Here is a 57671-nt window from a genome sequence, read left to right on the forward strand (position 1 = left end):
TTAAATGTTAAGAGAGGAGCATTGTTATATTTCTTTGCAGTTAAGGATATTTATTCTTTGATTGTGTTCAATTCAGAGTCCTGTTTTAAATAGAATGAACAAAAACATTTAAATAAAACATTTGGGAAGGATTACTTGTTTTTTGTTTGTTATCCTGAAGGGGAAGCTTATATTCGTTTAAAATATCGCTTGTGAAACGGTCTTGGCTACGCTTTTGAATATAAAACTTCAAAAAAACGTTTAGATAAAGTATTTAAGATAGATTACTCGCTTCGCTCGTGATCCTGAGTAAGGAAACCTTACTCAAACAAAAAATCCCAAAACATTTATAAAAGTAAACTTGATTTTTAGATATGCAATATCACGAAATCAGGATTAGCTTCGCTTTTCCTGCAAAGCTACGCTTTGAAAATAAAATCAATAAAAAAACGCCTAAGCAAAGCTTGACGTTTTTTGTTGATTCTATTTATTCGTGGGGAGAGCAGGATTCGAACCTGCGAAGGTGTAACCAGCAGATTTACAGTCTGCCCTCGTTGGCCGCTTGAGTATCTCCCCAGCCTGTGCTTATCTTGTAAGAGGTTGCAAATATAGGATTGTTTTTAAAACTTACAAACACAAAGGACATTATTTTTTAAATTATTTTTTAAGTATTTGTAAATGAAAAACATAAAAAAATCTCCCAAAAGGAGATTTTTTTATAAATGGTATTTTAAGAGGAATTATTCGCCAAAAAGCTCTTTTAACTTAGTATCTAATTCAGCACCTCTTAAGTCTTTTGCAATGATAATTCCGTTTGCATCTACAATAAATGTAGCCGGAATTGCTTTTACATTGTATTTTTCAGCAATAGGGTCTTCCCAAAATTTTAAATTAGAAATATGAGTCCATGTCAGACCGTCTTTAGCAATAGCTTCTTTCCATTTTGCTTCGTCTTTGTCTAAAGAAACTCCAATGATGTTTAAGCCTTTTTCATGGTATTGGTTATATAAGGCTACCACGTGAGGGTTTTCCATACGGCAAGGACCACACCACGAAGCCCAAAAATCGATAATGGTTACTTTACCTAAAGATTCTTTTAAAGAGATTTCTTTTCCTTCCGGTGATTTAGCTGAAAAATCCGGTGCCTTTTTACCGATTTCAACCGAATTAGCCGCTTTTACAATCTTATCGATGCTTTTAGCCGCTCTGGTTTCTAATAAGCTTTTTTCGAAATTATCAAAACGTTTTTTAGCTTCATCAACGGTAATTTCTTGACGTAATAACTGATTCTCGGTTAATAGAATGCTTACAAAACTTTTAGGGTTTTTAGTAATGATTTCTGCAGGTACAGTCGATAATTCTGATTTGAATTTTTCCAATTCTCTCATTAATCCATTCATCGTTGCCGTGTCCTGAGTTGCCTGAGCTGTCATGAATTTCTCTTGGTTGTTTTGTTGGTAAGACATTATCTTTTTGTAAACTACAGCATTTTTATTTGAAAAATCTTGAAAAATCTCATTTTCTGCAGTTCCGGCAATTTTATTATTTTCTAATGAATCTTTATCAAAAGTGATTTCGATAGCACCATTTTCTAAGATAAAAGGAATCCCGTTGTTTCCTTCTATAGTTAAGAAACCTAATTCAGGAACCGAAGCATCACCTTTAAATTCAAATTTTCCGTTTTCAACAGTCACGGTATCTTTGGCTACTAATTCATTTTCTCCTTGAACTTGTAAATACACTTTTGTTCCGTTGTCAACTCCTTTAGTGTTTCCGGTGATGGTAAACGCATTTTCAGTACCTTTTTGACAGGAAACGAAAGCTAAAGCGGTTACTGCTAATAAAGCAAGTTTTTTCATAAATTGTTCTTTTGTGTTAAAGTTTGGACAAAATTACTCCTTTTCAGGGTTTTTAAAAGCAATATTTATATTAATTATTTCATAAAAAAATCAGGCTAATAGCCTGATTCTCTTTAAAAGTATATGTTTTACTTTAAAGTAGAAGGGCAAACATATTGCGTTAATTCTACATTAGTGTTTCTTATTCCTCCCATTCCTTTCTCTACATTGATCATGTTGTGGTAGCCTCGAGCTTTCATAATAGACGACCAAATGACTGAACGATAACCGCCGGCGCAATGCACATAAAAAGGTTCGTCTTTAGGTACTTCTGCTAAATGATCGTTTAAAAAATCAAGGGGAATGGTTTTGGCATTAACAATATGCTCAGCGGTGTATTCGGCAGGTTTTCTGGCATCAATAACAATAGCATCTTTGTAGTGTTTTGCAAACTCTTCCGGACTTACCGAAGCCATAGAATCAGTTTCAAATCCTGCAGCTTTCCAAGCCTCAACGCCACCTTTTAAATAGCCTAAGGTGTTGTCGAAACCAACTCTTGATAAACGAGTCACGGTCTCTTCTTCTTTGCCTTCCGGTGTAATTAAAAGAATAGGTTGTTTCACATCTTTAATTAAGGCACCAACCCAAGGGGCAAATTGACCGTGTAAACCAATGAAAATAGATCCCGGAACGTGTTCTTTTACAAATTCACTTTCGTGTCTCACGTCTAAAACTAAAGCTTCCGTTTGGTTAGCCACAGCTTCAAATTCAGCAGGAGCAAGTGGTTTGTTGGCTTTTTGCATTACGTCGTCTAAACTTTCATAGCCTTGAATGTTCATCATCACATTTTGAGGAAAATAAGCAGGAGGAGGCGTTAAACCGTCTAAAAGCTCTTTTTTGAATTCCTCAACGGTCATATCGGCGCGCAACGCATAATTCGTTTTCTTTTGGTTGCCCAAAGTATCGGTAGTTTCTTTACTCATGTTTTTACCACAAGCACTTCCGGCACCGTGATTGGGATATACAATTAAATCGTCAGCCAAAGGCATGATTTTATCACGTAGCGAATGGAATAATTTTTCGGCTAAGATTTCCTGTGTTAGGTTTTCTACCAATTTTTGAGCCAAGTCCGGACGACCAACGTCACCAATAAATAACGTATCACCTGTAATGATGCCGTGTTGTTTACCGTTTTCATCGGTAAGAAGGTAACAAGTACTTTCTAAAGTGTGTCCCGGTGTATGAATGGCTTTTATGGTATATTTTCCGATTTTAAATTCTTGTCCGTCTTCAGCAATGATAGCTTCAAAATTGGGTTTTGCCGTTGAACCATATACAATTTGGGCACCTGTTTTTTTTGCCAGATCTAAATGTCCGGAAACAAAATCGGCATGGAAATGGGTTTCAAAGATATATTTGATGGTTGCATTATCTTTTTGGGCTCTATCAATATAAGGTTGTACTTCACGTAGAGGATCAAATATCGCAGCTTCACCATCACTTTCAATATAATAAGCAGCATGAGCGATACATCCTGTATAAATTTGTTCTACTTTCATAAGACCATTTTTTAGTTTTCTAAGTGTAAAATTAGGGAACTTTTCATAAAAAATAAGTAACTACAGTTACATTATAACAATTCTTTAAATAAAATAAACAATGCCATTGCTAAAACAAAAAAAGCAAATCCTTTTCTCAACAGTTTTTCGTTTATAAATTTACTAAAGTAAGATCCTATAAAAACTCCGATAATGGAAAAAGCGGTAAAACCCAATAAAAATTTCCAGTCGATTGTTAAGTTTTGAACGTCGCCAATGAAACCAATAAGGGAATTCATTGAAATAACGAATAAAGAAGTTCCAATTGCTTTTTTCATGGAAAGGCGAGCAAACAAAACCAAAGTTGGAATAATTAAAAAGCCACCTCCTGCGCCCACAAAACCAATTACAATTCCAATAAAAAAAGTTTGAAACAATAAAATAGTAAGTGAGGTTTCTTTAGTTTCACTGGTGTTTTTTTTAGTTTTCAGCATCGAATAGGAAGCCAAAAGCATAACAATTGCAAAAAAGATCATCAAAAACGAACCTTTGCTGATTGAGAAATTATCGCTTTGGAAAATAAAATCGGGGAGCAATGGAACCAAAAACTTTCGAGTAAGGTAAACGCCAACAAATGACGGAATGGCAAATATGAATCCGTTTTTAACGTCGACTAATTTTTTTTGATAATTGTGAATGGCACCAAAAACGGAGGTTGTTCCCACAATGAATAGGGAATAAGCCGTTGCTGTTACCGGATTAATATGCAGTAAATAAGTCAACACCGGTACCGTCAACATAGAACCACCACCGCCTGTTAAGCCTAAAACTAGTCCGATGAGTAATGCTCCTAAATAGCCAAGAGTTTCCATTACAATACTAGAATTTCAATTTTGTTACGGTTGAGTTTTATTTTTCCATGAAGCTCTAAACTTTTCAATAATCGGGAAACCACTACTCGGGAAGTATGCATTTCATAAGCAATTTCTTGATGTGTCGTATTGATTTCGGTACTGCCTAAAACTTTGGCTTTATCGGTTAAGTATTTGTACAAACGTTCGTCTAAGTTCATAAAAGCTAAAGTGTCAATAGCTTCTAGCATTTCTTTTAAACGAATGTTATAACTGTCAAAAACGAAGTTTCGCCAGGTTTTGTATTTGGTCAACCATTCTTCCATTTTTTCAACAGGAATCATCAGTAAAGTTCCGTCGGTTTCGGCAACTGCACGAATTTTACTTTTGGCTTGTCCCATGCAGCAAGTAAGTGTCATAGCGCAAGTGTCGCCTCTTTCTAAAAAGTAAAGCAATAATTCGTCTCCATTATCATCTTCACGCAAAATTTTTATGGCACCACTTAAGAGTAAAGGCATCGTTTTGATGTAATCGCCGATTTCAATTAAATAATCGTCTGCTTTGAATTCTTTATAAGTAGCAACTTTGTTGATCTCTTCAATGAGTTCTTCTTCAAATATATAGCCGTATGATTGTTGTAGTAGTTCTTTCATTTTTTAGTTATAATAGTTTTGTTTTTATTTATTGGTAGTGTAAAGGTAACCTTTTCCGATGGTAAATGTATGTAACAAAAGTTACGATAAAATAATAGTTTAGTTTTTTAAAAAGTTTTATTTTTGTGTGAATAATGATTTTTTCATGGAAAACCTAGTAAGGCCTACCTTTAAGAGACCATCAAAAGAAGATTTTTTTAAAAAATTGATCAAAGAAGTACAAGAAAATGTGCTTCAAGACAAAAGTATCCAACGTAAGAATATTTTTAAGGCACTACTTTTATTGTTTTTGTATTGTGCTTTCTATGCTTGTATCCTTTTATTTGGAAATAATACCCCGGCTTTATTTACTTTTTATATTTTAATGGGATTCAGTATGATTATTTTGTTTGTGAATTCCTTTCACGATGCTGCTCATGATGCGGTTTTCTTCAGTAAAAAGCAAAATCGGTTGTTTTGTCACGTAGTGGAATTATTTGGAAGTAACAGTGAAGTTTGGATTCAACGTCACATACAATTGCATCACCCGTATCCCAATGTACAAAATTGGGATTGTGATATCAAACAAAGTGATTTAGTACGTTTATTTCCGAATAGTAAATGGTATAGTTTTCACCGATACCAACATATTTATATGTGGTTTTTATATCCTTTTTACACGTTGATTTGGTTATTTAGTCGTGATTTTAAAGACTTTTTTGGCACCAAAGACAATTACTTAAAAAGAGTATATACCATTCCAAAAATAGAATACTTTAAATTATTTGCAGCCAAAATATTCAACCTGTTTTATATGTTGGGCGTTCCGTACTTGGTTTTGAACCAACAATTTTCAACGATATTATTAGCTTGGTTTATTATGCACTTGCTATCGAGTATTTTAGGAGTTGTAGCATTAATTTCTACCCACGTTGATGAAGAAGCGGTTTTTCCAATGCCGCCGGAAGATGGTAAATTTGATTTAACTTGGGCGGAACACCAATTGACGGTAACTAAAGATTTTAGTGCCGGAAATCCTATAGCCGATTTTCTGTATGGAGGATTTACACATCATGTGGCGCACCATTTGTTTCCAACCGTTGGACATACATATTATCCATACATTACGCCAATTATTAAAAAATATGCAGCAGAGTACAATTTACCTTACACTTGTTATCCTGCTTTAGATGCCGTAAAATCGCATTTTAACTTATTGAAAAGAAGCGGAGTAGGGCAAAATATATTCAATGGTTTTGAATTGTAGCTTAGATTTTTGATAACGTTTCACGAATAAAAAGTGTTAATAATTGTCTGTTTTAGTTAAATAGCTATAAATTTGTTATCCTTAAAAAGTAGAATAGGATGACATCAATTGCATACGTAAGTGGTCCTTCTGATATTCCATTATTAGGAGAAACCATTGGACAAAACTTAAAAAGAACAGTAGATAATTTCCCGGATAATATTGCCTTAGTTGCTTTACAACAAAATTACAGAGCTACCTATAAAGAATTTTGGCAACAAACTACAGCATTAGCCAAATCACTTTTAGCATTAGGAATTCAGCAAGGCGATAGAGTAGGAATTTGGTCACCCAATCGTTATGAATGGACGTTATTACAATATGCAACCGCTCGAATTGGCGTTATCTTAGTGAATATTAATCCGGCGTATCGTTCTAGTGAATTGATTTATGTTTTGAACCAATCGGGAACCAAAGTATTGATTTCGGCACTTCAGTTTAAAACAAGCGATTACAAGAAGATTGTCAAAAAATCCGAGAAATTCTGTAAAAAGTTAAAACAGACACTATATTTAGATCAGGATTGGGAACAATTATTAGCTCTGGCATCTACAATTTCGGATGAAACTCTTGCTCAAGTTGAAGCTCATGTTCAGTTTGATGATCCTGTAAACATTCAATATACTTCGGGAACAACCGGTTTTCCAAAAGGAGTAACACTCTCGCATCATAATATTTTAAATAATGGCTATTTCATTGGCAAACGTTTGCATTATACTGAAAAAGACAAAGTGTGTATTCCTGTGCCTTTCTATCACTGTTTCGGAATGGTGATCGGAAATTTAGCATGTACCACATCAGGAGCGGCAATGGTGATTCCTGCGGAAAGTTTTGATCCGCAATTAACTTTGGAAGCAGTTGAAAAAGAACAATGTACATCGCTTTATGGCGTGCCAACGATGTTTATTGCCGAATTGCAATTGCCGAATTTCGATTCGTTTAATTTAACCAGTTTACGCACCGGAGTAATGGCAGGTTCTCCTTGTCCGGTAGAAGTAATGAAACAAGTACAATCTAAAATGTACATGAAAGAAGTTTCCATTTGCTACGGAATGACAGAGACCTCGCCGGTATCCACACAAACGTTAATCGGAGCACCATTGGAAAAACAAGTAAGTACTGTTGGGACGATTCAGGATCATTTGGAAATAAAAATTGTCAATCCTGATACCGGAGAAATTGTACAAAGAGGCGAATCGGGTGAATTGTGTACGCGAGGCTATTCGGTGATGTTGAAATATTGGGAAAACCCGGAGGCGACAAGTTTCGTGATTGATGATGCTAATTGGATGCACAGCGGCGATTTGGCTGTTATGGATGACGAAGGCTATATCAATATTGCAGGAAGGATTAAAGATGTAATTATCAGAGGAGGAGAAAATATTTCGCCTAGAGAAATTGAAGAGTTTCTATATACCCATGATCTGATTGAAGATGTTCAGGTTATCGGAATTCCACATGAAAAATTCGGAGAAGAAATTATGGCTTGGGTCAAATTAAAAGCAAGTACCGAGCTCTCTCAGGAAGAATTGATGTTGTTTTGCAAAGACCAAATCGCACATTACAAAGTGCCAAAATTTTGGAAATTTGTAGACAGTTTTCCAATGACCATTACCGGAAAAATCAGAAAAGTAGAAATGCGTGAAATTTCAATAAAAGAATTGGGCTTGGAAGATTTATTGAAGATCAAAACAAGTTAAAAGTTCATGAAAGTTTACAACCGAAGCAATTTTCACAAACACACATTTTGTATTTTTAAGCAAATTCCAAAGGAAGAAGAGTTGCAAATACTCTTTACTTACAAAAGTAAATCGGGTAGTGAATATTGTTTTACCGATGAAGGTGTGTATCGCAGATCAAGCCACTGGGGAAGAGCTGCTAATTGCCGTTGGATTTTAACCGAAACAACCGACTATAAGAATCAAAATGTAGTATGTGGTTTTGCCCATTGGACCGATTTTTATCCGAATAATGAAACCGATACTTTGTTTTTTATCGTCGTCGATTGGATCGAAAACAAAGTAAATTACCAACACAAAAGCGCTCCGAATTATAACGGACAATTCTTGCGAACAGCCACAGAAACAGCCAAACGCATTAAAGAAATCAAAAGTATTCTTTATCAAGACGATTGGGCAAAATACTTAAAAATTGAAGATTTAGAAAAGAGTAGAGCAATACTTGTAGAACAATTGGTTAATACCAAAACTCAATTGACAAAACTAAAAAGCGAATGGTTACGATAAATAACAGACAAGTAAAAAAGCGACAAACTTCTTTTTTAAAAGGAGTTTTTTTAGCCTTGTTGCTAGTATTTGTTCCATGTAAAGTTCGCAATTTTATAGAACGAAGTTTAGATATTGAGGTTTCAAAATCGAATGTTCAAATCAAAACGACCTGTAAAAAAGAGTGTAATTTACAATTCTACTCAAAGCAGCAGGTTCGGAAAAATGCACCAATAGCAGATGGTGGAATATTCCTCGAAATAGTTCCTTCTGGTTTTAATGCAATAAAAAACTGGAGTAATAAAGTGATACTTCAAACTCGTCAAAAGGCGAGAACTTCAATTCCATTTTATGTACTGTTTCAGCAACTAAAAATTAATCTTGTGTAGTTAAAAAATCAGTTTTCCTTTAGGAAATAAAAAGAGTTTTTAACAAAATAAAGAGAATATGAAAACACAAGAATCTTCGTATGATCTAGCTGCACTATTTGCATTAGTATTACGTTTAGTAGTAGGCTGGACTTATTTTTCTGCTTTCTGGCGCAGAACCATTTTAGAAAATAAATTAGATCCCGAATTATCGGGCTATATCGGCGAGAAGTTCAATCATTTTTTGCCCAATGCCATGGGTATAAAACCCATTATAGAATATTTAGTTACCCATCCGGAAACCTTACATAAGGCAATGATTTCGTTTACCGTCATAGAAGGTTTAGTTGGTTTGTGCATTATTTTAGGATTAGCAACACGTTTAATGAGTGTAGGGGTGTTTAGTTTGGCTATGGGAATTTTATTAGGTTCGGGTTGGTTGGGCACAACTTGTTTAGATGAATGGCAAATAGGTGTTTTAGGGATAGCTTCCGGAGTGATGTTGTTTTTTTCAGGAGGAGGAACTTTTTCCTTAGATCATTTGCTCAAGCAAAAAAATAGCACTTTTACAAATAAAAATGGGTTTCCTCTCTTTTTTTCAGGAGATTTACCTTGGAAAGCAAAAACGTTGAATACGGTTGTGCCTCTTACAGCTGTTATTGTTTTGGGACTAACGCTGTATACAAACCAAGTTTTTCATGGAGGACTTTGGGGAACATTACACAACAAATCTGTAAAACCTAAAGTTGAAATTTCCAACGCTATTTTGACTTCTGATACATTACAAATGGATGTGTATAGGGTAGAAGGAGCCGATGTATATGGTTCATTTTTAATAGAAATAAATCTTTTAGATGCAGATAATCAGGTGATATGGTCAATGAATCAGAAAGAACTTTCTAAATTGAAACCCAATGAAATTAAAAATTATTACATCGCAAAGGTTAAACCGGGTAAGCATAGTTTAGTGTTGCCTTTAGGAGCCAAAGCGCAATTGAATTTTGTGTCCAATGATTTTCAGAGAATAAAAAATCAAGTGGTCAAAATACAACTAGTAGATATTAGTGGCTTGCAATGGGAAACTAAAATCAAATAAAAAAAATCCCGAAGTCAACAAAAACTTCGGGATTTTTTATTTATTGTATTTCAGCGCTTAAACCGGCATCTAATAAGGCTGAACACTGCGGTTTCAAATCATCATAGCTTCCGGTTTTTACAGTACATTTTCCGGTATAATGAACCAAAATAGCGCATTGCTCCGCTTGTAAAGCATCATGTTCACAAACTTTGATAAGCGTTTCTATAACATGGTCAAAGGTATTTACATCATCATTAAACAAAATGATTTCATGGTTAATACCTATTTGTTCTTCTACTAAAACTTCTTCCTGTACTTGTTCGAGTGTGCTCATTTTATTTTAGTTAAAAGTTTGAATATCAGTGCAAAATTAATAAAATTTTTAAAATTATTTGGTGTATTTCAAAGCAACCCAATTATTGCGTTCTTTTTGTCCTTCAAATTTCAAACCTTTAGCAGTACAACTTTCGTCAATAACTGCAATATCTTCTCGGTAAAAACCACTTAATAACAAAACTCCGTTTTCGTTTAAACAATCAATATACGTTTGCATATCGTTTAAAAGAATATTTCTATTGATATTTGCTATAATTACATCGTAATTTTTGCCTTCTAATAAAGCAGCATCACCTTCATAAACTGTGATATGATGGCAATTGTTACGCTCAATATTCTCAATAGAATTCAAGTAACACCAGTTATCAATGTCAATAGCATCTATAGGTTGAGCTCCTTTCATTTCGGCTAAAATGGCTAAAATAGCCGTTCCGCATCCCATGTCAAGCGTTTTTTTACCTTTAACATCAGTTTCTAACAAATGTTGAATCATCATGTGAGTGGTTTCGTGGTGTCCGGTTCCAAAACTCATTTTAGGTTCAATCACAATTTCGTAAGGGGCATTGGCTGTTTCATGAAATGGTGCTCTAACATAACATTTTCCGTCTACATCAATAGGTTCGAAATTTTTTTCCCATTCTTCATTCCAGTTCACTTGCTCAATTTGTTCGATAGTATATTCAACTTTAAAATTTGGATTTTCAAGAATATGAACATCAGTTAAAATGTCTTCTGACCATAAATCTTTTTGAATATATGCTGAAAGACCTTCTTCTGTTTCTATAAAGCTTTCAAAAGGAAGTTCGCCTAATTCAGCTATTAAAATTTCGCTACCTAATTCTCTAGGATCTACTTTGAAGTGGTATCCCACATAAGCATTTGACATAATTTAATATTTTTTACAAAGTTAAGTAAAGAATAATCTTTTATACTAAATAATTTTATTTTTGCAGTTCAATTAACAACAACACAACAACAATGAGATCTTTTTTTACTGTATTGCTATTTTTTATCCTTTTTTCTGCAAATTCTCAGAAAATGGATTCTTTAAAGAATAACGATATTAGGCTTGAAGCTTTACCGTATTACAGTTATGGTAAAGGACTAGGAATGACTTCACCTGATAGTTTATTTCAGTTAAACATTCGTTTTCGAATGCAAAACAGAGTCACTTATTTTAACGAAGAAGGCAAAGACAATCGTTATGAAGCGCATATTCGCCGTTTGCGTTTACGTTTAGACGGTTATGTTTGGAATCCTCATTTTTTATATGTTATTCAGTTGTCTTTTGCACCAGGAGATGTAGGTTCGGTTCATGATGGCGACAATATCAATATTATTCGTGACGCTGTTTTTATTTATCGACCAAGTAAGCACTGGAATTTTATGTTCGGACAAACAAAATTACCAGGGAACCGTCAGCGTGTTAATTCTTCAGGGGCTTTGCAATTAACGGATAGAAGTATTAATAATGCAAAATTTACTATTGACCGTGATTTTGGTTTTCAAGCGTATTATTTAAATGAAGAAAAAGATGCTTTCTCCTATAATATAAAAACAGCAGTATCGACAGGAGAAGGACGAAATTGGACGCAGACTTCTGATGATGGAGTGGCTCTAACTGGTAAACTTGAACTAATGCCTTTTGGTTCATTTAAGAAAAGGGGTATTTATTTTGAAGGAGATATGGCTAGAGAGGAAACGCCTAAATTGATGATTTCGGGTGCATTCCAACAGAATAACAGAGCAGTCAGAACCAATGGACAATTAGGACAATTATTGTATTCACCTAGAACCACTCGTTCTTATTTTGCAGATGCCATGCTAAAATACAATGGTTGGGCTTTTATGAGTGCTTACATGCAGCGCCAAGCTAAAGATTTGGTTACATATAATCCTGATGATGTTACCGATTTTAATTATGTATACGCCGGTTGGGGAACAGATTACCAGTTGAGTTATATTTTTAAAAATAATTTTGAAGTTATCGGTCGATTTTCAAACCAATTTGTTGCTGAAGAAATTAAGCCTTTTACGCCAGATCAAAAACAATATACTATTGGCGTGACCAAATATTTAAGAGAACATGCTTTTAAAATGCAAGCCGAATTAACTTTTGACGAAAAGGAATATTACACCGGCGATGTAAAAAATAATTGGTATTTGCGTTTACAATTAGAAATCGGAATCTAATTCCAAAGCATTTGCTTACCTTTGCCTCATATTTAAAAGAAAATGTTGCAAATAGGAGAATACAATATACTTAAAGTTTTACGCGATACTAAAGTAGGTCTGTTTTTAGGAGATGAAGAAAACGATGTTTTGTTACCTAAAAAATATGTTCCAAAGGAATTTTTCGTTGGTGATGAAATGAAAGTTTTCATTTACCTGGATCATGAAGAACGTCCGGTGGCGACTACTTTAAAACCATACGTAAAACTGCATGAATTTGCGCATTTAAAAGTAAACTACATCAATCAATTTGGAGCTTTTTTAGATTGGGGATTAGAGAAAGATCTTTTTGTTCCGTTCAAAGAGCAATCTAAACCAATGGAAGTAGGTAAGCGCTATTTGATTTATATGTATTTGGACGAAAAAACCAATCGTTTAGCAGCAACAAGTAAAGTTCAAAAGTATTTTTCAACTGAAATTCCGGCTTTTGAGCCTAATGAAGAAGTAGAAGTAATGATTTCACATTTTACCGATATGGGAGTGAATGTCATTATTGAAAACCAATATAAAGGTTTAGCGTATGCCGATGAAGTGTTTAAAGATCTTAAATTAGGTAAAAAAACGAAAGCATATATCAAACAAGTACGTCCCGATGGAAAAATTGACGTTTCCTTCAAAAAAATAGGAACAGCAGCTATTGATGAAGACGCTCAGTTGATTATTGACGAATTAAAAGCAAATAATGGTTTCTTAGGGTTGCACGATAAAAGTCATCCCGAAGAGATAAAAACCATTTTGCAAATGAGTAAAAAAGCGTTTAAAAAAGCAGTCGGATCTTTGTACAAAGCTAAAATAATAGATATTAAAGAAAACGGAATTTTCTTGGTGAAAGTTTAAAATAAAAACCCTGTATAAATTAAGTTACAGGGTTATTTTTTTGAAAACAAATTCTTAAATTAGAGTATGCCATTTATAGAACATTCAAGATACAACAATTCGGTTCCTTTTATTCATAGGAATCCTCATATTTCCACAATTTACGCTGGAAAGTTTAAAAGTTTTCCTGCGCCTGATTACCAAAGGGAAATTTTAGAATTAACGGATGGCGATTTTTTGGCGGTTGATTATAAAGTGACCAATGCAAAAAGAGCAGTAGTGCTTTGTCATGGATTAGAAGGAAATTCGCAACGAACTTATATTAATAGTTGTGCTGATTATTTTTTGAAAAACGATTTTTCTGTTTTTGCATGGAATAACAGAAGTTGTAGTGGCGAAATGAATCGTTTGCCTCGTTTGTATCATCATGCTACGATTGACGATTTAGATGCTGTAATTCAGTTTGCGCTTTCCAAAGGTTTTTCGGAATTGTATTTGATTGGTTATTCTATGGGCGGCGCGCAAGTCATGAATTATTTCGGAAGAATGTCTACAATTGACGAACGAATTAAAGCCGGAGTTTCCGTTTCGGTACCGGTAGAAGTCAAAGCGAGTGCCGATTCGTTAAAGAAAGGGTTCAACCAAGTGTATATGAAAAATTTCATGATTGATTTGACTAGAAAGCTAAAAATCAAGGCTAAACAATTCCCTGATTTGATTGATCTGAAAAAATTGAATAAAGTAAAGAACTTTGACGATTTAGACGATAATTTCACAGCTCCAATGCACGGATTTATTGATGGTAAAGATTATTACTATCAGGTTTCGCCTGCCCGAAGTATTGAGAATATTCAAAAACCAATATTAGTTTTAAATGCTTTAGATGATCCCTTTTTAGGGGAAGGTTGTTTTCCGGTACAATTGGCTTCTAAAAATGATTTTATTTATTTGGAAACACCAAAACATGGTGGACATTGTGCGTATCCGTTAAAAGATAGCAAGTATTCGTATGCTGAGTTGAGAGCTTTAGATTTTTTTAATTCGTTAGAGCATGAAAGATAAGATTTATGTCATATTGAGTTTGTTTTCTACTTTTCTTTTAGTTATTGGAATTATTCAGTTATTTCCGGAAATTTATTTCTTTGGATTGCGTTTTTCTGTGATTTGGATTCCTATTTGGTGTCTGACATTATGGCTGCCTTTTTACGGAATTATTGAAATTCTTAAACGAACTGATGAAATTAATTACTCATTATGGTTTGCTTTTTTACTCAATCTTTTCAATTTTTTCTTGGTTGCTAAACATCTTGGTATCCAATTGTTTTCATAATTAATTTTTTCTAAATATATACTGCCAATTCAAAAAATGGTATTACATTTGTATATACAAATGTTGTTATGAAAAGAAATGATTTTTTAAAATTAATTGCAGGAGGTACAGTTATGATGAATATACAACCGTTTTATAGTTGGACTCAGGATTTGAAAGAAAATGATACCCTGATGCCGGTTTTATTTATAGGTCATGGTTCGCCCATGAATGCTATTGAAGATAATGAATTTTCACGTCGTTGGGAAAAAATGGGGCAGGAGATACCTAAACCTAAAGCTGTTGTGGTAGTTTCAGCACATTGGTTGACCAAAGGAACTTTTGTAACTGCTATGAACCAACCGAAAACGATTCACGATTTTGGAGGTTTTCCACGTGCACTGTTTGAAGTAGAATATCCGGCTCCGGGTGAACCCGGTTTGGCTTCTGAAATTCAAAAGTTAATCACTAATCCGGCTGTTGAACTAGACCACGATTGGGGATTAGATCACGGAACTTGGTCGGTAGTGAAACACATGTATCCTAATGCTGATATTCCGGTTTTGCAATTGAGTATCGATTATTATAAACCGGCGCAATACCATTATGAAGTGGCCAAACAACTTTTAGCTTTGCGTAAAAAAGGAGTGCTGATTATAGGTAGCGGAAACATGGTGCACAACTTGCGTATGGTGGCTTGGGACAAAATGAATGTTGATAATTTCGGATATGATTGGGCAATCGAAATGAATGAAATATTCAAAAACAAAATTATGAATAAAGATCATAAAGCCTTATTTGATTACCCAAGCTTGAATAAAGCAGCTACTTTAGCCATTCCGACACCAGATCATTATTATCCGTTGATTTATGCTCTGGCTTTGCAAACCGATAATGATAACGTTGAGTTTTTTAACGATAAATTAGTGGCTGGATCATTAACAATGACTTCAGTAAAAATTGGTTAAATGTATTACATGGGTAATTCTTTAGGAGCAGGTTCTCTATAAATTACAGAAGTAATACTATTTAAAAATACCTCTAAAGCATCTAATTCTGACTTGTCTAAATTTAATTTTTGAAGTAAAGGCGATGTTTTTGGAAAAAGAATATCGTCTTTCTCATTTTCTTTAGGCTTTAGATTAGGCATACCGGCATTGTACATATTCAAAACGCCTCTGATTTCAGGGAAAAGACCATTGTGCATGTAAGGTCCTGTTTTCATGATTTCACGTAGTGAAGGTGTTCTGAATTTGCCTACATCTTCAGGCTTTTTAGTGAGATTATATAAACCTAGATCTTCATATTCTCGCTTGTAATAGGTTAAACCTGCGTTGTGAAATTGGTTATCAGAGAAATAAGGAGAATTGTGACAATTGATACAACGTGCTTTGGTTCTGAATAAATGTAAACCTAATACTTCTTGATCGGAAAGTTGCGTAGAATCGCCTTCAATAAATTTATCAAATCGGCTTTTGCGGCTTACCACAGTTCGTTCAAAAGTAGCAATAGCTTTCATAATGCGTTCGTCAGTAACTTGCTCGTCACCAAAAGCGTCTTTGAAAAGAGATTTATATCCTTTTAGTTTTTTAATTCTTTTAACGGCTTTTTTGATATCGTGATTCATTTCTTTTTCGTCTTCGATAGGAAATTTAGCCTGATCTTCTAATGACTTTGCTCGACCGTCCCAAAATAATAAAGTAGCATAACCACTATTGATTATGGTTCTGGCATTTCGTTTTCCCGGAGCTCTGTCATGTCCGTTAGAAACTCTTTTTCCATCGCCCCAACCCAATTCAGGATCATGGCAGGAAGCACAAGAAATTTGATTGGAAGAAGATAATCTGGGATCAAAAAATAAAATTTTACCTAATTCTCGTTTGGCTTCGCTATAAGGATTATCTTCAGGAAATACAACCGGAGGTAAAACCCCAATTTCCTGAAAGTTAATTACACTGCTGTCAACTTCTGCTTTTGGGTATTTAGTGATGTCGCCACTACTGTATAGTTTTCTAAGTTCAGAAATAGAATAATAAATTTCATCAGATTCTGATTTGCTTCTAAGGGATAATAAGGTAATAAAACCTGCTAATAGAGCAATAATTTTTATTTTTTTCATTACTAGTAAATAATGGCTAAGCCAATAGTATAATTGTTATTTGCTGAAGTATTTAGACTTGAATAATATTTTTTGTATTCATTGTTTAAAGCAACTAATGAATTCCAGTTTGCAAAAATACGAAGCTCTTTTTTATTAGATAATTTATGTTGATAATTTAACGTTACTGCTGCGCCTAGTTTATCTGTAACATCATAAGCATGATCCGGAATTACTACATTGTCTAAAAATAAATTTTCTGAAGAAAGCTTTACTGTTGTAAGTTCTTCTTGTAATGCTGTGTAATATTGGATACTGGTTTTAAAATTGATTTTATTTTGATCATTAATATAAAAATCGGTATTAAAGTCAGTATGAATGACTAGATCTGTCAATTCTTTGTGAGTACTACCTAAAAGATCAATATATTTTTGTTGGCTTGCATTGACTCCTGCTTCAAAACAGTAAGAAGTAATCCCGTTTTTTACTTTAATGATTCCCGAATTAAAGCTCACTTTGTCAATATTCATTCTGTAATTTTGACCTTGTTCTAATACAGAAAAATTATCACCTTGTTGCTTTTTTAAAAGTAATTCTGCAAAATAATTTTTTGTTTGTCCTTTAAAGAATCCGTTTACAGCTACTGTATGATTGATAGTTCTGTATTTGTATCGAATATATTGTTCTTCAAGAAACACATTACCATTCCCGTCTTTTCCGTAAAAATCAGTCATCGTTTTATTATAACGGTAAGTACTGTTTATATTCCATTTTTCTTTAGAAAACTGATATCCCATTCCAAATCCTTTATCGGTAAATAAATCGATGTGACTTTGATAGGAGTTATCAAAAGTTGTACGCCCATATCCTGTAGAAAAGCGAGTAAATGTTTCGGTATAAACAGGAGCATTCTTATAGTCATCCATATAAATGATGGAAGTATTTTCTTTCTTACGGGATAATAAACCGCTAAAAATAACTGTATGTGATTTTATTTTATAGCCAAAAGTTAATTCGCCTCCATAATGTGCATATACAATTTGTGGTCTGGGATCAATTGTTCTGAAACTTTTTTTATAATCGCCAAATAGCTTAACGCTCATTACTATGTTGTTTTCAAAATGATGTGAAAAACCGCCTTGCAGCCAATATTGCTGGTGTTCCCAATTTCCTTTTTTAGGAGCATAAAAATAGTTAGGGGAAAGTACATTTTGATCATCTGTTCTTTCAGAAGAAAAGGAGTAACCGATTTCTTTTTCATAATATTTTGACAAAGAAACATCGCCAAAAAATCTACTTCTGGAATTCAGATTAAAAATTCCTTCGGTAGTAAAAGCATAGCGATTTGTTTTTTCGGCAGACTGTACTCGTTTTAAGTTGGAATTGTTTTGAGAGAAATTAATCTGAGTAAAAGTATAATCTTTGAATTGTTGTTCTGTATAGAATAGAGGATTTTTCCAAAGTTGGGTTTGAAAAGAATTGAAAAAGATATTTTGTTTGATGGCAATAGTATCTGAAAGCTGTGCCTGAAGGGCACAGCTGACGAATACCATTAAAAATGTAATATTTAATTTTAAATTCATTGTTGAATTTGATTTCATTCTGTTTTAGTTTGCAAAACCTCTTGGATTTGCCATTGCCAGTTTCACAAAATCATTGGCAGAATTGTTTGTGTCTTCTAAGATAACTCTTCCATCAATAGTAGTTTTAGTTCTACGAATAACTGATTGTGAGTTAAATGAAGCATCACAGTTTGTGTAAGAAGCATCTACTTCAGAAGGCAACATCTTAGGACGTTGGTTGCTTGGATTAAAGTGTTGTAGATCCACTCCGTCAATGATTGTAGAAGTAGGAATTTGCAAGAAATATTTAGTAGAGCTTCCTTCAGCAGTTACAGAAGGATCAGGAAAATCTGAATAAGTATTAAAATCTTCAGAACGGAAAATAATAAAACTATCTCTTCCGGGATTATCCATTAAGAAGTCTTTGTTTCCACTGTAATATCCAGGACGTCCCCAGTAAGCAATTAATAAATCGGTAACAGCCGGATTTTGAACATCATATAAATAAACAGACTCTCCGTATGATGCGCGGAAATCACCTAAGTATGCCTCAAAATCGGCTCCGCTTAAATCTACCGTTAAATCAGGATTCTGAACAGTCATAGGGTCTCCATTGTTATTTGTAAGTGGCGCTTTATGATTTAACCCAGATTGCGCAATAACAATACTAGCTCCTGGTTGAATAGGGTAGTCTTGTCCTGTTCCCGGTATTTGGAATACATAGTCTGCATAAACATAGTTTGTATTTGCCGAAGAACCAGAAGTCATACCGATAGATTGGCTCCAGTCAAATTGTCCCGTTGTTAATGTGTAAGAAGCAGTTGAAGTACTTGTTCTTCCGTATAATTGACCAATATATAAACCATCAGCATAAATTATTTCATTAGAATTGTTGTGAATTTCAATGAATTGATCACGAAATACAGCTCCTTGAGTAGAATTTGAACCAGCATAGTAAATTTGTTTAATGACTAAGTCTCCAATTCTTGCCGATTTTAAAATAACAGTTGTAGATGTTACATTAACATTTACTGTCACCGCTTCTTGTGAACCATTAAAAAGAATTTCAGAAGTTGAAGGAGCATAACCAAAAGTAGTTGAAAACTCAGTACTTTCCATACTTTTGGTAGCAGTGATAGTATAACTTCCCGGTAAAACAGATGTAAATGATGCTATTCCGCTAGTGTTTGAAGTTGCGGTATAAATATCTCCCGTAGTAGTATTTGTCAAAGTAACATTTCCTGCATTTACAGCTTCACCATTATAAGATGTAGTGTCATATTTTAGTTCTACATTAAAACTTACAGGTTGTAGGTTTCCGTTTCCGCCAAAATCATCATCCGAGCATGAAGTCAAGGCAATGACAGCTGTAATAAGTAAAAGTATTTTTTTCATTATATAAGTAAATTAGGTTAATTAAAATTGATATTCTATTCTAGTTCCAAATGAAAGTTGTACAAAATAAAGATTGACTTTTTTCTCATATGCGCCATTATAAATATAATATCCCGTAGGTTTAAGATCGAGAAAATTACTAGCGTAGAATGAAAATTTGAATCCGTTTAAAAAATCTTTAGACACTCTTAAATGGAAGTTATTATATACTTTATCTGTATTTCTATCATAAGGATTTCCGTTTCTGATAATGTGACCATATAAAGTAGTATTTGTTCTATCTGCTTCAGGAATAAGTACTTTGTTTAAATCAGCATCTAAATAAGCATAAGGAAAATTGTTTTGGGTATAATAATTATGATCAGTAATAAAATGTTCGCTTCTAACCGAAATAATTAAGCCTATTTTAGGTAAGTGATAATTTAAATTGGCTCCCAAGCGAAATTGTTTATAGTAATGAGTATAAGCACCATAAACTCCATATTTTTCTTCTGAACTAACATCTGTAGAACGTAAAAATGTATCTGATCCGTTCCATGTTTCAGTTTCAACGTAGCTTCCCTGAATGTCCAAAGTGATGTTATGAATCGGCATTTTTTTGATGTTTAGAAACATTTCAACTCCTTTATCTGTAGATTCTAGTTTGTTGACTAATTTGCTCAATTGAAAATATGTGGTTTGGTAACCTGCTATTTCATAAGTAGGCGGATTAGGATCATCATAAAGAATATTAAGTTGTGCCATTTCTCTTTTTAACGGTATCCCTTCGGAAGTAATTCCATCATATAATTTGTTGTAATATCCTGTGAAGTTAATGGTTCCAAAAGGCAGTTTATAATCAAACCCTAATTCTGAACGTATACTTTTTGAGGGTTTTAAGTCTTTATTGTCGGCATAATCAACAAAGGTTTGTACTACATTGACATTGTAATATCCCGGAAGTCTTACATCGGCTAAAGTAGCATCATAATAGCGAGAGCCTGTATAGATTTGATTCAGTGAAGGAGCTTTTGAAGTAAGACCAAAACCACCTCTGATTTTATATTTTTCACCTGAAAAATAAGAATTGATACGAGGGGCTATTAATGAAGTTCCGTACATATTGTCATAACGAAGACCGGTACTTACATTAAATTCGTTTGTATTCCATTGTTTGGTAATGTTATCTTCGGCATATAAAGAAGCTTGAAATTCAGCTCTTACATTGTCTCCGAAATTGTAAGGTCTGAAACCTTGATCCGGATAATTTTTAATCATAGTTTCCGGACTTCCTAATCGTCCACGTCCTTTGTTATCACTCATTCTAAAAGACGTACCAATAGATACATTGTGTTTCCAATCTCCTGTAGTAAATGTTTTGTATAAATCGGTAGAAAAATAGCTTGAGAGAGGAATTCCTTCTACGGCTTTAATACTTGTATAGCTTATAGGTGTATATGAACCGTAGTAAACACCCTCGGTTGTACTTGTTCCCACAACATTTCCGCCTCCGTTTACTAATTTAGATTCAAAAGACAATTGTTTAGTATAAGTAAAATTGAAGTTGATATCCATATTGTCAAAAAAAGAACCTTCATCAAAGTTCCATTTGAATCTATCAGCAAAAGAGAAATCTTTTTTCTCGTTTCTTACTTTTTTTTGGTCAGCATTTTCTTCATCATAGTTTACATCATCATCATTAAAGGCATAACTAAGTGTAACAGAGTTTTTGATATTTTTTTTCTTGTTGTTCCAAGACCAGATTAAATTAGAAGTAGTTCGGTTGTATTTTGTAAACCCTTCTCTTGGATTACTGTCAGATTCTAAATTTGAAATGGAAAAATTTATAGCTCCGGCTCTCTCACTTAAACGAAAACCTTTACTAAAACCATATTCGGTAGCACCATCACGTAGTGAAGTATACACTTGATAAGGCGTTTTACCCGCTTTTTGCTCAATTTTAATCAATCCGGATGTTAAATCCCCATATTTAGCCGAAGGAATTCCTTCTACAACTTCCACTTTTTCAATATTGTTAGTAGGAAGCTGTCTTAAATCGGTTCCGAAATTAGCATTAGAAAAATAACCGTTAGAATCATATGCTCCGGTCGAATCTCCATAGCCTAAATAATTAGGTGAAAATGGAAGAGAGGAAGTACCTGCTCCATAAGATTGCATGTTTTCGTTGTTTGAAAGAGGAATACCATCGACAACAACTGCAGTACCAAAGGATTTATTACCAAAACCTTCATCATTTACATTTATAGGGCGCGAAGTTCTGAAAACAATGGGCTTGAATTCGTTCAAATCCAAATTAGTCATGGCTTGACCCGGTAATTGTTCTAAAACTTCATTGATTGAAAAAGCTTGCACTTGATTAATGGCTTCATTACCGATTACAATTTCAGAATAATTTTTACCTTTTTGAGAAGAAACTACAACTTCATTTAATCGTAAGTTTGCATCTTTTAGACTTATTAGGAGTCTTCTAGAAAAATCTTGAGGAATAATAGTAAGGTTTTGCGCTTCTTTTCCTAGAATTTTAACCGTTATAACCGCAGGTATTGTTGTATTGAGTGTAAGTTGAAATTCTCCGTTTTCATCAGTTAGAGTCCACTTTTTAGAATTATTTTCAATGATATCTACATTTGGAATAGATTCTCCTGTTTCAAAAGAGATTACTTTTCCTTTTAGTGTAGCTTGGGAAACTATTACTTGAGTGAATAATGAAAACAGGATAATGTATAGTAATTTCAAGGCTCAAAAATTTGAGTCCAAAAGTATAAAAATTATTCTTATTTAGATTAAAAATAAATAAAAAAATAAAAGAAATAATCCTGATTATTTATATTTTGTAAGTTAATTATTCGTCTCCTTCCAAATTAAAAAGATAATTCCCAAATAAAACAGAGACGCGTTTCATTTGGTAAACTTTTCTAGTAAACTTATTGGATAGGGCAATACAAGTTACAGTATCGTTTTTCAAGGTGATGTAAGACGTTGTGTTACCGTGCCACCAACCGTTGTGATAATAAAAAGTGGAAGCATCATCCCATTCACGAAGACGAATCCCTAAACCATAATTTTTATCACCTCTTTTTTCATAACTGTAACCTTTGAAGATTTCTTTTCGCAAGCTGTCAGAAAAGAATTGATTGGAATAGGTGGCTTTGTCAAATTTTAGCAGATCTTCCGGAGTAGAGTAAATGTTTTTATCACCATAAATAGCATCTAAGTAATCGTAAGGAATGGTTTTCCATGTGCTTTTATAAGATAGAGGAACAGAATCTTTTTGGGTAAAATAATCAAATACAAAAGTGTCTTTCATCTGTAATGGTTCAAAGAGCAATTCTTTCATCGCTTCTTTATACGTTTTACCGCTTATTTTTTCAATTACTAAAGCTAATAATGCATAATTAGTATTGCAGTAGGCAAAACGTTTATTGGTTTTAAATTCTAACGGAATATTCTTAGTACATAAGATCGTTAAAATATCTTGATTGGTTAACATTTCATTTTTGTTCCAAACTCCGGTTTCATCGGTAAAATAACTATATCGACGTAAACCGCTTCTGTGATTTAAAAGTGTTCGGATAGTAATTTCTTTATAAGGAAATTCAGGGAAAATACTTTTTAATGTTTGGTCTAACTTCAATTGTTTTTGGTCAATCATTCGTAAAATGACAGCCGCAGTAAGCACTTTACTAATAGAAGCTAAATGTAATGTAGTATGTTTTGTAACCTTTACTTTATTGTGATGATCTACATATCCTTGATAATCTTCATACAAAATCTTACCGTTTTTAGCCACTAAAATACCGCCACTAAAATCATCATCTTCAATTGTTTCCTTAAAAAAATGTTCAATTTTAGGACGTAAAGAATCTTTATAAGCATCAGTAACAGGATGAAAAGCTACAGGAAAAGCATCTTTAGGCTGCTGATGATTCATTTCTTTTGTAACAACAGGTTCTGTCTGTTTTTGTTTCTGGCAAGCTATTATCAGGAAGTATAATGTAAAATATAATAAAATATGAGGTTTAGGCATTCTTAGGGGAAGTAATAATAAAATTAGGATTTATGTTTTTTAATTTTTGAAGAAAAAGATCTGTATCCTCGGGCGAAATATAAATCTCATCACATTTACCATAGTTAATAATTAAACCGGTACTGCTTAACGATAGTTTAAGAGCAATTGGGACTATTATACCTGAATGGTAACTGATGTTTACAATTTCAAGAATAGAAATTTTCTTTTTAATGGGGCCGGAAATACAATATAGAATATCATTTTCTATTTTGTATTCAGTTCTGAAATAAATCCACACTAATAAAATGATAGCAGTAACATTAACAATAAATGCTAGTGCTGTGGAAAAAATATTGTTAATGCTTATGCTGAATAAAGCAACAATGAGCAACAACAATATAATGAAACCAAAAGTAATTTTGATCACCAAATCAGTAGCGGACTTAAAAATCATAGTTTGGGGCAATATCTTACAAGTGTAATGCTTTTTGAAGCTTTTTATCTACCCCTTCTTTATTTACCAAAACAGAAATAGCTTTCAGTTGTAAATAAGCAGCACTCATGTAAACATAACCACCATTTTTAACTCTTTTTTCATCAGTTCCCCATGAATTTTTTACTTTGTAATATACATTTCCTTTTTGGTCAACTAACTTACCGACAATGTGCATTAAGTGGTCATCAGTTGTATCAAAGTTTTCAAATTCTTGTTGGCGATATTCAGGAGTTATTATTTTTTCTTTTACAATTTCGGCTAAACCTGTTTTTTCATCTTCGCTGTTTTCAGGAATAAAGGCAATTCCATATTTCGCAGAAAAAGTAGTCTCTGAAACATCACAATCTAGAGCTAATGTATATCCTTTTTCTAAAGCAAAATCAATAGCTTTCATAAATTCGTCTAAAGGAAGATTATATAAGCTTCCATTTGAAAAATTATCAGGAATGTTTAAAATAAATGGCTGATATAGAGGGTAATTAATGAAGCTAGTTAACGTAACATATTCGCTAGCATCTAACTTAGTGTATTCCAAAAAGCTTTTAGGTGTATATTTTTTTCCTTCATACGTAAATTCAGAAGGAACTTCCCCTAAATAAGTGTCTAAGACTTTAGCAACAGCATCTTTCCATTTTGGAGATAATTTTTTTGCCGGATTTTCAACATACGTTTTTACCATAGCTTGTAAAACAGCAACTAACTCAGCATGATTATGTGCTTTTTCTTCTTCCGAAAGTCCAGTGAATACTGAAACAGGAACCAAGCCATAATCTCTCATACTATTGATAACATCATGTGCCAAAGCTCCTTCACTAAACTGAGCACTTCCTTGACGCATCACATAATTTTCCGCTTTTTTAGGATAAGTGGTTCTCACTTGATACATTTCCGATAAATCAATATGTTTTCCGGTTTTGCGAATGATTTCTGATTCCAGAAAAGAAGAAGTAGAAAAACTCCAGCAAGTTCCGGTTCTATCTTGAGAAATAACAGGTAAATGATCTAAGTCAATAACTTCTTTGAATTCGTAATTTTGGGCAAAAGTATAGCAAGCAGAAAGTAAACTTATTGCTGAAATAAGAGTTTTTTTCATGTTTTTCAATTTTAAGAAGCTGCAAGATAAAACAAATTGTTAAGATAAAAGTCTAAAAAATGCTTAAAAATAGTGAGATTATCAAGTCTGTAATAAAAATACAATCTATTTAGAAAATGTAAAGAACACCTGCTTTTTAGCTTTAAGATTTAATGGAACAGCTTTAAAAATAAGATTGGTTTGAAATAAAGTTTTAAAACTATGTCGAAAGCATTAAATTTGTAGATAATTATCCCAAGTTAGGATAGTCTTAGAATTTTTTCAATTAAAAAAACAATAGTTTAAATATGAGTACAATCGAATGGAAAACCGCAAGGGAATTTGATGATATTACCTATAAAAAGTGCAATGGCGTTGCTCGTATTGCATTTAACCGTCCGGAAGTGCGCAACGCATTCCGACCAAAAACGACTAAAGAATTACTGGAAGCTTTTCACGATGCACACGAAGATACTTCAATCGGAGTAATTTTATTGTCATCGGAAGGACCGTCTCCAAAAGACGGCGTATATGCTTTTTGTAGCGGTGGCGACCAAAAAGCGCGTGGTTACCAAGGCTATGTTGGTGAAGATGGGTATCACCGTTTGAATATTTTAGAAGTTCAACGTTTAATTCGTTTCACACCAAAAGTAGTTATTGCCGTAGTAAACGGTTGGGCTGTTGGTGGCGGACATTCGTTGCACGTAGTTTGCGATTTAACATTGGCCAGTAAAGAACACGCTATTTTTAAACAAACTGATGCCGATGTAACTAGTTTTGACGCAGGTTACGGATCGGCTTATTTGGCTAAGTTAGTCGGACAAAAGAAAGCGCGTGAAATTTTCTTTTTAGGTAGAAATTATTCCGCTCAAGATGCTTACGAAATGGGAATGGTCAATGCAGTAATTCCTCATGACGAATTAGAAGCTACGGCTTACCAATGGGCTCAGGAAATTTTAGAAAAATCGCCTATTTCAATTAAGATGTTGAAATTTGCCATGAATCTTACGGATGATGGTATGGTAGGACAACAAGTATTTGCCGGAGAAGCCACTCGTTTGGCTTATATGAGCGACGAAGCAATTGAAGGAAGAAATGCGTTTTTAGAAAAACGTAAACCTAACTTTGAAAAGAAATATATTCCTTAATAAGTAATTGTAAAAAGTGATTAGTTCCTAAAGTTTAGCTAATCACTTTTTACTTTTTCACTAATCATTACACGAAATGAAACACTGGATTCAAGCAGCACGTTTACGCACGCTGCCTTTATCCGTATCAGGTATTATTGTAGGTAGCGCTTTTGCGATTTACCAAAATACTTTTAACGGATTGATTTTTACCGGAGCCATTATTACAACGCTTTTGTTCCAAATATTATCCAATTTTGCCAATGATTATGGAGATGGTGTAAAAGGAACCGACGCTAACCGAATAGGCGAGCAGCGTCTTGTAGCCGCAGGAATTATTACGGCAGCACAAATGAAAAAAGCAGTCATTTTATTTTCTGTGTTGTCCTTTTTTAGTGCTTTAGCATTAATCTATATTTCATTTGGAAAAGAAAATTTTCTATATGCTATAGTTTTTACGGTTTTAGGTATTGCGTCAATTACAGCAGCTATCAAATATACAGTAGGTAAAAACGCGTATGGTTATAGTGGACTGGGCGATTTATTTGTGTTTATCTTTTTTGGATTAGTCAGCGTTGTCGGTTCTAATTTTTTGTATACCAAAAGTTTAGATTGGGTTGTTTGGTTACCGGCAACAGCCATTGGATTTTTAAGTATTGCAGTGCTTAACCTTAACAATATGCGAGATATTCACAATGATAAAGCAGCAGGAAAAAATACGTTAGTGGTAAAATTAGGGTTTCAAAAAGCTAAAAATTATCATTTTTTTCTAATTTTTGGAGCATCAATTTTATTTATAATTGCTGAAGTGATAATGAATATCCTTCCCGTTCATGGCGTTTTTTGTGCTGTTTTGTTCATCAAACATCTTTTATTTGTAAAAAATACAACAGAAGTCGAATCCAGAAATCTTGATTCTCAACTAAAAATAGTGGCCTTAGGAACATTTTTAATCAGCATACTATTTTTGCTAAGTATTATATTTTTAAGATAATTTCTAACTATTAAATACATCAAATCATGAAAATAACATTTTACGGACACGCCTCTTTAGGAATTGAAGTAAACGGAAAACACCTTTTGGTCGATCCGTTTATTACCGGAAATCCAAAAGCGAGTCACATTAATATTGACGACCTTAAAGCCGATTATATTTTAGTAACTCACGCACATCAAGATCATATTTTAGATGTTGAAGCTATTGCACAAAGAACCAATGCTGTAATTGTTTCTAATGCCGAAATAGCGTATCATTTTGCCAATAAAGGTTTCCAAACGCACCCGATGAATCATGGTGGAAGCTGGAATTTTGATTTTGGAACACTTAAATATGTAATTGCGTTACATTCATCTTCTTTCCCGGATGGTTCTTATGGAGGTCAGCCCGGAGGTTTTGTTTTAGAAACTGCAGAAAGAAATATTTACATAGCCGGAGATACTGCTTTGACTATGGATATGAAATTGATTCCGTTGCGAACCAAATTGGATTTAGCCATTTTACCGATTGGAAGTAACTTTACCATAGATGTTGATGATGCGGTGATTGCAGCTGATTTTGTAGAATGTAATAGAGTTTTGGGTTACCATTTTGATACTTTTGGGTACATCGAAATTGATCATGCAGCGGCAGTAGATAAATTTGCAGCTAAAGGAAAAGAGTTGATTCTTTTAGAAATAGGTAAAAGTATTGAATTTTAAAAACTCAAAATCAATTGCAATCTCAACTTCAATTACATAGTTTTAAAACTTATTTTTTGACATTGAACTTGAGATTGCTATTGCTATTGCAAAATGAAAGCCAGTTATAAAAAATACATTCTAAATTTTAAAAGACCAAGTGGTACTTCGAGAGGTGTTTTGACCGAGAAGGAAACTTGGTTTTTATTTTTAGAAGACAACGGAAAAACAGGAATAGGAGAGTGCGGAATTTTGCGTACGCTTTCTATTGACGACCGACCGGATTATGAAGAAAAACTGCAATGGGTTTGCCAAAATATCCATTTGGGAAAAGAACAGCTTTGGGAAGAACTAACAGCGTTTCCTTCCATTCAATTTGGAGTAGAAATGGCTTTTCTTTCTCTGGCTTCCGAAAATCCGTTTGAATTATTTCCTTCTGAGTTTACACAAGGAAAAAAAGGAATGGAAATCAACGGATTGATTTGGATGGGAGAAGAGGCTTTTATGAAAGAACAAATTGAAGCCAAATTAGCCGACGGTTTTAGATGCATCAAATTGAAAATCGGAGCTATTGATTTCGAAAAAGAATTAGGCTTATTACATTTCATTCGCCAGAATTTTAATGAAAATACTATTGAAATCAGAGTAGATGCCAATGGTGCTTTTGGTTTGGATGTCGCATTGAATAAACTTCAGCAATTAGCAAAGTATAAGTTGCATAGTATTGAACAACCTATTCGTCAAGGAAATGAAGATAAAATGGCTGAATTGTGTCGTGTAACTCCCTTACCGATAGCTTTAGATGAAGAATTGATTGGTATTTTTGGAGTAGAAAAGAAAGAAGCCTTATTACAAAAAATACAACCGCAATACATTATTTTAAAACCGAGTTTAGTGGGTGGTTTCAAAGGAACACAAGAGTGGATTACTTTGGCTGAAAAACACAATATCGGTTGGTGGATTACTTCCGCTTTAGAAAGTAATGTGGGGTTAAATGCCATTACGCAATTTACCTATACTTTAAACAGTACTATGCCACAAGGTTTAGGAACCGGCGGATTGTATACCAATAATTTTGATTGTCCGTTATATATTGAAAAAGGAACAATTTGCTACAATCCTGATAAAGAATGGGAAATTAAACTATAAAAAGAATGTCTCAAAAATAGAAACTCAGCATTTCTGAATTTATATATTACCAGAATCTGATAATAAGATATTTTTGAGACACTCTTTTTTATAATAACGCATTGAGAGTTTCTGTTTATTTTCCTTTACCTTTTTCGCTTTCTGAAGCATCAATACTAATTTCGGTACTGTTTTCTCCATTTTGATCTGAGAATTCCACACCATCTTTGCTAACACTTAACGAAGTTCCATCGGTTTCTTCTGTCTGTGGTGCAGCTTCTTGTTCAATAACAATAGTTTCAGGTTGTTCTTCCTTCTTTTCGTTGCAAGCCACTATTCCCAATAGTGCAACACCTGCGATAACTAAACTTAAATTTTTCATAATAATTTGATTTTTAATTCTTTCGCAAGTTAGTTCGGTTTCATGCTTTTCATTTTATAACATTCGGATAGTTTGTTATATAATTTTAATATTTCGCAGATAATAGTATTTTTGCAGACGAATAGTAATTACAGAGAAAAATGATGTTTCGTTTAAAATTACCTACCGATCCGCGTTGGGCTAACATTGCCGAAGGAAATCTTGAAGAAATTTTATCAGATCACGCTTGGTGCGAACAAAAAGCAGCCACTAATGCGATTAATTTGATTATCAATAATTCAGAGAAGCAGGATTTGGTGGAAGAGATGTTGAAAATCTCAATCGAAGAAATGGAACATTTTAAAATGGTTCACGATATTATTATTCAACGCGGTTACGAATTCAAACGCGAGCGAAAAGACGATTATGTCAACGAATTGATGAAATATTTAAAGCAAAATCAAGACGGTTCGCGTGAATCAGGTCTTATAGAGCGTTTGCTGTTTGCCGCGATGATCGAAGCCAGAAGCTGCGAACGTTTCAGAGTGTTAAGCGAAAATATTGAAGATCAGGAATTGGCTCAGTTTTACCGCGAACTCATGGAAAGCGAAGCTATGCATTACACTACATTTATCAATTTTGCCCGCAAATATGCCGGAGATATTGACGTAGAAAAACGTTGGAACGAATGGTTAGAAGCCGAAGCAAAAATCATCCAAAACTACGGAACTAAAGAAACGGTACACGGGTAAATAGATTTTAGATTGCTTTATTTTTCTTCAAACATGTATGTTAGCGATAATGCAAAATAACTGTCTTTTCCGGATGGAGTAAAATATGGCGAATAGAAAGGAACTTTTCTATATGGATCAGTTATACTAAGATTATAACGTAAATTAACAAGGAATTGATTGTACTCTGCGCTTAATCCAACGGTTCCAAATACATTTAATGATATCTTTTCATTTTGAGAATCAAACTCCATCCATTCAGTTCTAATATAATAGGGATCTAACAAGTAATCGCTTTTTTCATCATCATTTAGGACGAAATTATTTAAGATACTAATGGTTGGTCCCATTTCTATACCTAGAGCAAGATCTTTGGTATTCAGATACGTATAATTTAAGATGATAGGAATATTGAACTTATCTAAATGAAAATTAAGTTCTTCGGGATTAGATAACTCGCTTTCTCTTCCTATAAAAGACATATTGTTCCTAGAGTAATTTATTTCTACAAATAATTCAAAATGATCACTAAAAACAGTAGTACCAATCAATGAAACCCCAAAACCCAATTTTGATTTTGACAGTAAAAAATTAGCATCAGTTACATAGTTATTTCCTGATATACCAACTCCGAATCTACCATCAAATTGGGAATAAGAATGATTGACAGTTATTAAACTAAAAAATAAAATTAGTGATTTAAAAAAATTATTAGCAGACATTTATTTATATTTTTGCAAATATATACCAAAAAATGGTTGGTTAAATAATATTTAATATTGTGAGAAAAATAATAGTCCTATTTGTCTTGTTTTTAGTAAGTTGCGAAGTTGAAAACTATAATTATATCGTTCCTGTTGTTGAAACGTATGAACCGGGTAGTGTTCAGATAAACTCAGCATCATTAGGAGGTATAGTTTTAAGTGAGGGTGGTAAAGATGTTACAGAATATGGTTTGGTAATCAGTACCAATAGTAATCCTACCGTTAATGATATAAAAATTGAAGTAGGAAGTCGTTTAGGAGAGTTTTATACTATTTATACTGGTTTAGAATCATCTACTAAATATTATTATACAGTTTATGCAATAAACGAAATAGGTGTCGGGTATGGAAAAGTGTATGAGTTTACAACAGGAACAGATATTCCTTGCCAGCCCTCAACTGATAATTATGTAAATTTAACAACAAGCCAGATTAATATTAATAATGTTGATGTTACTTATCCTTCTTATTCTTTTGGAGAAGGAAACTTACAGTTTGAGACATTAACCTATAGTTCAACTGCAAGAATTAAGGTGAATTTTGATGAAATAGGACGTAATTATCCACTAACAGGAGAATATACAGTAACCAATTCTTCTGATTTTGGTAGTAATATTAATTTATCACAGGGATATGCTAAACTATCTATAAATGATTGGGGATACGGAGGATACGGAGGAGCTATTGCTAGTCCGGGTACAAAATTCTATGTAGAAAATAATGGGGAGACAATGAGTATTATATTCTGTAATACACCAGTTGGTACTCAGTATGTTTTGAATGGAAAGTTTACTTTAAATGTTCCTGATTAATTTCTTTTGAATGATTAAATCCTGTTCTTCAAACTAATCCATTTACTCATAAACTTAGTGCTTTGAAGAGATTGATGTTGAAAAACTTGACCTAAAAAGTTTTGGTTGCGATGTGCTTTCAAGTTTTTGAGCGAATGCTGTATTCTGTTTTTAAAGTTGGAAGCAAAGAGTGTTCTGGTAAATTCATGTTGAAGAATGGTATAACCGTTTTGCTGACTTTGGTTCCAAAGACTTTCATGGGTGTACAATTCAATAGCTTTTTCCACAAATTCCGATTCGTCATCGGTGATATAGCCGTTCCAAAGTTCGTTGTGTTTCATGGCTTCGGCACCCATTTCGGTAGTGACATTCGGCAGACCGAAAAGCATACTTTCTAACAATTTTCCTTTTAAACCCGCACCATACGGAATAGGAGCCAGTAGAACTCTGGCTTTTGAGAAGACTTCTTCAACACTATTGGCTCTGCCTTTAATTAAAAAGCCTTCTTTTTCATTATGCAGTTGGTAGACTTTATCGGTAGCATAAGCGCCGTAAATGTGTAATTCCGCTTGTGGCAGTTGTTTTTTGATGGATTTCCACAGTTTTTTCAGTTGTAAAACCGTTTGCCAATTGGGTTCGTGCCAAAAGTTGCCAATGCTTACAAAATGTGCTCTTGCTACAAAAGCTACATTAGAAGAAGTAGGAGGAACATCCACTAAAAACGGAAGATATTCCAACAGCGAAGTATCCATTTGGAACGTTTGGGTTAGTAAATCCCTTTCGAATTTAGAAATAATCAAACTTAAATCGCAGCGATACATAGCCGCCAGTTCGCGTTTGAATGTATCGTTGAGATAATCTTCAAAAACCAAGGTTCTATTTTGTTTAAAAGCAGCTTCTCGGGCTTTTCGCAAAAAATGCAAATCTTCGGTATCCAGAATCCGTAAGGCATCTGGACAATTTTCGGCTACGCGCCAACCGAATTGTTCTTCGATCATAAAACGGTCAAAAACCACCACATCCGGATTCAGTTTTGTAATCAATTCGTCAAAACTATTGTGATTCAGTTGAATGGAATAAGGCGTAATGTTCCATTGGCGCACATCAAAGGAAAATTCATTGGCTGTTGCCGCCGAAAGGAAAGAAATATCAAAGTCCATTTCCTGAAAAAGAGAAAGGAGCTGTAACATTCGGCTTCCGGCTGCGGTGGATTGGGGTTCAGGCCAAACACTTCCTATGATGACAAGTTTTTGCATGGCACAAAAATAGCTTTTTAAGGCTAAATTGTTGATAAATTATAGGCTTTCTTGATAACTAAATGTGAGCTAAAAAGCTCTTTATTGTAATTTTATAGCAACAAAACCGTATCGTATGAGAATAGAAGCAGACTTAAAATTGGGTTTTAAAGATGTTATGATTCGTCCCAAACGTTCAACCTTAAGCAGTCGTTCGCAAGTCGATTTGGAACGTGAATATAAATTCAGGCACAGTCCGCTGGTGTGGAAAGGTGTTCCGATTATGGCAGCGAATATGGATACGGTGGGCACTTTTGAAATGGCATTGGCATTGGCTCAAAAAAAGATGTTTACGGCTGTTCATAAACATTATTCGGTTGCCGAGTGGAAACAATTTATGAGTGAAGCTCCGGAAGCCATTGAGCAGTGTATAGCGGTGAGCACGGGAACGGGAAAAGAAGATGTGGAAAAGATACAATTGATTTTTGAACAAAATCCGAGGTTACAGTTTTTGTGTATTGATGTGGCCAATGGCTATTCGGAACATTTTGTGGAATTTGTCAAAAAAATGCGCGCACTTTTACCGGAAAAAGTCATTATTGCCGGAAATGTAGTGACAGGCGAAATGGTGGAAGAATTGTTGCTTTCGGGCGCTGATATTGTGAAAGTAGGCATCGGTCCGGGTTCGGTTTGTACCACTCGTGTTAAAACAGGAGTAGGCTATCCGCAGTTGTCGGCAATTATTGAATGTGCTGATGCGGCTCACGGATTGGGCGGACACATTATTAGCGATGGCGGTTGCAGTATTCCGGGCGATGTGGCGAAAGCTTTCGGTGCCGGTTCTGATTTCGTGATGTTGGGCGGAATGTTAGCAGGACACGATGAAAGCGGCGGCCAATTGATCGAACGCAACGGCGAACGTTATAAATTGTTTTACGGGATGAGTTCGGCTACGGCGATGGAAAAACACGCCGGTGGTGTTGCCGAATATCGCGCTAGCGAAGGAAAAACCGTTGAAGTTCCGTATCGTGGTGCTGTGGAAGATACCGTTTTGGATATTTTAGGCGGTTTGCGAAGTACGTGTACGTATGTGGGCGCAGCTCAACTGAAAGAATTGTCAAAACGAACGACTTTTATCCGCGTAAGCGAACAAGAAAATCGGGTTTTTACGAAGTAAAAAGTAAAAAGTAAAAAGTTGAAAGGAGAAGAACAAGGAATGTTGAATATAAAATGTAGAATAATCAATAATCTAGTTTGTATTTATTGTTTTGAAAAGTGATACAACATTTTAAATTGATGTTGATAAAATAGTAGTTTTATTCATGAGATATTTAAAGATAACATTTGTTAGAGTTTTATTAAGTTTTTTTATTTCCAATATGTTCATTGCTTTGTTTATAGATGAAAAAGCTTTGTCTGTTCCTGTATTTTCTGTAATTTATAGAATTATAGGAACTGGATTAATTTATTATGGATTAACGCTTTATGTTAATAATAGAAGATAAATAATTGTAATGTAATTGTATAAGTTTACTTTTTTAATAATGTTAAAAGTAATTTTGCAATAACCAATAACCAATAACCAATAACCAATAACCAATAACCAATAACCAATAACCAATAACCAATGTCAATTTTTGAATACTGTCCGAATTGCAGATCTGAACATTTTGAATTTACGAATACGGTTCGTTTTCATTGTTTGGATTGTGATTTTACGTATTACCATAATATAGCCGCTGCGGTGGCGGTTGTGTTTACGTTTGAAGATCAAATCTTGTTTACGGTGCGCAATGTGGATCCTGATAAAGGAAAGTGGGATTTACCGGGCGGGTTTATCGATCCGGGTGAAAATGCGGAAGAAGCCGCTTGCCGGGAAATTCAGGAAGAATTGGGATTACAGATTGTACCGAAAGATTTGAAATACATCACGACTTCGCCTAATAATTATTTGTATAAAAATGTTCCCTACCGAACGATGGATATTTTTTATGAATGTCCGTTAGCAACCGATACTATCGGAATCAATGCCGAAGATGAAATTCAGGATTTGATTTGGGTAAAGCGTTCCGAGATTACGTTAGAAAATATCGGTTTTGTTTCCATCCGAAAAGTGATTGGGGAACGGTTTTGTGGGCAGGTTTTGATGTTGGGAACGGTCTCGGCTAAAGAAAGTGGCGAAAAACCACAAACAGAGTCATAATTTATAGACGATGTTTTAATTACCAATCAGAACTTTTACTTTTATAATTACCTTCTAAATAGTTTTTTAAAGACTCATTTAAGTTATTAAAAAATGTTTCAAATTTTGTAGGTATTTCTTCAAAACCTTTAGGTAATTTTCCTTTTTCGTCATAGTATAAAGATCTACCATCTAATAAGCCTGTTGAACTTCCCATAGGGTTTGATATTTTGAGTTCGGTTGGATCAAATTTATATTTTCCTTCTTTGAAAGAAACCTCTATTGTGTAATATGAATCATTATTTACTTTTTTCTTTCCAACATTATAAGAAATGAGTTCATTTGTATATGCGTAAATTCTAATTTTGTCATTCACAATAGTCATTTTTATTACATTATCAGGATCTTTATAAGTTTCCTTTATCCAATTAATAGTTTTTGAATACAATTCAGAAGAATTTTGATTTATCTCAACAACTACATAATCAGTAAATCCATCTTTGTTAAAGATAAATTTTTCCTGAGAATACATTTTACTTAAAAAACAAAAAATAACAAAAAGATAGATTTTTTTCATAAGCTTTTTTAATATAAGTTATAACGTTTTTGGGTTTTGCGTTCGGGCGGGTTTCGGAGCACAAAGTTTTAATTTATTACTGAAGTTCATTAGAACCACAAACCTCCAATTTTGCACGTCACCTTGTCTGACTCAGAACCTGTGTTAATGGTTCGGGCTTTATTCGGATATTCTTTTGAAGTTTCCTTTTTCGTCCATACTTAAATACCAAGTATTCTTTTCTCTATTTGTAACTTCAAAAGTTTTTAATCTGCTTTTTGTTCTTATACATTTTTCAATAAATACGGAAGGTCTATTTACGGAACTTTTTCCAGACACAAATGCATGCACTGGATTAAAGATACTTAGCATTTTAGAGGATGTATTATTTTTACTTCCGTGATGAGGAACGACTAAAAAGAATAAATCTTTAAGATTTTCTTCCCAATTAGGTGTGTTGGATTCATAAGATTCAATTCCAGAGTCACCAGTAAAAAGGAATCGTTTATTTTCAAATTCTAATAATGTAACAATACTAACCATGTTTGTTGCTGTTACACCATTTTCAAGGCTGCTTTTTTCTAATTGTTCACAATAATCAGCAGGGACACCACTTTCATCATAAGATTCATATAGTAACTCTAATAAAGTCGGTAAACTTGTTGCCTTCATTCGAATATTGTTTTTTAAATCTTCTAGTATACTTTCTTCTTTTAATTCAGGCAAGTTATTATTGTAAAACGCTGCTGAAGGACTAACAACTGAAAATTCAGGAAATTTCGAAAAAATATCACCTTGTTTAGCTCCAATAACTTTATCGTCTAAGCCATAGGATTTAATTTTTTGAATTACTCTCAATAAGTCCCTATACCCCTCAATTATTAAATTGTTATTGTAGGCTTCTATACTTTTGATATATTTTTCAGATTCAAGCAACAAAGTTGATTGTAAGCTCTGAATCTTGCCTTCGATTAACTTTATTGTTGAGTCAAGAGATGAATCTATCTTATGAATCCAAATTTGCTGAATTATTTCATGGTAGTCATCAAGTATTTTTTCAACACCTCCAATGTGGTCGTTGTCGTAATGAGTGCAAATTAGAAGATCAATTTTGTTGTCAAACATTGGTAAAACTTCTTCAATTCTTCTTTTAACTTTAGGATAGTATTTTTTATATCCACCGTCAATTAAGATTAATGATTTTCTTTCTTTGTCTGAGAGCATCAAGATGATTGCGTCACCATCTTCAACATTTATTACGTTAATTTCTACTTTCATATTTTTTAATATTTAAAATTATCGTCTTTATCGTCTGATCATTAACTAGTAAATGTCACCAAATATATATAACTTTTCTTTATAAAAAGAAGAATTATTTTTCAAATGTAAAACTTTATTGAAAGTCTTTTTTACGGTTTTCCATAAATGGAAATAATTTTTATGGTGTTGAAAATAAGAGCAATACAAAAATAAAATTCAGGATTTGATTTGGGTAAGGCGTTCCGAGATTACGTTAGAAAATATCGGTTTTGTTTCCATCCGAAAGGTGATAGGGGAGCGGTTTTGTGGGTAGGTTTTGATGTTGGTGGACAGTCCTTGGTAAAGAAAGTGGTGGAAACCACACTGAACGATACCAAATATAGAATTTAATTTCGAATTTTCGGAGACACGAACGAAATGAACTGATGAAACAAAATTTAGAAGGTTATACAGATTATGTTATTATTTATAACCGATTTTGTGCGTTTGTTTTTTTATTCATTTAATCCACTTTTAAAAAAATCCCCTAATGCACCAATACTAAAAAATATAAACCATAAAAATCTGACCATCATTGTTAAAAAAAATATTTTTCCACATTGATTAAAAAATAAATCTAAAAATATAAAAAAAGATTCTTTATTTAATTTAACGAACTGATAATCCCAAATATTGATATTGATTTTAGAATAAGAACAAGATTTATAGAAAAGGATAATTATTATTATAAAAATAGCAATAATTACAGTTTCTAAAGCTGTAAAAACAAATCTGCTTGTGAAATTTTTAAATATTTTCACTCTTAATTTTGCGCCTTCACTTTTTTGTTGTATTTCTGTTAAATTATTTACTGGATTTTGGATATATTTATCGTAAACCATTATAATTACTGGTATTATTAATGAAGAATAAATAGATGCAAAAGTTAAAATTGCATTTAAAACAGTATCATTAATATCAGAATTTACTAGTGATATTGTAATAGCAATAAGGATAATACATAAATTTGTTTTGCTAAAGAATGTAAATTCTCTATCGGTACCGTCTGATGATAAATCAGAATTTCTCCAACGATAACTTTCATTGAAAATGATTTTTAAATTATTATATGTATTTGGTTTAATCATATATTTCTAATTCTAAATCTGGTAAAAGCGTTTCTGAACAATAAGTTTTTAATGATTCCCATTCTGGTGTTCCATTTTCTTGAATAATAACATCATCAATTTTTTCTAAATAAAGTGTTGGTTTAATTTTAACTGATTCTTCATCAATTTCAAATCTTGCTGGATTTTTTAAAGTATTACTTTTAATATATCCCGTTTTTGAATTAAAATCTTCCAAAGTCATTTCGTTGTCAGGAAGTCTTAAAAGAGATTTGCCTAACATTTTACGCCATTTGTCCAAAGTTGGTAGTGGAACGCTACCATCTACTGGAGTTAAAGTTATTTTAAGATTAAATTTACCCTCTAACTTATCTTTTTTATCTTCAGAAAGTTGATTAATTCTTATGTTTTTTGTTTGATAATTAAGTTCACTAACTAGAGCAGTTGTTTTAGCCATTTCTTCAATGCTTTTTGGTATAAAAGGTGCAATTATAGCACCAAAAGTTAAACCTTCCTTTCTAAATAATTTTTTTATAAAAGGTTTGAAAATATCATCAATGTTTTCTTGACCATAAGTTTGTATAATTAAAATACCAACTTTTTTATCAAGTTGAGTTTGTAGTAAAAAATAAAAATCATCTTGAATTATTACGTCTTTATGAAATTTACGACTGTCTCTCTTTGTTCTTCTATTACCGGCAGTTTTTCCAACATCAAAGGCGCCACCTTCCATAACACCGTGAACAAAAAAATCTCTAGAGTTCATTTTAATATCTTTACTTAAACGAAAAGCTTTTCTTAATTTTTCATTTTCGTTATAATCGGAAGATTTAAAGATATCTTCAAAAAAAGTAGTATATAATTTTTTGTCTTTTGTTTTTTCGTCTAAATCGTATTTTGAAAGAAATAATTCTCTAAATGAAATAACATCTTTGTTTTTCTCGTTTGTTGGACTCAATATAACTTTATAAACTTCAAGTTTAGGATTTTTCATATTGTTATTTTTGTATTTCGTTTTTTATTTTAAATGACATACAATTTATATATACCATCAAATATATATAACTTTTCTTTATAAAAAGAAGAATTATTTTTCAAATATAAAATTTTATTGAAAGTCTTTTTTACGGTTTTCCATAAATGGAAATAATTTTTATGGTTTTGAAAATAAGAGCAATACAAAAATAAATTCAGGATTTGATATGGGTAAGGCGTTCCCAGATTACGTTAGAAAATATCGGTTTTGTTTCTATTTGAAAAGTGATAGGAGAGCGGTTTTTTGGGTAGGTTTGATGTTGGTAACGGTCCTCGGCTATAAAATTGTGGCGAAAAACCACACACCGAGCGATTTCAGATTTAGAATTTAATTTCGAATTTTAGGAGACACGAGCACAAAGTGCGACCTGGTGAAACAAAATTCGGAAAACTTGCGCAAGCGCCGCCATAATTTATAGCTAATATTGTAACATGTTTTTTATTCAACCGGAACTCGAATTTTTGTTTCATTTATATCCATTCTCGTTTTGTTTAGAGTTACAGTTATTGGTTCTTCTTTTTCCCTATCATATTCTATAATAGCAAAAGTCTTTACTTCTTTGACAGCAACTACTTTGACATCTACATCGATTCCTTGAAATTGATTGTCGTTATGTAATCCAATATAAAATGTTCCTTGAGTTCTATTAGAATTTTTACCATAAGCCGCAATTCCTTTTCCAGTGTCGAATTGTAAATAAGATTGTCCATTTACAAATTTTTCAGCATTTCCATGGTCAGGTATAAAGGTGTAGAAGACATCTTCTCCAGTTTTAGGAATAAGTAATTCAGTGATTGTTCCAACCGCTAAACTTGCAAGAGGAGTACCATAGATTGACGTTACACCTTTTGCCAAATCTCCAACAGATTTGGCATTTTCTTGATACGCTTTTTGAGCTTCTTGACCAACTCCAATCCAATATGCCCAAGCGATAACTTTTTCCTCTTTTAATTCAGTAGAGATTTGATTTGGTAAATCAACACGAAGGTAAGTATAACTCTTATTTTCGTTGTAAAATGAATGTACTCGTTGACTTTTATTAAACAATATATCCTCTATATTTTCTGTTTTTATTAATTCTTTTACCTTTTCTTTATATTTGATGGTTTTATAACCAGTTATGCTATCACTTGTATATGGTGTATAAATTGTATCTCGAATTGTTTTCCATTTCCAGTTTGTATTGAAGTTTTTGGTCGATTCATCAGCTGGAATTCTATAAATTTTTATTTTGAAAACTCTTTTCGTAAGAGAAGAACTGTAAAATTTAAATTTATAAAGCCCTTTGTTTCTTATATTAATTTGTTTTTTTGAAATTTTTTCAGCTTTAAACTCTGAAAATATTTTGTTGTTTGGCAATTCATAAACTTCAATCTCTTTTATATTGTTCCCTTTTACCATTTCAAAATCAAACTCTATAATATCACCTTCTGCAAAACTGAAAAAAAGTTCTTCTGTTTCTTCAAGATTCAAAGAAATAGTTGATTCTGTTACTAAAATTGGATTTATGCTTGCAAGTGTGTTTTGAATTGTAAAAATTAAAAGTGTAATAAGTAGTTTTTTTATCATAGTTTTTTCTTTCAAAATGTGCTACAACTAGTAAATATCGTCAAATATATATAACTTTTCTTTATAAGAAGAAGAATTATTTTTCAAATATAAAACTTAATTGAAAGTCTTTTTTACGGTTTTCCATAAATGGAAATAATTTTTATGGTATTGAAGATAAGATCAATGCCAAAAATAAAATTCAGGATTTGATTTGGGTAAAGTGTTCCGAGATTACGTTAGAAAATATCGGTTTTGTTTCTATTTGAAAGGTGATAGGGGAGCGGTTTTGTGGGTAGGTTTTGGGAAATTCTTGACTAAGCTATTTATTTTAATTGCTGTTGTATGTAGTTTTTATTCAAAATCTCTGATTTCAATTTCAAAAATTTTTTTAAGCAATAAGTTTATAGCTTTTTTTTCTGTAATTTTTGAACTTAACTTGAAAATCAACAATATTAAAATTAGAAATGCAATAGGAATCCAGATTTCCTTGCTTAAATATAATATTGAAAATATTGTTCCAAATATCAAAAAGAATCTTGAAAAATATATAAAAGCAAAATGATGTTCTATTTTTAACTCAAAGATTCCTTTATTATTTAATTTGCCGTTTATTTTTAAGCGATAAGGATAGGTGTCAGTTAATTCAAATCTGTCATCTTCAATTAGACCTTTGTAATAACCACTTTCAATAAGTTTATTAAGTATTTTTAATGTATTCTTATTTTTAGATATTGACGATTTCATTTTCAAAATTACTGGGAAGTTCCCGTCTATAAAATTGTGACGGAAACCACAAACTGAGCGATAACAAATGTAATGTAAACTTTTGGATTTTTTGGATACTGGTAAAATGAAATTAGAAAAACTTGTCCAAGCGTAGCCATAATTTATAATGGATGTTGTGTTTAGTGTTTTTTATCCATTAAATAATTTATGCCTTTTAATTTCTTTTCCTTGTCTTAACTTTATTGAATGATAAAAAGTAGGTATATCATTTGTCCATTCTTTTAAAATTAGAATAATAGCTATAATTTCGATTCTTGTAATCAAACCAAGCCAAAAACAAAAATTGAAAAGAAGTATAGATTTACATTGCAAAATAATTTGAACAAGTGTAGAGAAAAGTACCAAAGTCCATAATTTTGCACCAATAGAATGTGTAGCAATTTCTTTTTTAAATTTTATAAAACTAACAAGATAAGTTAATACTTCAATTCCACAAAGTGCAATTAGTTTTGGTAGATTAGATTTAAAAAAATCCGGACATTGAATATATGTTGCAACGACAAATGAGATAAAGAAAAATTGATCAACTGTTGAATCTAATCGCCTTAAACGCTGGGATGAAACATCATATTTTCTCGCTATTATTCCGTCAAAAATATCTGTAAGTAATCCAATACTTAATAATGAAATAGCAATGAATTTATAATTCTCAATATGCTTGATACTTAATATAATAATTGTAAATCCAATGACTAGTCTTGAATATATTAAAGTTATTGGAAGTTTTTTCATAATATTATACACAACAGTCCTTGGTAACAAATATAATGCAAACTTTTGAATTTTTCGGAGACCCGAACGAAGTGAACTGGTGAAACAAAATTCGGAAGTAAGCAAGAAGCCACAATAACAGCTAACCAATGTTGACCAATTGGATTTACTTTTCTTAGTAACTCGTAAACTGCAGTTTTAAAATCTTTTTCAGAGTTTATTAGATTAATTGCAAATGACTTTATTCCATTTAAATCTGTAAATAGAGTTGTATAATCATCACTATTTAAGTCAACCGTTCTTAAGTTATCAAATAATTGAACAATTTTTTCTAACAACTTTTTTGGAAGTTCATCGTTCTTATATTGTTATTATTAATTTTTGTTTCACTTCAAAATTGGCTACAACGTGAAGGCGGAGAAATGGAAGCATTATAACAAGAAAGAACAACGTATTACAAAGACCATTCGCAAAAGAAAAAGGAACACAGTTTTAAAATCGGAAAAGTGGCATTAGATATTTTGAAGCAATACAAAACAGGCATGTCGGAACCAAGGGATTTTGTTTTTTCGATACTGGAAGATGTAGAAAGGTTTGATGCCGATACCGATTATCAGGCGTATATCATCAATGCAAAAAATATTTTATGCGGTCAGAAGTTACGTAGATTGGGTAAGGATATGGAATTACTCTTTACATTGTCATTCTATTTGAGACGTCATATATTCGTCACCAATGCTTTGAACAAGGGAATGCGTATCAAGTACGTTTCAAAACTGTTAGACCATTCAGATATTGGCATTACGCAGATTTACGCTAAAGTAATCAGTGAAGAATTAGATAATGCGGTGGATAAATACATCACCTAAGATCATAATAACCCTTTAGCAATTGTTCCTAACTGTTGCAACTTTTCTTCAATTTGTTCCGACCATTTTTGACCATAGCTTAATCGCATACAGTTATTAAACTGGTTTTGTAACGAAAACATCCTGCCCGGAGCAATACTAATTTTTTGACGAATGGCTCTATCATACAATTCAGCAGTATCAATTCTTTTATCTAACTCTACCCAAAGCATAAATCCACCTTGCGGTTGGCTTATCTTACTTCCTTCCGGAAAATACTCGGCAACTGCTCTGGCAAATTGTAAACTATTAGCATGAAGCTCCGTTCGTAACTTTCGAAGATGATGTTCATACCTGCCTTTTTCAAGGAAATTAGCAATAGCTTCTTGCGTAATAGTTGTAGAAGAAACGGTATGAATGAGTTTCTGATGAATGATTTTATCTTTAAACTTTCCCGGAGCTAACCAGCCCACACGATAACCCGGAGCTAATGTTTTGGATACGGAGCCGCTCCAAAGAACCATACCTTCCTCATCAAATGCTTTACAAGGCTTGGGTCGGCTATTCCCGAAATATACATCGCCATACAAATCATCTTCTATGAGCGGAATACCTTGTTCCGAAAGCATTTTCACCACTTCCATTTTATGCTCATCGGGCATACAGCTTCCCAAGGGGTTGTTGAAATTAGAAACCAGAATGCACACTTTTATTTTGGATAGGACTTTTTTTAAAGCATCAGGTTCAATTCCGGTAACAGGATGCGTTGGTAATTCAATAACTTTTAATCCCAAGCTTTTTGCCAGTTGCAATATGCCGAAATAAACAGGACTTTCAACAGCAATCGTATCGCCTTTTTGTGTAAGTGCCATCAACCCGAATGAAATGGCATTCATCGCTCCGGCTGTGGTAACAATGTCGTCTTCATTCAAATTTCCATTCCAGGTATAAGTCAATCTGGCAATATCCCTGCGTAATTTTCGGTTTCCCTGAATTTCTTCGTATTCCGTACCACTTCCTTGAAGGTTACGCATAGCATTGACCAACTCTTTATTGAGCTTAGCGATAGGCAATAATTCGTTTTCGGGAACGCCAAGAGAAAACCGGGTAATATCTTTATTGCTTAAACTAGAATATACTTTTGAAATCAATGCTTCTACACCTATCGGTTCAATTCCACCGGAAGGTTTACTAACTGAAGGAACAGATAAAAAGGCAGTTTGGTAACTGACATAGTAACCGGACTGTGGTCGGGAAATAATCAGTCCTTTCGCTTCCAGTTCAAGATAAGCCTGTACAGCCGTTGTCATACTCACACCATATTCCCGGTGCAACGTACGCAATGAGGGCATCTTATCTCCAGTTTTCAGTGTGCCGTTTCTTATTTTTTCTTCTAACGCACAAGCGATTTTTTGATATAGGTTTTCTTTCATCTTTTTCAAACTGTACTCTGCAAATTTACTAAAATTGTATCTGTACTTGTATCTTTTTTATGCGTTATTTTGCTTTGTAATTCATCAGTTTACTATGGGTAATCATAAAAATTGGCTGGCATTTGCTGCTCTGGCTGTCGTTTGTTTAGTTTGGGGAACCACTTATTTTGCTATTCGCATTGGGGTAGAAACCTTTCCGCCCTTTTTGTTTGCAGCGGTAAGACAAGTCATTGCCGGAGGTATATTATTGCTGGTGCTTCAGCTCACTGGCAGCCTGAAACTAAGCAAAAGGGATTTTTTACATCAGTCCGTTCCGGGCGTTTTAATGGTAGCATTAGGAAACGGTGTTATCGGCTGGTGCGAACGTTACATTTCGAGCGGACTGGCAGCATTGATTTTGTCGCTCATTCCGGTTTTTGTGGTAGTCATCAGTTATTTGTTCGGGTTTGACAGAAGAAAACCTCATTGGCTAATCGTTACAGGCTTGGTATTAGGTTGTTTGGGAATAACGCTTATTTTCAAGGATAACCTGAAAGACATAGCCAACCCTGAATATTTTATGGGGATGCTGATAGCTTTCGGGGCTTGTTTGGCCTGGGCTTCGGGGAGCGTATATGCTAAATACAAAATCCCCAACAGCAAGAATGTATTGCAAAATGCAGCTTTACAACTTTTTTCCGGAGGTATTGTCCTCTTTGCCTTCAGTGCTTTTTTAGATGATTATACCGAATTGAAAACCGTTACATCGTCCAGTATCTGGGCATTGGTTTACCTGATTATAGTAGGTTCCATCATTGCATATTCCGCTTTTGTGTACGCCCTGAAACATTTGCCGATAGGCATTTCATCCCTGTATGCTTATATCAATCCGTTCATTGCGATTATACTCGGATTTCTCTTCCTGAATGAAAAACTAACCGGTATCACCTTATGCGCATTGGTCGCTACTTTGGGTGGAGTATATTGTGTCAATAAAGGTTATCAAAAAATGGTAAAGAAATGAGAATAAAGTGAATTCTTATAGCATATATTTGAATGGATAATTAAAAAACAGTTGCCACCGACAAGCGATTTGAAGAAATATCACTTAAAGTCAGTTTATTTAAAATAAAATTATGAATACTATACATATAGAAAAATATCGTCCCGATTGGAAATTCTATTTTGAGCAATTCAACCGGGCGTGGATTGAAAAATATTTTGTGTTGGAAGATATTGACAAATATGTCCTTTCCAATCCTGAAGAAGCTATTTTAAAAGATGGTGGAAAAATCCTGTTCGCTGTTTATGAAGGTAAAGTAATCGGAACTGTCGCTCTAAAAAAAGTGGATGACGAAACAATGGAACTAACCAAAATGGCAGTAGATGAAAATTATCAAAGCATCGGAGCCGGAAAAATGCTGTGCAAATCTGCTATTGATAAAGCAAAAGATTTGAACGTAAAAAGACTGGTGCTATACACACAATCCGCATTAAAACCAGCGTTGGGTATTTATAAAAAATTAGGCTTTACCGAAGTTCCTGTTGAACAGGGAAAATACAAACGAGCAGACATTAAAATGGAAATGATTTTAAAAGATAATCTTCTAAACAACCAATATCCGACTGGGAAATACAAAAAGCCGGAAGTAATCACCGAAGAAATGTGTATATCATTCATTGATACTATTGCTTCATTCCCGAAAAATCTAAAGTCAGCAATAATGAGTTTGAACGATAAACAATTAGACACACCCTACAGGAATGGAAGTTGGACTGTCAGACAGGTTGTTCATCATTTAGCGGACAGTAATATCAATTGTTTTGCCCGCATCAAATTTGCATTGACGGAAGATAATCCGACTATCAAACCTTTTGTTGAAGAAAAATGGGCGGAATTATCGGATGCGAAACATATATCCATTTTACCGTCATTAAGCATTTTAGAAGGCATTCACGAACGTTGGGTAATCCTTTTAAAAGGTTTAGAAAAACAGGATTGGGACAGAACTTTCTTTCATCCGGATTTGAATAAAAGTCAAACAGTTGCTGAGGCTATGGCAAAATACAGTTGGCATTGCAATCACCATTTGGCACAAATAAAAAACCTGAAAAATCAAATGTTATGGAAGTAAATAATTATAAATCAATAATAGCGGAGGTTAAAAATAATATAGGCTTCATTTATTTGAATCGACCTGATAAGTTGAATGCAATCAATGTTCAAATGCGGTTGGATATTGTCAATTGTCTATCTGTTTTGGAAGCAGATGAAAGTATAAAAGTAATTGTATTTGCGGGTGTTGGTAAAAAATCATTTTCTGTTGGGTTTGATTTAGATGAATTTAAGCAAGTAGAAAAGCACAATGATATATTAAAATCTTCTACGGAGTATCATCTGAAAGTTTGGAACTGTACCAAACCAACTATAGCGATGATTGACGGCTATTGTATGGGTGGCGGAATGGATTTGGCTACACTATGCGATATAAGACTTTGTACAAACAATTCTACTTTCGGACATCCTGAAATAAAGTTTGAGGCACCGCCATTAATTACACCGCTTAAATGGATTGTAGGTGATGGCAGAGCAAAAGATTTGATTTTAACAGGAAGAAAAATTAATGCGGAGCAAGCGTTTTCAATGGGATTCTTAACCGATGTTGTTGCATCAGAAGAAACACTAAATGCTACAATGAAAATTGCAGAAACTATATCCTCAATTCCAAATGCAACAATGCGGTTAATGAAATCATATATGGATTTGAGAAGCGATTTTGAAACAGCTTTTGCCATAGAACACGACAGAGCATTTAAAGAAATCATTTTACCTTTATTTAAGTCAAATGAGTAACGATAATTTCACAATAAAACAGGGGTTTGAAAATATGGATGTCGAAGCCATTCACCAATTTTTAAGTACAGAAAGTTATTGGGCAAAAGACATTCCGTTGGAAACGGTAAGTACCGCATTAAAAAATTCTTTTTGCATAGGGTTATTTGAAGACGAAAAACAGATTGGCTTTGCCCGATTGGTAACGGATTATGCCACTTTTGGTTACTTGGCAGATGTGTATGTTCTGAAAGAATATAGAGGGAAAGGATTATCAAAAATGATGATAAAACATCTATTAGAATTGGATTTTGTGCAAGGGCTAAGAAGGACACTATTAGCAACATTAGATGCTCATTCACTTTACCGTCAGTTTGGATTTCAATCTCCTGAAAACCCGGAGCGATTGATGGAAATAAAAAGAAATAATCTTTATAAAGATGTTTAGACTATGAATGATGAGAGAAAAGCGCAACTTATAGAAAGTTTCGGGCGTTCCAAAATAATGCAATTATTCGGTGCGGAAGTAACAGGCTTATCAGTCGGATATTTTGAAATCACGGTTCCCAAACAGGATTTTATGGCTCGTCCTGCAGGAATGTTCAATGGTAGTACCATTGCTTCATTAATAGACGTTTCTTCAGGCTATGCCGGAGCATCAGCCAAACCGGAAGACAGTTATTTTACAACGGTTGAGCTAAAAGTAAACTACCTAAATCCTGCCATTGGCGAAAAACTTGTTGCTAAAGCTCAGGTTATCAAAAACGGAAAAGTATTGACGGTAGTTCGTTCAGATGTATTTGCAGTTAGTGCCGAAGGAAAAGAAACTTTAGCCGCTACTTCATTGGTTACGCTGATGCAGTTATCAAAAAAATCACCCGACAAACAGATAGATTAAATCGGATATGGAAATCATTAATATTAAATCTTTTTTGGAATATTACGAGAAAATCAGGCAACGTACCAACCGCCTTATTGCCGTTATTCCACCGGAGTATATGGATTGGGCATACAAGCCCGGAAAGTTTACCATTGCCGATCAGATAAGACACATTGCGGCCATTGAGCGGTATATGTTTGCCGAAACCATTTTAGGAAATCCCTGTACTTACAATGGGTGTGGTAAAGAACTCGCAGACGGTTACGATAATGTAATCCATTATTTTAACGAGAAACACGAAGAAGCGTTAGCCATTTTCAAAAGTCTGAGCGATGAAGATTTGCAACGTAAATGCCTGACACCCGGTAATGCTCCAATTACAGTTTGGAAGTGGCTTCGGGCAATGACCGAACACGAAATTCACCACAGGGCACAACTTTATATTTACCTGAACCTGTTGGTCGTAAAAACACCGCCCATGTTTGGGTTGAGTTCAGAAGAAGTTATTCAAAACAGCCAATCAAAATAAACGGATATGAATACAGACTTTGCAAAAGAATGGCTTGATGCCTGGAACAGTCACGATTTAGATAAGATAATGGAACATTACAGCGAAAACATTGATTTTGTTTCGCCCATTATTGAACAAATGGGAATAAACGCAGAAGGCAAAATTTCCAACAAAAAAGATTTAAAGGAATACTTTTCAAAAGCTCTGCAAAAATATCCTAACCTGCATTTCGAGCTTTACCATGAACTCAAAGGAGCCAATTCAACCGTTTTGTTTTATCGAAGCGTAAGTAATTCCTTTTCTGCTGAATATATGGAATTGAATAATGAAGGAAAAGTAAGTAAAGTCAGGGCACATTATAAATTTGAAGAATAATGAAAAACTTATTCGTTATAACCGGTGGACCCGGAGCAGGAAAAACAACTTTGTTGAATGCTCTGTCAGCAAATGGATATAAAACCATTCCGGAAGCAGCCAGAGCCATTATTCGTGAAGAAACAGAAACAGACGGAGAGGCTTTGCCGTGGAAAAACAAACAGTTTTATACGGATAAAATGATAGCAGCTTCCATTTTAGATTACAACAGAGCAACAGCAAGCCGGCCAAATGAAATCTGTTTTTTCGACCGAGGTATTTTGGATGCCGTTTGTTATGCGGATATGATTGGCTATGTACTTTCAAAAGGAACCATGGAAAAAGTGTTGAATTGCCAATATAATAGTAAGGTATTTATCCTGCCACCCTGGAAAGAAATTTATCAAACAGACAATGAAAGAAAACAGGATTGGCAGGAGGCAGAACAGACTTATTTCCAAATGAAAAGTACTTATGAAAGGTTCGGTTATAAAGTCATAACCGTACCGATAGGTAATATCGATGAAAGAAAAGAATTTGTATTAACCCAAATAAAATAGAGAAATGGACAGCTATTTAGGAAGTATTAAAAAGCAATTCCTGTATTACAAAATGCTTGGAGAAAAAGCAATGGAACAATTACAGGAAGAACAATTATTCTGGCAGTATAGCGAGGAAAGCAACAGTATTGCCATTCTTGTCAATCATATTGCCGGAAATATGTTATCGAGGTTTACCGACTTTCTGACCGCAGACGGAGAAAAGCCCTGGCGAAACCGTGATATGGAGTTTACCAACCCGTTTCAGAATAAAGCTGAATTAATGGCGCATTGGAATAAAGGTTGGGATTGCCTGATGAATGCTTTAAACCAACTTACGGAGGCAGATTTAGAGAAACTAATTTATATCCGAAATGATGGTCATACGGTAACCGAAGCTATTAACAGGCAATTGGCTCATTATCCTTATCATATCGGACAAATGGTTTTTATAGCCAAAATGCTGAAAAATGAAGACTGGCATACTTTATCCATTGCCCGTAACAAATCGGAAGATTATAATAACCAAAAATTTTCGCAAGAGAAAAACAGACGACACTATACCGATGATTTATAAAGAACTCCATTCACCACCAAAATTATAAATGCAGTATAAAGATTTAATACTAATCCAAAATGAAAATTTTATCCAAAAGCAGTTATAAAAAGGCAGCAGAAGCGATTAAAAATGTAGCCATAAATACCTTGTTTGCAGAGGCTGTCATAGCGCAAAAAATAAATGGGAAAATCTATGTAGATAACATTGAGAAACCAAAGACGTTTTATATCATCCACCCTTATGGAATGACGCTTTTACTGGGAAATAGCACAAATAAAGAGTTTAATAATCAGTTTAAGGATTATGCGTTGAACGTGGATAGCACAAGACACGAACCCGAATGGATGCAGGCATATCCTGCTATCTGGGACAGCGTTTTGTCGGAATTATTCGGCGACAGACTAATTGCTTCTTCCGAAAATAAACAGCAAAACTTATCGGGGATAGTAGAGTTGAATACAAGGGTGAATTTCAAATTTGACCAAGATAAATTCATTGCTTCCAGAAAACCGGTTATTGACAACGACATTAAGATTGTAAGGACAGATGGCGAGGTATTCCGAAATATGCCTGGCAGCGTGGTGCCGGCATACTTTTGGGAAACCGAAGAAGATTTTTTGACCAGTGGTGTGGGCTTTAGCCTGTATTACAAAAATAAATTGGCGTCAACCGCTTATTCGTCTTGCATAAACCCTTCACAGCTTGAATTGGGCATTGAAACCGTTCCTGAATTCAGAGGTAAGGGATTTGCGCAATACGTATGTCAAGCACTCATTGATTATTGCATAGAACACCAATTTGAGCCTGTTTGGGCGTGTCGTTTAGAAAATACCGATTCTTATAAACTTGCTCAAAAATTAGGCTTTGTTTCAACTATCGAATTACCTTATTACAGATTGAACAATTAATTATGAGAGCAGTGATATAAAAAGACTTTGGAAGTATTGAAAATTTTGAACTCAGAGAATTTGGACAATCAAAGGCTAAAATCAAATTAGGAAAAACAAGAAAAAGATGGGTAATTATTGCTATAATCCAGACTATCATTTTCTTTTGAAATAGAAATTTCTTATACAAGAAGGAAGAATTAGACTAATCAAAACAAAAATTACAAGTTTGTTTTTTTTATTTCTTATGATTTTATTTTAAAGCTGTATAAATGTACCATATATATTTAAATAATATTTTATTTTTTGGTTGGTTTTAAAATCACACACAACAAGCTGCAACTATGTGCAGTGCGGGATTTGAAAGCACTTGCCTTTCAGCTTGGTAGTGACTTTTATTAAAAGCACTAATTTTTGATTTAATAATGAACCTGCTATTTCTTATACACGCTGTTAGCAACAGTTATTTTAGTTCGTCCAAGGTTCTTTGTCTTTGGCATTAATAATTGTTTGTCCATCATAAATGCTTAATCCTTGCCAGCTACCAAACCAAATCTGTCCTTTGTTGTCTTCGAGAATACTTTGCGTGACATTTGAGGTTAAGCCATTTTCAGTTGTGAATTGCTTGAATTTACTGCCATCATATTGGTAAACTCCATAACCTTCAGCCGTAAACCAAATATTGCCTAGGTTGTCTTCATAAAAATTGTAAGCTTCTTCACCTTCAATAATTCCATCCTTAGTAAAGTTGGTAAAGGTTTTTCCATCAAATTTGCTCACACCTCCATAAAAAGTTCCAATCCAAATATTTCCTTGTTTGTCTTCTAAAATATCTGCAACGTTATTATCGGTAAGTTCACTTTTAGATGTTAAATGAATAAATTTTCCGTTTTTATATTTAAAAACTCCGTTTCCATCAGTAGCAAACCACATAGTTCCATTCTTATCTTCGATAATTTTAAAAACCAATTTGTCAGATAGCATAGGTTTTGCATTTTCGACTCTTGCATCTGGCAAAGAAAAAGGAATAAAATTTTCTCCATCAAATTGATTAACACCTCCTGTCGAACCAACCCAAATTAGGCCACTTTTGTCAATAGTTAGACTCCAAATTTCTTCATTCTGTAACCCTTCTTTTTTTGAAAATGTTCTAAACTCTTTACCATTATATTTTATGAGTCCTTCGGATGTTCCAAACCATAAATTACCTGTTGTATCTTCTACTATTTCCAAAACCCTAAATCGTGGGGTGATTCCTATAATTGTTATTTTTTCAAGTTTTTGTCCATCAAAACGTATTATTCCATCACCATTTGTGCCAAACCAATAGTTCCCTTTTTTGTCCTGATGCATTGTTCTTACAAATTCTCTTACCATTCCATTTAAGTTGGTGTGAATTTGAGGAAATGTTGTGTTTTGATTGAAAATTATAGGTTGGGAGGTTACTTCATTTTCTTTTGTATCAGAAATAGATTTTTCTTTGACTTGTCCTGTGCAGGCTGAAATTTGAAGTGACAGAAGTAGTAAAAGTAAATTCCTAGCTTTAAGTACTGTCTTACAACCAATGTTTGTCATATTGTTGGTTTTATAATTGTTGTAAACTGGCTATTTCAGTTTTCTTACTTGAACAGAATTTCCTTCCACTAATATTCGGTAATTGTATCCGTCATAATAAATTATAGCATCTGGTCTGTAAGAATAATTATAATCGTAATCATACTCATCCTGTTTCCAAATCTGGCCGTTATCTAATTCGAAAATTGTATCGCCTGACCATCCGTTAAAATCATTTACAATTGTAGCTTTGATTACGTCATTTAATAATTCGACTTCAACGCATTTGTCCTTACCGTCTTTGGTCAAATAATATCTGTTTTGGTATTTGAAAATCGTTACTTTGGCCATATATGAGTAGTGATACCAATATTTATATTTGGTCTGCAACCAATATTGACCATTGTAAAGTGGAAAAAGTTTACCATCATCGAAGCCTTCAAAGTCTCCATCAATTTTAGACTTTACGACTACCTGACCATTTGAAATCAAATCATTATAATCCATAAGTTTATATTTTTCTTGGGACAATACGCCCACTACTATTTTCGCTGTATGTGTAGCCTGATGATGGAAATGCAACTACACGTCCATCTTTGCCTTCACGATAAGTGTATCCACTTGATGGAAATGCTACAATTCTTCCATCTTTTCCTTCTCTATAAGTATGTCCACTTGACGGAAATGCTATAACTCTTCCATCTTTTCCTTCTCGATAAGTGTAACCACTTGAAGGAAATGTTACAACTCTACCATCTTTCCCTTCTCTATAGGTATGTCCACTTGACGGAAATGCTATTACTCGTCCGTCTTTTCCTTCTCGATATGTATAACCACTCGATGGAAATGCAACAACTTTTCCGTCTTTTCCTTCACGGTAAGTATAACCACTTGACGGGAATGCTACAACTCTTCCATTTTTTCCTTCGCGATAAGTATAACCACTCGAAGGAAACGCAACTACTCGTCCGTCTTTTCCTTCTCGATATGTATATCCGCTTGATGGAAAAGTTACCTTTACTCCATCTTTTCCAATTCTATATGTATCTGCCATAATTTGTATGTTACGATGTTCGTTTAGCTTGTTTACAACGGTTGGTGTATGAAGCGTTGGGCATTTCGGAGCACTTTCCTGTCAAACCGCCACAAAGTTGATTAAGTGTAATGCACTTAAAACCTGTGCTTCCCACCCAATGATTTATACACATTGTTGTGTGTAGGCTTTTATTTTAATCGTTCAAATTCAAAGTCTATTTTTAATGAATCTCCAGCTACCGTAGCGTTTATTTTTTCGCCATTTTTCCAATATTTGATTTTCTTAGGAAAGTCCAACGAATCGTTTGTACACGTAAATTCACTACTTTTTATTCCTGCAATTGGAAAGGTAATTGCTTCCATTTCTTCAGGAACCTTTACAATTAAGTCCCATTTTCCATTTTGATGGATGATTTGGATTCTTTCTTGTTTTATCGTATCTCCATTTTGCATTGTGAAACCAATGCCCGAATATTCATTTTGGCTTATTTTTTCCCAATTTTCAAAAGTTTCTTTGCCTGTTTCTTCGTGTAACCGTTTCCATTTTCCCAATAACCAGTCAAAGTTTTCGACTTGTTTTTCTGGTTTGTCTTTCTTCTCGCTGGTTTTTGAATTACACGACACAATTATGAATGTCACAGCAACTAAAGTAATTGATTTCAGTATTGTTTTCATTGAATTATAAGTTTATAAATTTGTTATCCAACAAATACTTTTTCCGTATTTCCTGGTTCATTTTCTCTATGATGTTTGAAGTTATTTTTTCTGATTCTTTGGGATTGTTTTCACTTAAAAAGGTTGCTTTTAAAAGTGATAAATAAATGTGTTCAGAAGTCAGTTTGCTTTCTAACTTTTCTAATAATTTAATAGCTTCTTCTTTTCTTTGCGCTTTATATAGGCAGAAACAATAACTAATTTCTATAATTGGTGAAGGCGAAAGCTGTAACAGAATCTCGTAAAGCTTAATAATATCGTTCCAAAACTCGATTGTCAATGAAAGTACTGTCATATATTTACTTACAATCAAGGCTTCTATATAAAACTTATTGATTTTGTCAGGCTTTTTCAAATAATGAAAACCAAGGTTTATTAGTTCCTTGTTCCATTTATGCCTGTCTTGGTTGAAAAATGGCACTAATTCCCCTTCGCTTACCTTGGCAGAGATTCTTGCAATGTGAAAGCAAAATAGCGATAATAGATTACTTGTAGATTGTTGATTGTATTCTTGAAGTAATATTTTGGAAAGTGAAAATGATTCCAAACACAAATCTTCATTTACAATTGATTTATCTTTCTCATTGAACGAATCAAAACCTGAATTGAAAACAGCATACAGAATTTCTTCGACTATCAGGGTTTCTTTTTGTCCGATATTTTTAATAACGGATGAAATTTCGCGGTTTTTAAACTCATCTTGAAGTGAGGTTTTCGCCCTGCCAACCATTTTGTAGATGGCATCATTACTCAATAATGTGCTTTCAGAAATTTCACGGATGTTTAGTCCAAAAATATTTTTAAGCACAAGAACTATTTTGGCTTGTTTAGAAATTTTATTAGATGATGCAACAAGTAAAATAGTCTCAATACGCAAATCTCTATCATTAGGCTCAAAACAACTTACACCTTGATAATCTATTAATTCAGATGCCTTTTTATTCCGCTTTAGTTGGTTCAATAAATCATTACGTGCCGTTATATACAGCCAGTCTTCTCTCTTTTCCGGCGTACTATTGGGATTCCAGTTTTTTATCGATTTTAAAAAGCTGTTTTGAATAGCATCTTCAATTTCGTTAATACAATGGATTCCAAACTGACGGGTCAGAGCAGAAAAAAGCTGGCCATATAATGCTCTGTAATTAATTTTGGCAGTTGGATTGTTCATAATCTTCCATCTCCATAATTTGCCTTACTTCGGTTGTTCCACCCCAAATATGGCAAGGACATTCTCTGGCTATTTCAACAATCGTTTCAATGTTTTCCGCTTTTAATAGATAATAACCTCCAATTATTTCCTTCGATTCCAAATAAGGCCCGTCCTTAATGACAGCGTCTTGGCCTGAAATCAAAACACCTTTTTCTTGCAGTCCGTCACCTGAAATCAAATGTCCCGATTCAGCTAATTTTTCCGCCCAAGCCATATGGGCATTTGCTAGTTTCTCCATTTCTTTTGGCGATAGATTACTCATTTTCTCAATGTCTTCGTGTAGTAATAATAAAAATTGTTTCATTTTAAAAAGTATTGATTTATTCTAAAGACAATTAAGGTTTTCGTTTTTGGACATTATCGTGAAATATTTTCTGTCGTGTTTTTTTTCCAAGCTTACACACAACTAGTATATATCACCAAATATATATAACTTTTCTTTATAAAAAGAAGAATTATTTTTCAAATGTAAATCTTTATTAAAAGTCTTTTTTACGGTTTTCCATAAAAACATTTAGCTTAACCCAATAGTGTGTCATAAAATGTTGATATCATGAATATCTATCGCTTTATTTGGTTTCTATTGCAATGAGTTTTTTTCCGTTTTCGCCTAAATAATGAATTAGCAACGGATTAAAAATTTTATATCCGACAGTTGAATTGGTAAAAATTAAAATTCCTTGTTTGGATTTTGGCAGTAAAAAAGTCAGGCATTGTGTTCCAATGTCAGAACCTCCGTGAGAGATAGCGTATTCCTCGTCTCCTAAATGATACAACTCAAAGCCTAAACCGAAATACTTATTCTCTTTGGTTTCTACTTGATTTTTTAACATTTCCTGATATACGTTTGCTGATAAATTTCCTCCGTTTAATATATTGACCAAAAAATTACCGTAATCTTCTATGGTTGTGTGTAAGTCGTCGGCTGCATTGATATGGCTGTTTTTTAGTATTTCATAAGGGGTTTCGTTTTCATCATAACCTATTGCAAATCGGGACTCGTCGGTGTTTGTATTCCAAACGTAATCGGTATCTTTCATGTTTAAAGGTTGAAAAATGAATTCCTTTGCTAATTGTGCCAACGATTTTTTGAATTTCTTTTCAAGGGCTTTTCGCAAATATTCAAATCCTTCTCCGGAATATCCGTATTGAGTTCCGGGTTCTGTCAGAAATTGCAGTTTTTGATTGTCTGTTTCTGTTCTCCAATTCGGAAAACCGGTTTGGTGACTGAGAATGATTCTCGTTGTAAGCTTTTTGTTTCTTGGGTCAGCCGCAATATCAGGATCTGTATAATACTTGAAAATAGGACTATCGAGATCCCATTTGCCTAAACTGACCAAATGCAGCGCAACCATAGCCGTGATGGGTTTTGTAAGTGAAGCGACATTGAATATTGTATTGTAGGGAGCCGGAACCCCTTTTTTTATTTCTCCGAACACTTTGACTTGTTTTAAGGTTCCGTTTTCAATGATCCCAAGACCAAGTGTTTTTATATTGTTTTGTCTTAGCCAGTTTTCAATTTCAATATTGTTGTCAAAAATGATATTTTCTGTTTGCGATTCATTATAAGCCTGATGGTCAAAACTCAAAGAGGTGGTTAGTTTCCATTTTCCGTTTTCGAGTTCCCAAACATTAGAAAATTTAGCAATGCCCGGTTCGCTTTCCGGACTTTCATAAAATAAATGCGTTCCGTTTTGGATGGCTCCATATAGTATTCCATTGTTATAAAGAGGAAAAATTTCGGTATCTTCTTCTTTTAAAATTCTTTTTACCTGACGAATTTTTGGATTTTGACACAATCCGTTTTTCAAATCGTTTAAAAATTTTTCTTTGTTGGAAATGCCGCCTTTGTCGTGATAAAATTTTAAGTTTTCGCTTAGTAATTCTTCAAATTGTGAAATATCACAAGTATTGAATCCTACAGAAAAGAGCAGACTGTCTTGTGCTAAAATGGTTTGGTAAAGCGCATCTGTTTTTTTGATTTGCGCATAAGTATTCTTTGTAGAAATGAATATGAAAAAGAATACAAAAAGGATGTTTTTTGTCATGATTTTAAGTTTTGACAAAGATTGGATTTTAGACTTTGAAAAGCTAAAAATTCATCCCGACAAAAACCTGACAAAAACCCGACAACGTTATAATATATTGAATTTCAGATAGTATTTGAGCTTTTTATGTTTATCAATTTCCACT

At 33.6% G+C, this 57671-nt stretch carries 62 protein-coding genes and 1 tRNA gene (1 of these 63 running past the window's edge); 30 read left to right on the forward strand and 33 right to left on the reverse strand.

Annotated elements, in window-relative coordinates:
* Positions 1-473 precede the first annotated feature (473 nt).
* The 5 genes from ACUSJC_RS11145 to ACUSJC_RS11165 form a co-directional block, all read right to left on the reverse strand.
* Positions 474-555 (reverse strand) — tRNA-Tyr (locus ACUSJC_RS11145).
* 164 nt (positions 556-719) lie between these two features.
* Positions 720-1838, reverse strand: coding sequence for a redoxin domain-containing protein (locus ACUSJC_RS11150; protein WP_449269641.1), 1119 nt, complete (start codon positions 1836-1838; stop codon positions 720-722).
* Between the two features lie 128 nt (positions 1839-1966).
* Entirely contained in the window at positions 1967-3376 is a 1410-nt protein-coding gene (locus tag ACUSJC_RS11155) for an MBL fold metallo-hydrolase (RefSeq protein ID WP_449269642.1), read from the reverse strand.
* Between the two features lie 71 nt (positions 3377-3447).
* On the reverse strand, positions 3448-4227 hold the full coding sequence (locus tag ACUSJC_RS11160) for a sulfite exporter TauE/SafE family protein (RefSeq protein ID WP_449269643.1): 780 nt from the start codon (positions 4225-4227) through the stop codon (positions 3448-3450).
* Positions 4227-4859, reverse strand: coding sequence for a Crp/Fnr family transcriptional regulator (locus ACUSJC_RS11165; protein WP_449269644.1), 633 nt, complete (start codon positions 4857-4859; stop codon positions 4227-4229). The genes ACUSJC_RS11160 and ACUSJC_RS11165 overlap by 1 nt, the downstream gene beginning before the upstream one ends.
* Before the next feature lie 145 nt (positions 4860-5004).
* Here ACUSJC_RS11165 and ACUSJC_RS11170 point away from each other — a divergent pair, with 145 nt between their 5' ends.
* The 5 genes from ACUSJC_RS11170 (at position 5005) to ACUSJC_RS11190 (ending at position 9833) form a co-directional block, all read left to right on the forward strand.
* Complete coding sequence (locus ACUSJC_RS11170; protein WP_449269645.1) at positions 5005-6105, forward strand: fatty acid desaturase family protein; 1101 nt, start codon at positions 5005-5007, stop codon at positions 6103-6105.
* Between the two features lie 98 nt (positions 6106-6203).
* Positions 6204-7844, forward strand: coding sequence for an AMP-binding protein (locus tag ACUSJC_RS11175; RefSeq protein WP_449269646.1), 1641 nt, complete (start codon positions 6204-6206; stop codon positions 7842-7844).
* A 6-nt stretch (positions 7845-7850) separates the two neighbouring features.
* The gene (locus tag ACUSJC_RS11180) at positions 7851-8390 is read left to right on the forward strand and encodes a hypothetical protein (RefSeq protein ID WP_449269647.1); all 540 of its coding nucleotides are present in this window, start codon (positions 7851-7853) and stop codon (positions 8388-8390) included.
* Positions 8378-8758, forward strand: a complete 381-nt coding sequence (locus ACUSJC_RS11185) for a hypothetical protein (protein ID WP_449269648.1) — start codon at positions 8378-8380, stop codon at positions 8756-8758. Before ACUSJC_RS11180 ends, ACUSJC_RS11185 begins: the two co-directional genes overlap by 13 nt.
* Before the next feature lie 58 nt (positions 8759-8816).
* A complete protein-coding gene (locus ACUSJC_RS11190; protein WP_449269649.1) occupies positions 8817-9833 on the forward strand; it encodes a TQO small subunit DoxD in 1017 nt (338 codons plus the stop codon).
* 40 nt (positions 9834-9873) lie between these two features.
* On the opposite strand, the gene ACUSJC_RS11195 is transcribed toward ACUSJC_RS11190, so the two are convergent.
* Both ACUSJC_RS11195 and prmA read right to left on the reverse strand, forming a co-directional pair.
* Positions 9874-10149 carry an ATP-dependent Clp protease adaptor ClpS gene (locus ACUSJC_RS11195; RefSeq protein WP_449269650.1) on the reverse strand — a complete coding sequence of 92 codons (276 nt, stop codon included), beginning with the start codon at positions 10147-10149 and terminating at the stop codon, positions 9874-9876.
* A gap of 54 nt (positions 10150-10203) precedes the next feature.
* Positions 10204-11037: a 50S ribosomal protein L11 methyltransferase gene (gene prmA, locus ACUSJC_RS11200; protein ID WP_449269651.1), complete on the reverse strand. Its 834-nt coding sequence runs from the start codon at positions 11035-11037 to the stop codon at positions 10204-10206.
* Between the two features lie 152 nt (positions 11038-11189).
* On the opposite strand from prmA, the gene ACUSJC_RS11205 reads away from it, so the two are divergent.
* The 5 genes from ACUSJC_RS11205 to ygiD all read left to right on the forward strand — a co-directional run bounded on the left by ACUSJC_RS11205 (position 11190) and on the right by ygiD (position 15476).
* Positions 11190-12344: a porin gene (locus ACUSJC_RS11205; protein WP_449269652.1), complete on the forward strand. Its 1155-nt coding sequence runs from the start codon at positions 11190-11192 to the stop codon at positions 12342-12344.
* 42 nt (positions 12345-12386) lie between these two features.
* Positions 12387-13220 (forward strand): CvfB family protein, encoded by an 834-nt coding sequence (locus tag ACUSJC_RS11210; RefSeq protein WP_449269653.1) that lies wholly within the window; start codon positions 12387-12389, stop codon positions 13218-13220.
* A gap of 66 nt (positions 13221-13286) precedes the next feature.
* Positions 13287-14261 (forward strand): YheT family hydrolase, encoded by a 975-nt coding sequence (locus tag ACUSJC_RS11215; RefSeq protein WP_449269654.1) that lies wholly within the window; start codon positions 13287-13289, stop codon positions 14259-14261.
* Positions 14251-14529 (forward strand): hypothetical protein, encoded by a 279-nt coding sequence (locus ACUSJC_RS11220; RefSeq protein WP_449269655.1) that lies wholly within the window; start codon positions 14251-14253, stop codon positions 14527-14529. The genes ACUSJC_RS11215 and ACUSJC_RS11220 overlap by 11 nt, the downstream gene beginning before the upstream one ends.
* 116 nt (positions 14530-14645) lie before the next feature.
* The gene (gene ygiD / locus ACUSJC_RS11225) at positions 14646-15476 is read left to right on the forward strand and encodes a 4,5-DOPA-extradiol-dioxygenase (protein WP_449269745.1); all 831 of its coding nucleotides are present in this window, start codon (positions 14646-14648) and stop codon (positions 15474-15476) included.
* A 5-nt stretch (positions 15477-15481) separates the two neighbouring features.
* On the opposite strand, the gene ACUSJC_RS11230 is transcribed toward ygiD, so the two are convergent.
* From ACUSJC_RS11230 to ACUSJC_RS11260, 7 genes are all read right to left on the reverse strand, one after another.
* A complete protein-coding gene (locus ACUSJC_RS11230) occupies positions 15482-16627 on the reverse strand; it encodes a cytochrome-c peroxidase (protein ID WP_449269656.1) in 1146 nt (381 codons plus the stop codon).
* A gap of 2 nt (positions 16628-16629) precedes the next feature.
* Entirely contained in the window at positions 16630-18207 is a 1578-nt protein-coding gene (locus ACUSJC_RS11235) for a DUF6850 family outer membrane beta-barrel protein (protein WP_449269657.1), read from the reverse strand.
* A gap of 6 nt (positions 18208-18213) precedes the next feature.
* On the reverse strand, positions 18214-19563 hold the full coding sequence (locus ACUSJC_RS11240) for a DUF4876 domain-containing protein (RefSeq protein WP_449269658.1): 1350 nt from the start codon (positions 19561-19563) through the stop codon (positions 18214-18216).
* 21 nt (positions 19564-19584) lie between these two features.
* Positions 19585-22299 (reverse strand): TonB-dependent receptor, encoded by a 2715-nt coding sequence (locus ACUSJC_RS11245; RefSeq protein ID WP_449269659.1) that lies wholly within the window; start codon positions 22297-22299, stop codon positions 19585-19587.
* A gap of 106 nt (positions 22300-22405) precedes the next feature.
* A complete protein-coding gene (locus tag ACUSJC_RS11250) occupies positions 22406-23494 on the reverse strand; it encodes a serine hydrolase domain-containing protein (protein ID WP_449269660.1) in 1089 nt (362 codons plus the stop codon).
* A gap of 88 nt (positions 23495-23582) precedes the next feature.
* A complete protein-coding gene (locus tag ACUSJC_RS11255; RefSeq protein WP_449269661.1) occupies positions 23583-24026 on the reverse strand; it encodes a PH domain-containing protein in 444 nt (147 codons plus the stop codon).
* Positions 24027-24042: 16 nt separating this feature from the next.
* On the reverse strand, positions 24043-25161 hold the full coding sequence (locus ACUSJC_RS11260) for a C1 family peptidase (protein WP_449269662.1): 1119 nt from the start codon (positions 25159-25161) through the stop codon (positions 24043-24045).
* 287 nt (positions 25162-25448) lie between these two features.
* Here ACUSJC_RS11260 and ACUSJC_RS11265 point away from each other — a divergent pair, with 287 nt between their 5' ends.
* The 4 genes from ACUSJC_RS11265 (at position 25449) to ACUSJC_RS11280 (ending at position 29093) form a co-directional block, all read left to right on the forward strand.
* Positions 25449-26288 carry a 1,4-dihydroxy-2-naphthoyl-CoA synthase gene (locus tag ACUSJC_RS11265; protein ID WP_449269663.1) on the forward strand — a complete coding sequence of 280 codons (840 nt, stop codon included), beginning with the start codon at positions 25449-25451 and terminating at the stop codon, positions 26286-26288.
* 76 nt (positions 26289-26364) lie between these two features.
* Positions 26365-27261, forward strand: a complete 897-nt coding sequence (menA, locus tag ACUSJC_RS11270) for a 1,4-dihydroxy-2-naphthoate octaprenyltransferase (protein ID WP_449269664.1) — start codon at positions 26365-26367, stop codon at positions 27259-27261.
* Positions 27262-27287: 26 nt separating this feature from the next.
* Positions 27288-27965: a metal-dependent hydrolase gene (locus tag ACUSJC_RS11275; RefSeq protein WP_449269665.1), complete on the forward strand. Its 678-nt coding sequence runs from the start codon at positions 27288-27290 to the stop codon at positions 27963-27965.
* A gap of 93 nt (positions 27966-28058) precedes the next feature.
* Entirely contained in the window at positions 28059-29093 is a 1035-nt protein-coding gene (locus tag ACUSJC_RS11280) for an o-succinylbenzoate synthase (RefSeq protein ID WP_449269666.1), read from the forward strand.
* A gap of 115 nt (positions 29094-29208) precedes the next feature.
* On the opposite strand, the gene ACUSJC_RS11285 is transcribed toward ACUSJC_RS11280, so the two are convergent.
* Positions 29209-29454 (reverse strand): hypothetical protein, encoded by a 246-nt coding sequence (locus ACUSJC_RS11285; RefSeq protein WP_449269667.1) that lies wholly within the window; start codon positions 29452-29454, stop codon positions 29209-29211.
* 143 nt (positions 29455-29597) lie between these two features.
* On the opposite strand from ACUSJC_RS11285, the gene miaE reads away from it, so the two are divergent.
* Positions 29598-30185 (forward strand): tRNA isopentenyl-2-thiomethyl-A-37 hydroxylase MiaE, encoded by a 588-nt coding sequence (miaE, locus tag ACUSJC_RS11290; protein WP_449269746.1) that lies wholly within the window; start codon positions 29598-29600, stop codon positions 30183-30185.
* A gap of 17 nt (positions 30186-30202) precedes the next feature.
* Here the strand turns inward: miaE and ACUSJC_RS11295 are convergent, their stop codons facing one another.
* Positions 30203-30886 (reverse strand): outer membrane beta-barrel protein, encoded by a 684-nt coding sequence (locus ACUSJC_RS11295; protein ID WP_449269668.1) that lies wholly within the window; start codon positions 30884-30886, stop codon positions 30203-30205.
* A 59-nt stretch (positions 30887-30945) separates the two neighbouring features.
* Between ACUSJC_RS11295 and ACUSJC_RS11300 the strand changes: the two genes are divergently transcribed.
* The gene (locus ACUSJC_RS11300) at positions 30946-31740 is read left to right on the forward strand and encodes a hypothetical protein (RefSeq protein WP_449269669.1); all 795 of its coding nucleotides are present in this window, start codon (positions 30946-30948) and stop codon (positions 31738-31740) included.
* A gap of 14 nt (positions 31741-31754) precedes the next feature.
* Here the strand turns inward: ACUSJC_RS11300 and ACUSJC_RS11305 are convergent, their stop codons facing one another.
* Positions 31755-32975 carry a glycosyltransferase family 4 protein gene (locus ACUSJC_RS11305; protein ID WP_449269670.1) on the reverse strand — a complete coding sequence of 407 codons (1221 nt, stop codon included), beginning with the start codon at positions 32973-32975 and terminating at the stop codon, positions 31755-31757.
* Between the two features lie 115 nt (positions 32976-33090).
* On the opposite strand from ACUSJC_RS11305, the gene ACUSJC_RS11310 reads away from it, so the two are divergent.
* From ACUSJC_RS11310 to ACUSJC_RS11320, 3 genes are all read left to right on the forward strand, one after another.
* Entirely contained in the window at positions 33091-34131 is a 1041-nt protein-coding gene (locus ACUSJC_RS11310; RefSeq protein WP_449269671.1) for a GMP reductase, read from the forward strand.
* A 145-nt stretch (positions 34132-34276) separates the two neighbouring features.
* Complete coding sequence (locus ACUSJC_RS11315; RefSeq protein WP_449269672.1) at positions 34277-34459, forward strand: hypothetical protein; 183 nt, start codon at positions 34277-34279, stop codon at positions 34457-34459.
* 122 nt (positions 34460-34581) lie between these two features.
* Positions 34582-35157, forward strand: coding sequence for an NUDIX hydrolase (locus tag ACUSJC_RS11320; protein WP_449269673.1), 576 nt, complete (start codon positions 34582-34584; stop codon positions 35155-35157).
* A 19-nt stretch (positions 35158-35176) separates the two neighbouring features.
* On the opposite strand, the gene ACUSJC_RS11325 is transcribed toward ACUSJC_RS11320, so the two are convergent.
* The 7 genes from ACUSJC_RS11325 to ACUSJC_RS11355 all read right to left on the reverse strand — a co-directional run bounded on the left by ACUSJC_RS11325 (position 35177) and on the right by ACUSJC_RS11355 (position 42163).
* On the reverse strand, positions 35177-35713 hold the full coding sequence (locus ACUSJC_RS11325) for a hypothetical protein (protein WP_449269674.1): 537 nt from the start codon (positions 35711-35713) through the stop codon (positions 35177-35179).
* Between the two features lie 159 nt (positions 35714-35872).
* A complete protein-coding gene (locus tag ACUSJC_RS11330) occupies positions 35873-36970 on the reverse strand; it encodes a ComEC/Rec2 family competence protein (RefSeq protein WP_449269675.1) in 1098 nt (365 codons plus the stop codon).
* A 476-nt stretch (positions 36971-37446) separates the two neighbouring features.
* A complete protein-coding gene (locus ACUSJC_RS11335; RefSeq protein WP_449269676.1) occupies positions 37447-38079 on the reverse strand; it encodes a hypothetical protein in 633 nt (210 codons plus the stop codon).
* Positions 38072-39052: a hypothetical protein gene (locus ACUSJC_RS11340; RefSeq protein WP_449269677.1), complete on the reverse strand. Its 981-nt coding sequence runs from the start codon at positions 39050-39052 to the stop codon at positions 38072-38074. Before ACUSJC_RS11340 ends, ACUSJC_RS11335 begins: the two co-directional genes overlap by 8 nt.
* Positions 39053-39532: 480 nt before the next feature.
* Positions 39533-40663 (reverse strand): hypothetical protein, encoded by a 1131-nt coding sequence (locus ACUSJC_RS11345; RefSeq protein WP_449269678.1) that lies wholly within the window; start codon positions 40661-40663, stop codon positions 39533-39535.
* Between the two features lie 333 nt (positions 40664-40996).
* On the reverse strand, positions 40997-41395 hold the full coding sequence (locus tag ACUSJC_RS11350; RefSeq protein ID WP_449269679.1) for a hypothetical protein: 399 nt from the start codon (positions 41393-41395) through the stop codon (positions 40997-40999).
* Positions 41396-41560: 165 nt separating this feature from the next.
* Entirely contained in the window at positions 41561-42163 is a 603-nt protein-coding gene (locus tag ACUSJC_RS11355; protein ID WP_449269680.1) for a CDP-alcohol phosphatidyltransferase family protein, read from the reverse strand.
* 485 nt (positions 42164-42648) lie between these two features.
* On the opposite strand from ACUSJC_RS11355, the gene ACUSJC_RS11360 reads away from it, so the two are divergent.
* Positions 42649-43011: a tyrosine-type recombinase/integrase gene (locus ACUSJC_RS11360; RefSeq protein WP_449269681.1), complete on the forward strand. Its 363-nt coding sequence runs from the start codon at positions 42649-42651 to the stop codon at positions 43009-43011.
* Positions 43012-43013: 2 nt separating this feature from the next.
* Here the strand turns inward: ACUSJC_RS11360 and ACUSJC_RS11365 are convergent, their stop codons facing one another.
* Entirely contained in the window at positions 43014-44423 is a 1410-nt protein-coding gene (locus ACUSJC_RS11365) for an aminotransferase-like domain-containing protein (RefSeq protein ID WP_449269682.1), read from the reverse strand.
* A gap of 94 nt (positions 44424-44517) precedes the next feature.
* Here ACUSJC_RS11365 and ACUSJC_RS11370 point away from each other — a divergent pair, with 94 nt between their 5' ends.
* From ACUSJC_RS11370 to ACUSJC_RS11415, 10 genes are all read left to right on the forward strand, one after another.
* Positions 44518-45426, forward strand: a complete 909-nt coding sequence (locus ACUSJC_RS11370; protein ID WP_449269683.1) for an EamA family transporter — start codon at positions 44518-44520, stop codon at positions 45424-45426.
* Between the two features lie 112 nt (positions 45427-45538).
* Complete coding sequence (locus ACUSJC_RS11375) at positions 45539-46537, forward strand: YfiT family bacillithiol transferase (RefSeq protein ID WP_449269684.1); 999 nt, start codon at positions 45539-45541, stop codon at positions 46535-46537.
* The gene (locus ACUSJC_RS11380; protein WP_449269685.1) at positions 46528-47256 is read left to right on the forward strand and encodes an enoyl-CoA hydratase/isomerase family protein; all 729 of its coding nucleotides are present in this window, start codon (positions 46528-46530) and stop codon (positions 47254-47256) included. Before ACUSJC_RS11375 ends, ACUSJC_RS11380 begins: the two co-directional genes overlap by 10 nt.
* A complete protein-coding gene (locus ACUSJC_RS11385; protein WP_449269686.1) occupies positions 47249-47683 on the forward strand; it encodes a GNAT family N-acetyltransferase in 435 nt (144 codons plus the stop codon). Before ACUSJC_RS11380 ends, ACUSJC_RS11385 begins: the two co-directional genes overlap by 8 nt.
* Positions 47684-47686: 3 nt before the next feature.
* On the forward strand, positions 47687-48133 hold the full coding sequence (locus tag ACUSJC_RS11390) for a PaaI family thioesterase (RefSeq protein ID WP_449269687.1): 447 nt from the start codon (positions 47687-47689) through the stop codon (positions 48131-48133).
* 7 nt (positions 48134-48140) lie between these two features.
* Entirely contained in the window at positions 48141-48644 is a 504-nt protein-coding gene (locus ACUSJC_RS11395; protein WP_449269688.1) for a DinB family protein, read from the forward strand.
* A 6-nt stretch (positions 48645-48650) separates the two neighbouring features.
* Positions 48651-49001 (forward strand): nuclear transport factor 2 family protein, encoded by a 351-nt coding sequence (locus ACUSJC_RS11400; RefSeq protein ID WP_449269689.1) that lies wholly within the window; start codon positions 48651-48653, stop codon positions 48999-49001.
* Positions 49001-49540: an AAA family ATPase gene (locus ACUSJC_RS11405; RefSeq protein WP_449269690.1), complete on the forward strand. Its 540-nt coding sequence runs from the start codon at positions 49001-49003 to the stop codon at positions 49538-49540. Before ACUSJC_RS11400 ends, ACUSJC_RS11405 begins: the two co-directional genes overlap by 1 nt.
* Before the next feature lie 4 nt (positions 49541-49544).
* Positions 49545-50096, forward strand: a complete 552-nt coding sequence (locus ACUSJC_RS11410; protein ID WP_449269691.1) for a DUF1572 family protein — start codon at positions 49545-49547, stop codon at positions 50094-50096.
* Positions 50097-50155: 59 nt separating this feature from the next.
* A complete protein-coding gene (locus ACUSJC_RS11415) occupies positions 50156-50986 on the forward strand; it encodes a GNAT family N-acetyltransferase (protein ID WP_449269692.1) in 831 nt (276 codons plus the stop codon).
* 447 nt (positions 50987-51433) lie between these two features.
* Here ACUSJC_RS11415 and ACUSJC_RS11420 read toward each other — a convergent pair whose 3' ends face one another.
* From ACUSJC_RS11420 to ACUSJC_RS11455, 8 genes are all read right to left on the reverse strand, one after another.
* Positions 51434-52540, reverse strand: coding sequence for a ligand-binding sensor domain-containing protein (locus ACUSJC_RS11420; protein WP_449269693.1), 1107 nt, complete (start codon positions 52538-52540; stop codon positions 51434-51436).
* 30 nt (positions 52541-52570) lie between these two features.
* Positions 52571-53026 (reverse strand): hypothetical protein, encoded by a 456-nt coding sequence (locus ACUSJC_RS11425; RefSeq protein WP_449269694.1) that lies wholly within the window; start codon positions 53024-53026, stop codon positions 52571-52573.
* Positions 53027-53030: 4 nt separating this feature from the next.
* Positions 53031-53573: an InlB B-repeat-containing protein gene (locus ACUSJC_RS11430; RefSeq protein ID WP_449269695.1), complete on the reverse strand. Its 543-nt coding sequence runs from the start codon at positions 53571-53573 to the stop codon at positions 53031-53033.
* Between the two features lie 170 nt (positions 53574-53743).
* Positions 53744-54229 carry a DUF6265 family protein gene (locus tag ACUSJC_RS11435; protein ID WP_449269696.1) on the reverse strand — a complete coding sequence of 162 codons (486 nt, stop codon included), beginning with the start codon at positions 54227-54229 and terminating at the stop codon, positions 53744-53746.
* Positions 54230-54233: 4 nt separating this feature from the next.
* Complete coding sequence (locus tag ACUSJC_RS11440) at positions 54234-55436, reverse strand: DUF6596 domain-containing protein (RefSeq protein WP_449269697.1); 1203 nt, start codon at positions 55434-55436, stop codon at positions 54234-54236.
* Positions 55411-55782 (reverse strand): YciI family protein, encoded by a 372-nt coding sequence (locus tag ACUSJC_RS11445; protein ID WP_449269698.1) that lies wholly within the window; start codon positions 55780-55782, stop codon positions 55411-55413. Before ACUSJC_RS11445 ends, ACUSJC_RS11440 begins: the two co-directional genes overlap by 26 nt.
* A 265-nt stretch (positions 55783-56047) precedes the next feature.
* A complete protein-coding gene (locus ACUSJC_RS11450; RefSeq protein WP_449269699.1) occupies positions 56048-57526 on the reverse strand; it encodes a serine hydrolase in 1479 nt (492 codons plus the stop codon).
* An 87-nt stretch (positions 57527-57613) separates the two neighbouring features.
* Positions 57614-57671, reverse strand: the end of a protein-coding gene (locus ACUSJC_RS11455; protein ID WP_449269700.1) for a helix-turn-helix domain-containing protein. Its footprint extends 524 nt past the window's final position; the window shows 58 of its 582 coding nt (coding positions 525-582); its start codon lies off the right edge, out of view — the gene reads right to left on this strand; the stop codon is at positions 57614-57616.

The sequence above is a fragment of the Flavobacterium sp. U410 genome, from assembly GCF_053570605.1.

Excerpts from the sequence above, each read along its gene's own strand:
- ACUSJC_RS11150 (WP_449269641.1), bottom strand. The coding sequence starts at position 1,838 with ATGAAAAAACTTGCTTTATTAGCAGTAACCGCTTTAGCTTTCGTTTCC.
- ACUSJC_RS11155 (WP_449269642.1), bottom strand. The coding sequence starts at position 3,376 with ATGAAAGTAGAACAAATTTATACAGGATGTATCGCTCATGCTGCTTAT.
- ACUSJC_RS11160 (WP_449269643.1), bottom strand. The coding sequence starts at position 4,227 with ATGGAAACTCTTGGCTATTTAGGAGCATTACTCATCGGACTAGTTTTA.
- ACUSJC_RS11165 (WP_449269644.1), bottom strand. The coding sequence starts at position 4,859 with ATGAAAGAACTACTACAACAATCATACGGCTATATATTTGAAGAAGAA.
- ACUSJC_RS11170 (WP_449269645.1), top strand. The coding sequence starts at position 5,005 with ATGGAAAACCTAGTAAGGCCTACCTTTAAGAGACCATCAAAAGAAGAT.
- ACUSJC_RS11175 (WP_449269646.1), top strand. The coding sequence starts at position 6,204 with ATGACATCAATTGCATACGTAAGTGGTCCTTCTGATATTCCATTATTA.
- ACUSJC_RS11180 (WP_449269647.1), top strand. The coding sequence starts at position 7,851 with ATGAAAGTTTACAACCGAAGCAATTTTCACAAACACACATTTTGTATT.
- ACUSJC_RS11185 (WP_449269648.1), top strand. The coding sequence starts at position 8,378 with ATGGTTACGATAAATAACAGACAAGTAAAAAAGCGACAAACTTCTTTT.
- ACUSJC_RS11190 (WP_449269649.1), top strand. The coding sequence starts at position 8,817 with ATGAAAACACAAGAATCTTCGTATGATCTAGCTGCACTATTTGCATTA.
- ACUSJC_RS11195 (WP_449269650.1), bottom strand. The coding sequence starts at position 10,149 with ATGAGCACACTCGAACAAGTACAGGAAGAAGTTTTAGTAGAAGAACAA.
- prmA (WP_449269651.1), bottom strand. The coding sequence starts at position 11,037 with ATGTCAAATGCTTATGTGGGATACCACTTCAAAGTAGATCCTAGAGAA.
- ACUSJC_RS11205 (WP_449269652.1), top strand. The coding sequence starts at position 11,190 with ATGGATTCTTTAAAGAATAACGATATTAGGCTTGAAGCTTTACCGTAT.
- ACUSJC_RS11210 (WP_449269653.1), top strand. The coding sequence starts at position 12,387 with ATGTTGCAAATAGGAGAATACAATATACTTAAAGTTTTACGCGATACT.
- ACUSJC_RS11215 (WP_449269654.1), top strand. The coding sequence starts at position 13,287 with ATGCCATTTATAGAACATTCAAGATACAACAATTCGGTTCCTTTTATT.
- ACUSJC_RS11220 (WP_449269655.1), top strand. The coding sequence starts at position 14,251 with ATGAAAGATAAGATTTATGTCATATTGAGTTTGTTTTCTACTTTTCTT.
- ygiD (WP_449269745.1), top strand. The coding sequence starts at position 14,646 with ATGAATATACAACCGTTTTATAGTTGGACTCAGGATTTGAAAGAAAAT.
- ACUSJC_RS11230 (WP_449269656.1), bottom strand. The coding sequence starts at position 16,627 with ATGAAAAAAATAAAAATTATTGCTCTATTAGCAGGTTTTATTACCTTA.
- ACUSJC_RS11235 (WP_449269657.1), bottom strand. The coding sequence starts at position 18,207 with ATGAAATCAAATTCAACAATGAATTTAAAATTAAATATTACATTTTTA.
- ACUSJC_RS11240 (WP_449269658.1), bottom strand. The coding sequence starts at position 19,563 with ATGAAAAAAATACTTTTACTTATTACAGCTGTCATTGCCTTGACTTCA.
- ACUSJC_RS11250 (WP_449269660.1), bottom strand. The coding sequence starts at position 23,494 with ATGAATCATCAGCAGCCTAAAGATGCTTTTCCTGTAGCTTTTCATCCT.
- ACUSJC_RS11255 (WP_449269661.1), bottom strand. The coding sequence starts at position 24,026 with ATGATTTTTAAGTCCGCTACTGATTTGGTGATCAAAATTACTTTTGGT.
- ACUSJC_RS11260 (WP_449269662.1), bottom strand. The coding sequence starts at position 25,161 with ATGAAAAAAACTCTTATTTCAGCAATAAGTTTACTTTCTGCTTGCTAT.
- ACUSJC_RS11265 (WP_449269663.1), top strand. The coding sequence starts at position 25,449 with ATGAGTACAATCGAATGGAAAACCGCAAGGGAATTTGATGATATTACC.
- menA (WP_449269664.1), top strand. The coding sequence starts at position 26,365 with ATGAAACACTGGATTCAAGCAGCACGTTTACGCACGCTGCCTTTATCC.
- ACUSJC_RS11275 (WP_449269665.1), top strand. The coding sequence starts at position 27,288 with ATGAAAATAACATTTTACGGACACGCCTCTTTAGGAATTGAAGTAAAC.
- ACUSJC_RS11280 (WP_449269666.1), top strand. The coding sequence starts at position 28,059 with ATGAAAGCCAGTTATAAAAAATACATTCTAAATTTTAAAAGACCAAGT.
- ACUSJC_RS11285 (WP_449269667.1), bottom strand. The coding sequence starts at position 29,454 with ATGAAAAATTTAAGTTTAGTTATCGCAGGTGTTGCACTATTGGGAATA.
- miaE (WP_449269746.1), top strand. The coding sequence starts at position 29,598 with ATGTTTCGTTTAAAATTACCTACCGATCCGCGTTGGGCTAACATTGCC.
- ACUSJC_RS11295 (WP_449269668.1), bottom strand. The coding sequence starts at position 30,886 with ATGTCTGCTAATAATTTTTTTAAATCACTAATTTTATTTTTTAGTTTA.
- ACUSJC_RS11305 (WP_449269670.1), bottom strand. The coding sequence starts at position 32,975 with ATGCAAAAACTTGTCATCATAGGAAGTGTTTGGCCTGAACCCCAATCC.
- ACUSJC_RS11310 (WP_449269671.1), top strand. The coding sequence starts at position 33,091 with ATGAGAATAGAAGCAGACTTAAAATTGGGTTTTAAAGATGTTATGATT.
- ACUSJC_RS11315 (WP_449269672.1), top strand. The coding sequence starts at position 34,277 with ATGAGATATTTAAAGATAACATTTGTTAGAGTTTTATTAAGTTTTTTT.
- ACUSJC_RS11320 (WP_449269673.1), top strand. The coding sequence starts at position 34,582 with ATGTCAATTTTTGAATACTGTCCGAATTGCAGATCTGAACATTTTGAA.
- ACUSJC_RS11325 (WP_449269674.1), bottom strand. The coding sequence starts at position 35,713 with ATGAAAAAAATCTATCTTTTTGTTATTTTTTGTTTTTTAAGTAAAATG.
- ACUSJC_RS11330 (WP_449269675.1), bottom strand. The coding sequence starts at position 36,970 with ATGAAAGTAGAAATTAACGTAATAAATGTTGAAGATGGTGACGCAATC.
- ACUSJC_RS11335 (WP_449269676.1), bottom strand. The coding sequence starts at position 38,079 with ATGATTAAACCAAATACATATAATAATTTAAAAATCATTTTCAATGAA.
- ACUSJC_RS11340 (WP_449269677.1), bottom strand. The coding sequence starts at position 39,052 with ATGAAAAATCCTAAACTTGAAGTTTATAAAGTTATATTGAGTCCAACA.
- ACUSJC_RS11345 (WP_449269678.1), bottom strand. The coding sequence starts at position 40,663 with ATGATAAAAAAACTACTTATTACACTTTTAATTTTTACAATTCAAAAC.
- ACUSJC_RS11355 (WP_449269680.1), bottom strand. The coding sequence starts at position 42,163 with ATGAAAAAACTTCCAATAACTTTAATATATTCAAGACTAGTCATTGGA.
- ACUSJC_RS11365 (WP_449269682.1), bottom strand. The coding sequence starts at position 44,423 with ATGAAAGAAAACCTATATCAAAAAATCGCTTGTGCGTTAGAAGAAAAA.
- ACUSJC_RS11370 (WP_449269683.1), top strand. The coding sequence starts at position 44,518 with ATGGGTAATCATAAAAATTGGCTGGCATTTGCTGCTCTGGCTGTCGTT.
- ACUSJC_RS11375 (WP_449269684.1), top strand. The coding sequence starts at position 45,539 with ATGAATACTATACATATAGAAAAATATCGTCCCGATTGGAAATTCTAT.
- ACUSJC_RS11380 (WP_449269685.1), top strand. The coding sequence starts at position 46,528 with ATGGAAGTAAATAATTATAAATCAATAATAGCGGAGGTTAAAAATAAT.
- ACUSJC_RS11385 (WP_449269686.1), top strand. The coding sequence starts at position 47,249 with ATGAGTAACGATAATTTCACAATAAAACAGGGGTTTGAAAATATGGAT.
- ACUSJC_RS11390 (WP_449269687.1), top strand. The coding sequence starts at position 47,687 with ATGAATGATGAGAGAAAAGCGCAACTTATAGAAAGTTTCGGGCGTTCC.
- ACUSJC_RS11395 (WP_449269688.1), top strand. The coding sequence starts at position 48,141 with ATGGAAATCATTAATATTAAATCTTTTTTGGAATATTACGAGAAAATC.
- ACUSJC_RS11400 (WP_449269689.1), top strand. The coding sequence starts at position 48,651 with ATGAATACAGACTTTGCAAAAGAATGGCTTGATGCCTGGAACAGTCAC.
- ACUSJC_RS11405 (WP_449269690.1), top strand. The coding sequence starts at position 49,001 with ATGAAAAACTTATTCGTTATAACCGGTGGACCCGGAGCAGGAAAAACA.
- ACUSJC_RS11410 (WP_449269691.1), top strand. The coding sequence starts at position 49,545 with ATGGACAGCTATTTAGGAAGTATTAAAAAGCAATTCCTGTATTACAAA.
- ACUSJC_RS11415 (WP_449269692.1), top strand. The coding sequence starts at position 50,156 with ATGAAAATTTTATCCAAAAGCAGTTATAAAAAGGCAGCAGAAGCGATT.
- ACUSJC_RS11420 (WP_449269693.1), bottom strand. The coding sequence starts at position 52,540 with ATGACAAACATTGGTTGTAAGACAGTACTTAAAGCTAGGAATTTACTT.
- ACUSJC_RS11425 (WP_449269694.1), bottom strand. The coding sequence starts at position 53,026 with ATGGATTATAATGATTTGATTTCAAATGGTCAGGTAGTCGTAAAGTCT.
- ACUSJC_RS11430 (WP_449269695.1), bottom strand. The coding sequence starts at position 53,573 with ATGGCAGATACATATAGAATTGGAAAAGATGGAGTAAAGGTAACTTTT.
- ACUSJC_RS11435 (WP_449269696.1), bottom strand. The coding sequence starts at position 54,229 with ATGAAAACAATACTGAAATCAATTACTTTAGTTGCTGTGACATTCATA.
- ACUSJC_RS11440 (WP_449269697.1), bottom strand. The coding sequence starts at position 55,436 with ATGAACAATCCAACTGCCAAAATTAATTACAGAGCATTATATGGCCAG.
- ACUSJC_RS11445 (WP_449269698.1), bottom strand. The coding sequence starts at position 55,782 with ATGAAACAATTTTTATTATTACTACACGAAGACATTGAGAAAATGAGT.
- ACUSJC_RS11450 (WP_449269699.1), bottom strand. The coding sequence starts at position 57,526 with ATGACAAAAAACATCCTTTTTGTATTCTTTTTCATATTCATTTCTACA.